At 63.8% G+C, this 55,804-nt stretch carries 58 protein-coding genes (1 of these 58 cut by a window edge); 18 read left to right on the top strand and 40 right to left on the bottom strand.

Annotated features, from left to right (window positions below; genetic code table 11):
• The 4 genes from NLY33_RS11970 to flhA all read right to left on the bottom strand — a co-directional run.
• On the bottom strand, positions 1-499 hold the 5' portion of the coding sequence (locus tag NLY33_RS11970) for a rod-binding protein (RefSeq protein ID WP_023703994.1). 74 nt of this gene lie to the left of the window's left edge; 499 of the gene's 573 nt are visible here — the first part of the coding sequence; it begins with the start codon at positions 497-499; its stop codon lies beyond the left edge, outside the window.
• Between the two features lie 291 nt (positions 500-790).
• A complete protein-coding gene (locus tag NLY33_RS11975; RefSeq protein ID WP_023703992.1) occupies positions 791-1,174 on the bottom strand; it encodes a hypothetical protein in 384 nt (127 codons plus the stop codon).
• A gap of 1 nt (position 1,175) precedes the next feature.
• Positions 1,176-1,928 (bottom strand): flagellar biosynthetic protein FliR, encoded by a 753-nt coding sequence (gene fliR, locus NLY33_RS11980; RefSeq protein ID WP_023703991.1) that lies wholly within the window; start codon positions 1,926-1,928, stop codon positions 1,176-1,178.
• Positions 1,925-4,012, bottom strand: a complete 2,088-nt coding sequence (gene flhA / locus NLY33_RS11985; protein ID WP_023671908.1) for a flagellar biosynthesis protein FlhA — start codon at positions 4,010-4,012, stop codon at positions 1,925-1,927. Before flhA ends, fliR begins: the two co-directional genes overlap by 4 nt.
• Positions 4,013-4,135: 123 nt before the next feature.
• On the opposite strand from flhA, the gene NLY33_RS11990 reads away from it, so the two are divergent.
• The 9 genes from NLY33_RS11990 (at position 4,136) to NLY33_RS12030 (ending at position 11,750) form a co-directional block, all read left to right on the top strand.
• Complete coding sequence (locus NLY33_RS11990) at positions 4,136-4,435, top strand: putative quinol monooxygenase (protein ID WP_023703990.1); 300 nt, start codon at positions 4,136-4,138, stop codon at positions 4,433-4,435.
• A gap of 448 nt (positions 4,436-4,883) precedes the next feature.
• The gene (locus tag NLY33_RS11995; RefSeq protein ID WP_023703989.1) at positions 4,884-5,225 is read left to right on the top strand and encodes a hypothetical protein; all 342 of its coding nucleotides are present in this window, start codon (positions 4,884-4,886) and stop codon (positions 5,223-5,225) included.
• Positions 5,226-5,315: 90 nt separating this feature from the next.
• Positions 5,316-5,969, top strand: a complete 654-nt coding sequence (locus NLY33_RS12000) for a helix-turn-helix domain-containing protein (RefSeq protein WP_031195920.1) — start codon at positions 5,316-5,318, stop codon at positions 5,967-5,969.
• Between the two features lie 37 nt (positions 5,970-6,006).
• Positions 6,007-7,083 (top strand): extracellular solute-binding protein, encoded by a 1,077-nt coding sequence (locus NLY33_RS12005; RefSeq protein WP_023703987.1) that lies wholly within the window; start codon positions 6,007-6,009, stop codon positions 7,081-7,083.
• A gap of 22 nt (positions 7,084-7,105) precedes the next feature.
• Positions 7,106-7,978 carry an ABC transporter permease gene (locus tag NLY33_RS12010; RefSeq protein WP_023703986.1) on the top strand — a complete coding sequence of 291 codons (873 nt, stop codon included), beginning with the start codon at positions 7,106-7,108 and terminating at the stop codon, positions 7,976-7,978.
• Entirely contained in the window at positions 7,978-8,775 is a 798-nt protein-coding gene (locus NLY33_RS12015; protein WP_023707644.1) for an ABC transporter permease, read from the top strand. Before NLY33_RS12010 ends, NLY33_RS12015 begins: the two co-directional genes overlap by 1 nt.
• Positions 8,772-9,887, top strand: a complete 1,116-nt coding sequence (locus tag NLY33_RS12020; protein ID WP_023686365.1) for an ABC transporter ATP-binding protein — start codon at positions 8,772-8,774, stop codon at positions 9,885-9,887. The genes NLY33_RS12015 and NLY33_RS12020 overlap by 4 nt, the downstream gene beginning before the upstream one ends.
• A gap of 50 nt (positions 9,888-9,937) precedes the next feature.
• Positions 9,938-11,323, top strand: coding sequence for an NAD(P)/FAD-dependent oxidoreductase (locus NLY33_RS12025; protein WP_023707645.1), 1,386 nt, complete (start codon positions 9,938-9,940; stop codon positions 11,321-11,323).
• A 58-nt stretch (positions 11,324-11,381) separates the two neighbouring features.
• A complete protein-coding gene (locus tag NLY33_RS12030; protein ID WP_084565721.1) occupies positions 11,382-11,750 on the top strand; it encodes a cupin domain-containing protein in 369 nt (122 codons plus the stop codon).
• Positions 11,751-11,773: 23 nt separating this feature from the next.
• Here NLY33_RS12030 and NLY33_RS12035 read toward each other — a convergent pair whose 3' ends face one another.
• The 12 genes from NLY33_RS12035 to fliK all read right to left on the bottom strand — a co-directional run bounded on the left by NLY33_RS12035 (position 11,774) and on the right by fliK (position 23,067).
• A complete protein-coding gene (locus NLY33_RS12035) occupies positions 11,774-13,417 on the bottom strand; it encodes an MFS transporter (protein ID WP_023707647.1) in 1,644 nt (547 codons plus the stop codon).
• Positions 13,418-13,639: 222 nt separating this feature from the next.
• Positions 13,640-15,508: an asparagine synthase (glutamine-hydrolyzing) gene (gene asnB, locus NLY33_RS12040; RefSeq protein WP_023709609.1), complete on the bottom strand. Its 1,869-nt coding sequence runs from the start codon at positions 15,506-15,508 to the stop codon at positions 13,640-13,642.
• Between the two features lie 71 nt (positions 15,509-15,579).
• A complete protein-coding gene (gene fliQ / locus NLY33_RS12045; RefSeq protein ID WP_023671896.1) occupies positions 15,580-15,846 on the bottom strand; it encodes a flagellar biosynthesis protein FliQ in 267 nt (88 codons plus the stop codon).
• Positions 15,847-15,870: 24 nt separating this feature from the next.
• Entirely contained in the window at positions 15,871-16,278 is a 408-nt protein-coding gene (flgD, locus tag NLY33_RS12050) for a flagellar hook assembly protein FlgD (RefSeq protein WP_023683289.1), read from the bottom strand.
• Complete coding sequence (flbT, locus tag NLY33_RS12055) at positions 16,278-16,721, bottom strand: flagellar biosynthesis repressor FlbT (RefSeq protein ID WP_023683290.1); 444 nt, start codon at positions 16,719-16,721, stop codon at positions 16,278-16,280. Before flbT ends, flgD begins: the two co-directional genes overlap by 1 nt.
• Positions 16,718-17,065: a flagellar biosynthesis regulator FlaF gene (gene flaF / locus NLY33_RS12060; RefSeq protein WP_023707651.1), complete on the bottom strand. Its 348-nt coding sequence runs from the start codon at positions 17,063-17,065 to the stop codon at positions 16,718-16,720. Before flaF ends, flbT begins: the two co-directional genes overlap by 4 nt.
• Positions 17,066-17,095: 30 nt before the next feature.
• Complete coding sequence (locus NLY33_RS12065; protein ID WP_023683291.1) at positions 17,096-18,139, bottom strand: flagellar hook-associated family protein; 1,044 nt, start codon at positions 18,137-18,139, stop codon at positions 17,096-17,098.
• A 3-nt stretch (positions 18,140-18,142) separates the two neighbouring features.
• A complete protein-coding gene (gene flgK / locus NLY33_RS12070; RefSeq protein WP_023707652.1) occupies positions 18,143-19,597 on the bottom strand; it encodes a flagellar hook-associated protein FlgK in 1,455 nt (484 codons plus the stop codon).
• A 176-nt stretch (positions 19,598-19,773) separates the two neighbouring features.
• Positions 19,774-21,027: a flagellar hook protein FlgE gene (locus NLY33_RS12075; RefSeq protein ID WP_023691731.1), complete on the bottom strand. Its 1,254-nt coding sequence runs from the start codon at positions 21,025-21,027 to the stop codon at positions 19,774-19,776.
• Positions 21,028-21,121: 94 nt separating this feature from the next.
• Positions 21,122-21,790: a response regulator transcription factor gene (locus NLY33_RS12080; protein ID WP_023683295.1), complete on the bottom strand. Its 669-nt coding sequence runs from the start codon at positions 21,788-21,790 to the stop codon at positions 21,122-21,124.
• A gap of 220 nt (positions 21,791-22,010) precedes the next feature.
• Positions 22,011-22,598 (bottom strand): transglycosylase SLT domain-containing protein, encoded by a 588-nt coding sequence (locus tag NLY33_RS12085; protein WP_023707654.1) that lies wholly within the window; start codon positions 22,596-22,598, stop codon positions 22,011-22,013.
• A complete protein-coding gene (gene fliK / locus NLY33_RS12090; protein ID WP_198027435.1) occupies positions 22,531-23,067 on the bottom strand; it encodes a flagellar hook-length control protein FliK in 537 nt (178 codons plus the stop codon). The genes NLY33_RS12085 and fliK overlap by 68 nt, the downstream gene beginning before the upstream one ends.
• A gap of 453 nt (positions 23,068-23,520) precedes the next feature.
• Here fliK and NLY33_RS12095 point away from each other — a divergent pair, with 453 nt between their 5' ends.
• A complete protein-coding gene (locus NLY33_RS12095; protein WP_198027436.1) occupies positions 23,521-23,853 on the top strand; it encodes a hypothetical protein in 333 nt (110 codons plus the stop codon).
• Positions 23,854-23,912: 59 nt separating this feature from the next.
• Here the strand turns inward: NLY33_RS12095 and NLY33_RS12100 are convergent, their stop codons facing one another.
• The 20 genes from NLY33_RS12100 to NLY33_RS12195 all read right to left on the bottom strand — a co-directional run bounded on the left by NLY33_RS12100 (position 23,913) and on the right by NLY33_RS12195 (position 42,586).
• Positions 23,913-25,343 carry a MotC family chemotaxis protein gene (locus NLY33_RS12100; RefSeq protein WP_023703976.1) on the bottom strand — a complete coding sequence of 477 codons (1,431 nt, stop codon included), beginning with the start codon at positions 25,341-25,343 and terminating at the stop codon, positions 23,913-23,915.
• On the bottom strand, positions 25,340-26,686 hold the full coding sequence (locus tag NLY33_RS12105; RefSeq protein WP_023686352.1) for a MotB family protein: 1,347 nt from the start codon (positions 26,684-26,686) through the stop codon (positions 25,340-25,342). The genes NLY33_RS12100 and NLY33_RS12105 overlap by 4 nt, the downstream gene beginning before the upstream one ends.
• Before the next feature lie 31 nt (positions 26,687-26,717).
• A complete protein-coding gene (locus NLY33_RS12110; RefSeq protein WP_023686351.1) occupies positions 26,718-27,344 on the bottom strand; it encodes a hypothetical protein in 627 nt (208 codons plus the stop codon).
• 3 nt (positions 27,345-27,347) lie between these two features.
• On the bottom strand, positions 27,348-28,988 hold the full coding sequence (gene fliF / locus NLY33_RS12115; RefSeq protein WP_023686350.1) for a flagellar basal-body MS-ring/collar protein FliF: 1,641 nt from the start codon (positions 28,986-28,988) through the stop codon (positions 27,348-27,350).
• A 189-nt stretch (positions 28,989-29,177) separates the two neighbouring features.
• Positions 29,178-30,062, bottom strand: a complete 885-nt coding sequence (locus tag NLY33_RS12120; RefSeq protein ID WP_023683302.1) for a flagellin N-terminal helical domain-containing protein — start codon at positions 30,060-30,062, stop codon at positions 29,178-29,180.
• 281 nt (positions 30,063-30,343) lie between these two features.
• Positions 30,344-31,228 (bottom strand): flagellin N-terminal helical domain-containing protein, encoded by an 885-nt coding sequence (locus tag NLY33_RS12125; RefSeq protein ID WP_023683303.1) that lies wholly within the window; start codon positions 31,226-31,228, stop codon positions 30,344-30,346.
• A gap of 210 nt (positions 31,229-31,438) precedes the next feature.
• Positions 31,439-32,170: a flagellar type III secretion system pore protein FliP gene (gene fliP / locus NLY33_RS12130; protein WP_023686348.1), complete on the bottom strand. Its 732-nt coding sequence runs from the start codon at positions 32,168-32,170 to the stop codon at positions 31,439-31,441.
• Positions 32,167-32,667 (bottom strand): flagellar basal body-associated FliL family protein, encoded by a 501-nt coding sequence (locus NLY33_RS12135; protein WP_023686347.1) that lies wholly within the window; start codon positions 32,665-32,667, stop codon positions 32,167-32,169. Before NLY33_RS12135 ends, fliP begins: the two co-directional genes overlap by 4 nt.
• A gap of 17 nt (positions 32,668-32,684) precedes the next feature.
• The gene (gene flgH, locus NLY33_RS12140) at positions 32,685-33,389 is read right to left on the bottom strand and encodes a flagellar basal body L-ring protein FlgH (protein ID WP_023691727.1); all 705 of its coding nucleotides are present in this window, start codon (positions 33,387-33,389) and stop codon (positions 32,685-32,687) included.
• Complete coding sequence (locus tag NLY33_RS12145) at positions 33,386-33,967, bottom strand: MotE family protein (RefSeq protein WP_031195917.1); 582 nt, start codon at positions 33,965-33,967, stop codon at positions 33,386-33,388. The genes flgH and NLY33_RS12145 overlap by 4 nt, the downstream gene beginning before the upstream one ends.
• A 3-nt stretch (positions 33,968-33,970) precedes the next feature.
• Positions 33,971-35,212 (bottom strand): flagellar basal body P-ring protein FlgI, encoded by a 1,242-nt coding sequence (locus NLY33_RS12150; protein WP_023673652.1) that lies wholly within the window; start codon positions 35,210-35,212, stop codon positions 33,971-33,973.
• A complete protein-coding gene (gene flgA / locus NLY33_RS12155; RefSeq protein WP_023703974.1) occupies positions 35,209-35,736 on the bottom strand; it encodes a flagellar basal body P-ring formation chaperone FlgA in 528 nt (175 codons plus the stop codon). The genes NLY33_RS12150 and flgA overlap by 4 nt, the downstream gene beginning before the upstream one ends.
• Before the next feature lie 6 nt (positions 35,737-35,742).
• Complete coding sequence (gene flgG / locus NLY33_RS12160) at positions 35,743-36,531, bottom strand: flagellar basal-body rod protein FlgG (RefSeq protein ID WP_023686343.1); 789 nt, start codon at positions 36,529-36,531, stop codon at positions 35,743-35,745.
• Between the two features lie 11 nt (positions 36,532-36,542).
• On the bottom strand, positions 36,543-36,878 hold the full coding sequence (gene fliE / locus NLY33_RS12165; RefSeq protein ID WP_023686342.1) for a flagellar hook-basal body complex protein FliE: 336 nt from the start codon (positions 36,876-36,878) through the stop codon (positions 36,543-36,545).
• Entirely contained in the window at positions 36,878-37,294 is a 417-nt protein-coding gene (flgC, locus tag NLY33_RS12170) for a flagellar basal body rod protein FlgC (protein WP_023686341.1), read from the bottom strand. Before flgC ends, fliE begins: the two co-directional genes overlap by 1 nt.
• 2 nt (positions 37,295-37,296) lie before the next feature.
• The gene (flgB, locus tag NLY33_RS12175; RefSeq protein ID WP_023683310.1) at positions 37,297-37,677 is read right to left on the bottom strand and encodes a flagellar basal body rod protein FlgB; all 381 of its coding nucleotides are present in this window, start codon (positions 37,675-37,677) and stop codon (positions 37,297-37,299) included.
• A gap of 85 nt (positions 37,678-37,762) precedes the next feature.
• Complete coding sequence (locus tag NLY33_RS12180; RefSeq protein ID WP_023673646.1) at positions 37,763-38,629, bottom strand: hypothetical protein; 867 nt, start codon at positions 38,627-38,629, stop codon at positions 37,763-37,765.
• Positions 38,616-40,037, bottom strand: a complete 1,422-nt coding sequence (gene fliI, locus NLY33_RS12185; protein WP_023703973.1) for a flagellar protein export ATPase FliI — start codon at positions 40,035-40,037, stop codon at positions 38,616-38,618. Before fliI ends, NLY33_RS12180 begins: the two co-directional genes overlap by 14 nt.
• Positions 40,038-40,041: 4 nt before the next feature.
• Positions 40,042-40,767, bottom strand: coding sequence for a flagellar basal-body rod protein FlgF (gene flgF / locus NLY33_RS12190; protein WP_023671749.1), 726 nt, complete (start codon positions 40,765-40,767; stop codon positions 40,042-40,044).
• Between the two features lie 7 nt (positions 40,768-40,774).
• Complete coding sequence (locus tag NLY33_RS12195; RefSeq protein ID WP_023703972.1) at positions 40,775-42,586, bottom strand: DUF1217 domain-containing protein; 1,812 nt, start codon at positions 42,584-42,586, stop codon at positions 40,775-40,777.
• Between the two features lie 144 nt (positions 42,587-42,730).
• Here NLY33_RS12195 and motA point away from each other — a divergent pair, with 144 nt between their 5' ends.
• From motA to NLY33_RS12225, 6 genes are read left to right on the top strand one after another with little or no spacing between them, the layout of a single operon-like run.
• The gene (gene motA / locus NLY33_RS12200; protein WP_023671751.1) at positions 42,731-43,606 is read left to right on the top strand and encodes a flagellar motor stator protein MotA; all 876 of its coding nucleotides are present in this window, start codon (positions 42,731-42,733) and stop codon (positions 43,604-43,606) included.
• Positions 43,607-43,641: 35 nt separating this feature from the next.
• Entirely contained in the window at positions 43,642-44,574 is a 933-nt protein-coding gene (locus tag NLY33_RS12205; protein WP_023703971.1) for a FliM/FliN family flagellar motor switch protein, read from the top strand.
• A 33-nt stretch (positions 44,575-44,607) separates the two neighbouring features.
• A complete protein-coding gene (gene fliN / locus NLY33_RS12210) occupies positions 44,608-44,997 on the top strand; it encodes a flagellar motor switch protein FliN (protein ID WP_023683477.1) in 390 nt (129 codons plus the stop codon).
• Between the two features lie 38 nt (positions 44,998-45,035).
• Positions 45,036-46,052: a flagellar motor switch protein FliG gene (locus NLY33_RS12215; RefSeq protein WP_023707656.1), complete on the top strand. Its 1,017-nt coding sequence runs from the start codon at positions 45,036-45,038 to the stop codon at positions 46,050-46,052.
• A gap of 13 nt (positions 46,053-46,065) precedes the next feature.
• Positions 46,066-47,148, top strand: a complete 1,083-nt coding sequence (gene flhB, locus NLY33_RS12220) for a flagellar biosynthesis protein FlhB (protein ID WP_023683475.1) — start codon at positions 46,066-46,068, stop codon at positions 47,146-47,148.
• A complete protein-coding gene (locus NLY33_RS12225; protein ID WP_023671756.1) occupies positions 47,145-47,582 on the top strand; it encodes a BspJ family T4SS effector nucleomodulin in 438 nt (145 codons plus the stop codon). Before flhB ends, NLY33_RS12225 begins: the two co-directional genes overlap by 4 nt.
• Positions 47,583-47,613: 31 nt before the next feature.
• Here NLY33_RS12225 and NLY33_RS12230 read toward each other — a convergent pair whose 3' ends face one another.
• Positions 47,614-48,384, bottom strand: a complete 771-nt coding sequence (locus NLY33_RS12230; RefSeq protein WP_023703970.1) for a helix-turn-helix transcriptional regulator — start codon at positions 48,382-48,384, stop codon at positions 47,614-47,616.
• Positions 48,381-49,091 (bottom strand): helix-turn-helix transcriptional regulator, encoded by a 711-nt coding sequence (locus NLY33_RS12235; RefSeq protein WP_023671758.1) that lies wholly within the window; start codon positions 49,089-49,091, stop codon positions 48,381-48,383. Before NLY33_RS12235 ends, NLY33_RS12230 begins: the two co-directional genes overlap by 4 nt.
• A gap of 505 nt (positions 49,092-49,596) precedes the next feature.
• On the opposite strand from NLY33_RS12235, the gene NLY33_RS12240 reads away from it, so the two are divergent.
• Both NLY33_RS12240 and NLY33_RS12245 read left to right on the top strand, forming a co-directional pair.
• Positions 49,597-52,503: a M16 family metallopeptidase gene (locus NLY33_RS12240; protein WP_286439808.1), complete on the top strand. Its 2,907-nt coding sequence runs from the start codon at positions 49,597-49,599 to the stop codon at positions 52,501-52,503.
• A gap of 61 nt (positions 52,504-52,564) precedes the next feature.
• Positions 52,565-53,758 carry a TMEM43 family protein gene (locus NLY33_RS12245; protein ID WP_023703967.1) on the top strand — a complete coding sequence of 398 codons (1,194 nt, stop codon included), beginning with the start codon at positions 52,565-52,567 and terminating at the stop codon, positions 53,756-53,758.
• 87 nt (positions 53,759-53,845) lie between these two features.
• On the opposite strand, the gene NLY33_RS12250 is transcribed toward NLY33_RS12245, so the two are convergent.
• Positions 53,846-54,877, bottom strand: coding sequence for a histone deacetylase family protein (locus NLY33_RS12250; RefSeq protein WP_023703966.1), 1,032 nt, complete (start codon positions 54,875-54,877; stop codon positions 53,846-53,848).
• A 24-nt stretch (positions 54,878-54,901) separates the two neighbouring features.
• The gene (locus NLY33_RS12255; protein ID WP_023703965.1) at positions 54,902-55,555 is read right to left on the bottom strand and encodes a TetR/AcrR family transcriptional regulator; all 654 of its coding nucleotides are present in this window, start codon (positions 55,553-55,555) and stop codon (positions 54,902-54,904) included.
• Between the last annotated feature and the right edge of the window lie 249 nt (positions 55,556-55,804).

The raw sequence follows: 55,804 nt of genomic DNA on the forward strand, positions 1-55,804 counted from the left end.
CGACCAGCGAGGTGGACAGCCGGGTCTGCTGGTCGATCTCGGTCTTGTGCGGCCCGGTTGACACCGGGCCGATCGGCACGGTGCGCTTGCCGTCCTTGTAGTGGTCGGCGAGCAGCGATTTGGCGATGCCGATCCCGCCGCGCTCGGCCATGACGTCGGCGACACGCTCGGCAAGCTGCGATTTCCACATGTCGCCGGCCAGCCCCTTGCCGTAGACGCCCTCGGTGTCCTTGGGCAGCATGTTTTGGATGAAGGTCTGCAAGACCATCGCCTCGAACTTCTTGAACTTGCTGGCGGGATCGGCATTTGCGGCGGCCGTGTCGGCGGTAGCGCGCGACAGGATCGAGCCGGCATCGACCGAAGCAGCCATGTCGACAGAAAAATTACCGCCAACGCCGTTGGCCCGCTTGGCCAGCGCGGCACGGGCAGCCTCGATATCCGCCGGGTCGACGGCTCGGGCAACATCGAGAACGATGTCACTGGGTGGAGAAATCGCCAAGAAAGTCCGCCTCTTTGCCGGGTTTCCTGAGCGACCATGCCGCAACAAGCTTGTGGCAGGCTTGCCGGTTTGAAATCCTTCGCCGGATGCTGGGCCATTGCTATCAGCAGCGGCAAGTCCGGCTGGGTCGATGCGATCTGGTCGTTTGCGGTGGGCGCTGCCGGTGTCGCCATGGTCAGATCGTAGGTGGCGTAGGCGCAGAGGCCGAACACGGCGCCGTACACCCAATACAGCCCGCCGCACGGAACGAAACCGAACGCCGTCCGCAAGTGACGCGGCTCTAACTTCCGATTATTCCTGCCCGCGCCTCTGCGCGATCAGATCGAGCCGGTCGCGGTCGGAGCGTTCGCGTTCGTCCTGTCGGCGCACGTCCTTGTAGGCGCGCTCGACCATGTTGGTGCGCGCCGTCGCAGTGGCGATGAGCGTGATCTCCTGCCTGGCGCTTTCCAGGCTCGCTTCCTGCCGGACCAGCGCATTGGCGATGCGGCGATGGTAGAGGTCAGGGAACAGCACCGCCAGCGACTGATCGGCCTCGAAATGCTGGACAAGTTCCCTGGCTTCGGTCTCGGCGGTTGCGGCCGCCGCCAGGAAGGCCGCATGGCGCGTCTCGTGCAGGGCCTTCAGCTGCTCCTGCACCTTGACCAGTTTCTTCAGCCGTTCCATGCGCGTGCTCATCTCACCTCGCCAGCGTCAGGTCGACAAAGCCGTCGACGAACAGCGACAGCATGGTGCCGATGGCGAAGTAGAAGATGATCATGCCGCCGGCGATGACGAAAGGCAGCGAGATGAAGTAGACCGGGATCTGCGGCGTCAGCTTGTTGACGAAGCCGATCGTCAAATTGACCAGAATGGCATAGGCGATGAATGGGCTGCCGAGCCGGATGACCAGGAAGAAGGCGTCCGACACCGTGTCGGTGAGATCGACCAGGGCGGCCTGGGGATTGAAGAAGGCGTTGACCGGCGCCACCGTGTAGGAGGCGACCAGAGCGCGGATGATCTCGTGGTCGAAATCGAAGACGAAGAGCAGCAGCAACGCTGAAAACGAGATGATGGCGGCGAGGGCCGCCTGCGGCTCTGGCTCCTCGATCGCCGGGCCGCCGGTGCCACCATAGCCGATCAGCATGGCAATGGCCGAGCCCATGAAGCGCAGCGCTTCCATGTAAAGCCTGGTCATGGCGCCGATCAGCCCGCCGACCAAAAGTTCCGAAATGATCATCGGTGCCAGCACCTGCGGACGCGCATCGACGAAGGGAAAGATCTTGTCCCACAGGAAGGCGAGCAGGCCACCGGTGGCGGCGATCGACACGAACAGCCGGACCTGGACCGGCACGCGGGCGCTGGACAGGCCCGGCATCAGCATGAAGCAGGCGCCGATGCGACAGAAGGCGAGGAAGGCGGCGATGACGACGCCTTGCGACAGTATGTTCACGAGATCGTCCCGAGCACCTTGATCTCGACGCCCTTGGCGATTTCGACATGGGAGAGAACGGGAAGCGTCGTGAACAGGCGCTCGATGATCATGCGCACATAGGGGCGAGCATCGGGCGCGGTGACGAGGACAAAACGCTCGCCGGCCTCGAGATGCTTGCGGATCGCCTTGGTCGCGTCCTGGCCGAATTCCTCCAGCTGGCGCGGGTCGATGTCGAATTCGCGCACCTCGCCCTTGGCGTCGCGCTTGAGGCTCTGGTGGAAGGCGAGGTCCCAGCGGTTGCCGAGGCGCAGCACCTTGAGCATGCCGCCCTCGGAGAGATCGCCGCAGATCTGCTGGGCCATGCGGATGCGGACATGCTCGACGATCTGCTCGGTGCGGCGCACATGCGGCGCGATCTCGGCGATAGCCTCGATGATCAAATGCAGGTTGCGGATCGATACGCGTTCGGCCAGCAGCAATTTCAGCACCGCCTGCAGGCCGGGATAGGAGATGTGCGAGGTGCAGATCTCGTCGGCGAGCTTGCGGTATTCCGGATCCTGGCGCTCGAGCAGCGCCTTCATGTCCTTGTAGGACAGAAGCTGCGGCAGGTTGTTGCGGATCACCTCGGACAAATGGGTGAGCAGCACCGACATGTTGTCGGCAAAGGTATAGTTCTCGCGCTTCAGATCCTCGGCGAAGGTTTCGAGCACCGAGAAGGCGCGCATGCCGAAGGCCGGCTCGCGGATTTCCTCGCCGGGAACGTCGGGCAAATCCCGGTTGCCGAGCAGCACCATGATCTCGCCGACGCGCATCTGGTATTCGGCGACGACGGTGCCGTGGACCTTGATCTGATAGCTTTTCGGCGGGATGCCGAAATCGTCGGCGACGCGCACTTCCGGCACGACGAAGCCATATTGCGTGGCAAATTTCTTGCGCATCTTGGCCATGCGGAACACCAGTTCCTGATGCGACACCAGCAGCCGCGTCGACAGCTGTTTGCCGATCAGAAGCTCGATCTCGGCGGTGGTCAGCGAAGCCTTGACCGAGTTCTTCTCTTCCTCGACCTTGTTCGCCTTCTCCAGATCCTTGATCGCTTCGGCGGCGGCAGCCTCGCGGTTGGCGCGCATCGGGATGACGTAGCCAAGGCCGGCCATGCCGGCGGCTAGCGTGAAGAACGGGAAGAACGGCAGGCCGGGCATCAGGCCGAGCAGGACGAGCAGCGAGGCCGCGACATAGAGCGCGCGCGGATGCGCACCGAGCTGGCCGAACACCGCCTGGTTGGTCGAGCCGCGCGTGCCGCCCTTGGACACAAGCAGGCCGGCGGCGAGCGAAACGATAAGCGCCGGGATCTGGGTGACGAGGCCGTCGCCGACCGACAGTTTGATGAAGACATCGGCGGCTTCGCCCATGCCCATGCCGTGCCTGATGTAACCGATGGCGATGCCGCCGACGATGTTGATGGCGGTGATGATGAGGCCGGCAATGGCGTCGCCGCGGACGAATTTCGAGGCGCCGTCCATCGAGCCGAAGAAGGAGGATTCCTCTTCCAGCTCGCGGCGGCGCAGTTGCGCTGTCTTGTCGTCGATCATGCCGGCGGACAGGTCGGCGTCGATCGACATCTGCTTGCCGGGGATGGCGTCGAGGGTGAAGCGGGCGCCGACTTCGGCAATACGGGTGGCGCCCTTGGTGATGACGATGAAGTTGACCACAATCAGGATCATGAAGACGATCAGGCCGATGACGAAATCGCTGGCCATCACAAGTTTGGAGAAGCCGGCGATGACATAGCCGGCGGCGTGCGTGCCCTCATTGCCGTGCGACAGGATCATGCGCGTGGTGGCGATGTTGAGCGATAGCCGTAGCATGGTGGCGATCAGCAGCACGGTCGGGAAGGACGAGAAATCGAGCGGCCGCTGGATCCACAGCGCCACCATCAGGATCAGCACCGACAGTGCGATCGAGAAGGCGAGGCCGATGTCGATGAGGAAGGCCGGGATCGGCAGGAATAGCACGGCCAGGATGATGACGATGCCGATGGCGAAGAAGACATCGCGGCCGTTCTTGGCCACTGTTCCTGTCGCTAAGCTTTCGCTGACCGCCATGTCGTCCCCAATCACAAGCCTGCCGAGCACGCGACAGCCCTTCGAGCCTAACCGGTCAAGCTTGCGCGAGGGTGGGAGGACTGGTTACTTGCCGGGACGACAGAGGCCTTGAGGAGAGAGATCATGCTGGTGATCATCGGCACCATTCGCTTGCCGGCGGAACGGCTCGACGAGGCAAGGCCGGCCATGCGGCTCATGATACTGGGCAGCCGTGCGGAGCCCGGCTGCATCGAATACTCCTACGCACAGGACGTACTCGACGTCGGGCTCATCCATGTAACCGAGGTGTGGAGCGACAGGGCCGCGCTCGACGCGCATTTCCGCTCGCCTCACATCGCCGATTGGCGGGCGAGCTGGGCATCGCTCGGCATAGGCGAGCGCAACCTCATGCTCTATGAGGCCGGCGAGCCGAAGCCGACCTGAGGACCGGGCACAGTCAAGAAGGCGTTGGCCCAAGAAAGTCTAGCAGGCGTTGACCTGTCTGCAGGACCATCCGCCGCCATCGGTATCGTGGCAGTCTTCATAGCTGCCGTAGCAGGTGTTCGTCGAATTGCGATACCAAGGGTAGCCGCGAGGACAGCAAACATCTTGTTGTGCAGTCTGGATAAATTCCTTTGCCGGCCGGCTTTGGTTTTCCGGATTGCCTCCCGCCAAAAGAGACATCGGGTGTGACACAACAGACCTAACCGGCATATCCATGCTTGAATTGCTCACCGCAGACGAGCTCAAAAAAATCCTGCCAACAGCTAATGAAAAAAATCCCCGCGCACTCATCTTCTCCTCCTTGAGGGAAATAGAGACGGGCAAAAATAACACAGCTGCGTCGATTGCGTAAGCGATCGCTCATATACCTCGACAGGCTAACAGGGGATTGAAGCGGGGCGGCAAGCTGACTGCGCCTCAGCGCCGGAATGGCGGCACAAGCAGCCGGCATTATGTCGGCGTGCTGATCGTCGCCGAACTGCACAGCGATCCGTCCGATGGTGAGACGCCGGTGCTGGCGCCGGCCAAATTCCGGCATGCGGTGCTGGTGCCGACCATGAACGTCCGGTCCACCGCCGAAACCATCCAGCGCGCCATCGCGGAGGAACTGGAGGTGGTCGAGAATTTCGACAACCGAGCCGTTGTCGGGCTTTTGACCGAGGGCCATCTGATGCGGCGCTACGCCGAGGAACTCGACAAGGCGCGGCGCGACCTGTCGGGCGAAGACTAGGCCTCGGCCGGCATCTTAAATGTCCCTACTCGGCGCTTGCCACGTGTACAGTGTCACTGTACAAATTGTTCAGTGGGAGAAAAAGACGGGATGAGCACCGACCAGGCTCCGGTCAAGAATGGCGTCGCCTCGACGGCGACGCATGCCCATCAGATGCTGGGCCAGCGGCTGAAGAGCCTGCGTCTCGGCCGGCGGCTTTCGCTGCGCGAACTCGCCGAGCTGACCGGGACCAGCGCCAGCTTCATCAGCCAGCTCGAGCGCGGCCTGACCGGCGCCAGCACCGCCTCGCTCAACCAGATGGCCTCGGCGCTGGGTGTAAGCGTGGCGATGCTGTTCGAGGATAGTGCCGCCGGGCAGCGCGGGGTCTTGCTGCGCAGCGAGCGGCCGAGCCTGCCGCCCAGCGACGGCTGCCGCAAGATGCTGCTCTCGCGTCCCCCTTTAAGCGACATGGAAGTCTATGTCGGCGAGTTCGAAATCGGCGGCTCGACCGGCCCAGCGCTCTACACCCATGGCGACGCGCACGAGATGCTCGTCGTGCTGCGCGGCATCGTCGAGGTTTCGCTCGGCGATGTCAGGCATGTGCTGGAAGAGGGCGACAGCATCGAATACGCGACATCGACAGCACATCGCTCAGAGAACATCGGCAGTGGCCGAGCCGAGGTGATGTGGATCATTGCGCCACCGACTTCGGTGCGCGCCGAACTCGATCAATATAGTGCCTGGAAACCGCTCGCAGCCAGGTAGGTTCAATCCATGCGGGTCAAATGGGAGAACAATAATCATGCTGAAAACAAGACATCTTGGCCTTGGCGCCGTGCTGGCGCTCGGCGTTCTGGCAACCGCAGCGTTCGCGCAGGAAAAGCCTGTCGCGGGTGAGGTCAAGGAAGGCTCGCTCAAGGGCAAGACGCTGACGCTCGTCTCCTATGGCGGCATCTACCAGGACGGCCAGGCCGCCGCGCTGAAAGAGTTCGTCGAGAAATCCGGCGTCACACTGCTCAATGACGGGCCGACCGAGATCGCCAAGCTGCAGGCGCAGGTCGAATCCGGCAACGTCACCTGGGACGTCGTCGACACCGCCGACCTGCCGCCCTACGTCTATTGCGGCAAGCTGTTCCAGAAGCTCGATTTCAGCAAGCTCGACGTCTCAAAGGTTCCGGAGGGCCAGGTCGGCGAATGCTCGGTGCCGGCCATGAACTACGGCGTCGTACTGATGTACAACAAGGAGAAGTATGGGGATAACCCGCCCAAGAGCTGGGCCGATTTCTTCGACACGGCAAAATTCCCGGGCGTGCGCGCGCTGGATGGTTCGGGCGATCCGACCGGTGGCCTGCTGGAGCAGGCGCTGAAGGCGTCGGGCGGCGATCCGAAGGCGATGACGGTGGCCGACATCGACAAGTCCATCGACGTGATCCGCAAGCTCGGCCCCGACACGATCTACTGGAAGACCGGCGCTGAATCGCAGCAACTCGCCGAGTCCGGCGAGGCCGACATGCTGATGATGTGGACGGGCCGTGCCATGACGGCGGTGAAGAACGGCGCCAAATATGCGCCGGCCTGGCAGGACTGGCTGGTGGTGATGGACCAGATGACCATTCCGGTCGGCGTCAAGGATACGGATGCGGCTTATGCGCTGCTCAATGCCTATCTCGGCAAGGGGGCGCAGGAGATCCTGGCGCAGCAGACCTCCTATACGCCGATCAACAATGACGCGCAGCCCAAGGTCGATGCGTCGGTCGCCGCCTTCCTGACCAACACGCCCGAGCGCCAGAAGCAGGGTTACAAGCAGAACATCAAGTTCTGGGTCGAGAACTTCCCGGTGGCGCAGGAGAAGTGGTCGGCGCTGATGGCCGGCAACTGAACAGCCAAGTGAGAGCCAGGCCGTGAGCGCGTCCGAACTCATCGCCCAACCCGCCGCCCATGCGCGGTCGGGTCGGGCATGGCGGCCGTTCGCGCTCACGGCGCCGGCGCTCATCCTGCTCGTCGCGGTGATCGGCTACCCGCTGCTCACCATCGTGCTGCGCAGCCTGTCGGAACCTGAATGGGGCCTGCAGAACTATGCCTGGTTCTTCGGCGCGCCGGTCAACCTGACAGTGCTGCAGCGGACCTTTGTCATTTCGGCCTGGGTGACGCTGGTCTGCGTCATCGCGGCCTATCCCTATGCCTATCTGATGACGGCGGTCGGGCCGCGCGTCCGGCTGGTGCTGGTGCTTTGCGTGCTGATCCCGTTCTGGGTGAGTGGTGTGGTGCGAACGCTGTCCTGGGTGATCCTGCTGCAGGATTCGGGCGTCATCAATTCGCTGCTGCGCTCGGTCGGGTTCGGCGCGGTCAAGCTGATCCGCACCCAGACCGGCGTGGTCATCGGCATGGCGCAGGTGCTGTTGCCGTTCATGATCCTGCCGCTCTATTCCGTGATGCAAGGCATCGACCTCAGGCTGATGCGTGCGGCGCAAAGCCTCGGTGCGCGGCCGTCGCGCGCGTTCTTCACCGTCTATCTGCCGCTGTCGCTGCCCGGCGTCTATGCCGGCGCGGTCATCGTCTTCATCCTGTCGCTCGGCTTCTACATCACGCCGGCTTTGCTCGGCGGCCCGCGCTCGACCATGCTGTCGACGCTGGTGCAGACGCAGGTGCTGAGCCTGCTGCAATGGGGCAGGGGCGGCGCCATGGGCGTCGTTCTGCTGGTCACCACCTTCGTGCTGCTGGCGCTGGCAGCACCCGTGATGCGGTCCAGGCATCGGGAAGCGGGGCGGCGCTGATGGAGATGAAGCCGCTCACCCGCGTTCTTCTCGGGCTCGTCTGCCTGCTGGTGGCGATATGGCTGGTGGCGCCGACGCTGGTCGTGGTGCCGATGTCATTCAACGAAAACAAATCGCTGGCCTTTCCGCCGCAAGGCTTTTCCTGGCAGTGGTACCAGAATTTCGCCACCAATCCGGACTGGTCGAACAGCTTCCTGAATTCGCTGAAGGTCGCCTCGATCGTTGCCGTCCTGGCAACGGTGCTCGGCACGCTTGCCGCCTTCGGCCTCGACCGCATGAAGGCGCGGCCGGCGAACCTTTTGCGTATGCTGATGCTGACGCCGATGGTGGTGCCGGGCGTGGTGCTGGCGATCGGCATCTATGCCGTCTATCTCGACACGCAGCTCGTCGGGACGCTGCTCGGCTTCGTGCTGGCCCACACCATCCTTGCGCTGCCCTTCGTGCTGATCGCGGTCTCGGCCAGTCTCGAAGTGTTCGACCGCCGGCTGGAGATAGCCGCCGCGAGCCTGGGCGCCGGCGCACTGACCACGTTTCGCACGGTGACGCTGCCGCTGATCGCGCCGGGCGTGCTCTCCGGCCTGCTGTTCGCCTTCGCCACCTCGTTCGACGAGATTGTCGTGTCGCTGTTCATCACGAACCCCTATCTCAAGACATTGCCGGTGCAGATTTTTGCCTCGATCACGCGCGACGCCGATCCGACGGTGGCGGCTGTCGGCACGATCCTGCTTTTCGCGACCACGATCCTGATCGGCGGCGGCATGCTCCTTCTTGGCCGCGAGCGGAAAGGACGCCGATGAATCCGAAGCCGACAAGCAAGGGCGCGGCGATCGATCTCGAAGCGATCAGCAAGGCCTATGGCGGCTTCAAGGCGCTGGACGGCGTGTCGCTGCGCATCGAGCCCGGCGAGTTCATGACGCTGCTCGGCCCCAGCGGCTCGGGCAAGACGACGACGCTCAACGTGATTGCCGGTTTCACCGATGTCACCAGCGGCAAGCTTCTGGTCGGGGAAAAAAGCGTCGTCGGCGTGCCGGCGCACAAGCGCAACATCGGCGTCGTCTTCCAGCATTACGCGCTGTTCCCGCATATGAGCGTCGGCCGCAACGTCGCCTATCCGCTGACGCTGCGCGGCGTCGACCAGGCGACGCGACAGACACGCGTGGCAAGGGCGCTCGACATGGTCAAGATGGGCGATTTCGCGCATCGCTATCCCAGCGAATTGTCGGGCGGCCAGCAGCAGCGCGTGGCGTTGGCACGCGCCATCGTCTTCGACCCGCCGCTGCTCCTGATGGACGAGCCGCTCGGCGCGCTCGACAAGAAGCTGCGCGAATGGCTGCAGCTCGAGATCAAGCGCATCCATCGCGAGCTCGGCACCACCTTCGTCTATGTCACGCATGACCAGGAAGAGGCGCTGGTGCTGTCGGACCGCATTGCTGTGTTCAACCGCGGGCGCATCGAACAGGTCGGCACCGGCCGCCAGCTCTATGACGAACCGGCAACGCTGTTCGTCGGCCGCTTCATCGGCGATTCCACCGTGCTGCGCGGCAAGGCGCGCAGCGATGGCAACAGCACCGCGCTGAGCATCGCCGGCGAGACGGTGACGGTACCGCGTAAGCTGTCGGGGGAAGCCAGTCCGGTGATGCTGCTGCGTCCCGAAAAGCTCGCGATCCGAAGAGCCGGCCAAAGTGCTGCCAATGGCGCCAACCGCCTGTCGGGGACGATCGCGGAAGCCATCTATCTCGGCTCGGAATCGAAATACGAAGTTAAGCTCGCCGACGGCTCGGCCGCGATCGTGCGCTCACCGCTGACCGGCGAGAGTTTTGGCCTCGGCGACAAGGTCGAGCTCTGCTTCGACGGCAGCGACGCCAAGCTGCTGGCGGACGACGCAAGCGCCGACACCACACTCACCTGATTCCATCTGGCCTGATCCCATCTGGCCTGATCTCATCTGAAAGTCATTCCATGCAAGCCAAGCGCAACGGCGACATATCGTTCTGGTATGCGGATCTGGGGGCGGTTCCCGTTCCGCGCCCGCCCTTGCCTGGAAACATCGAGGCCGATGTCGCCATTGTCGGCGCCGGCTATACCGGCCTGTGGACCGCCTACTATCTGAAAAAGGCGAAGCCATCGCTGCGCGTCGTGATCGTCGAGCGCGAATTTGCCGGCTTCGGCGCTTCGGGGCGCAATGGCGGCTGGCTGTCGGGCGGCTTCAGCTGGTCGCGCGAAAAATATCTCAAGACATCGAGCCGCCAAGGCGTGATGGCGATGGAGGCGGCGATGGCAGGCTGCGTTGATGAAGTGATCCGGGTCGCGACCGAGGAAGGCATCGACGCCGACATTCGCCGCGTCGACAATCTGACGGTGGCCACCAACGCAGCGCAGTTGGAGCGCGTGTGCGAAGAATGCGAGACGATCCGTTCCTGGGATGTCGACCCGAACCGCGTCGAGATGCTGGACGCCGCCTCAACGCGCACGCGCATCAACATCCGTAACGTCATGGGCGGCTTCGTCGTCCATGGCCAGGCGCGGGTGCAGCCGGCCAAGCTGGTGCGTGGGCTTGCCGATGCCGTCGAGCGGCTGGGCGTGCCGATCTATGAGAAGACGACGGTGACAAGCATCGCCAAGGGCAGCGTGACGACAGACCGCGGTACGGTGCAGGCGGAGACGATCATCCGCGCGACCGAGGGTTTTACATCAGGCATCCCCGGCGAGGAGCGGACCTGGCTAGCGCTCAACAGCGCGCAGATCGTGACTGAGCCGCTGCCGCCCGACCTGTGGCGCGACATCGGTTGGGAAGGGCACGAACTGCTCGGCAATGCGGCGCATGCCTATTGCTATGCCCAGCGCACGCGTGAGGGACGCATCACGATGGGCGGACGCGGCGTGCCTTATCGCTACGGCTCGCGCACCGACGTCAACGGCCAGACGCAGCAGGCCACGATCGACCAGCTGCACACGATCCTGACGACGCTCTTGCCGCAGACCAAGGGATGCCGCATCGATCACGCCTGGTGCGGCGTGCTCGGCGTGCCGCGCGACTGGTGCACCACGGTCGGCCTCGATCCCGCGACCCGCATCGGCTGGGCCGGCGGCTATGTCGGCCTCGGCGTGTCCAGCTCCAACCTTTCGGGGCGCACGCTGGCTGACCTTGTTCTCGGGGCAAACACCGAGCTGACGAAGCTGCCCTGGGTCAACCGCAAGGTCAGGCCATGGGAACCGGAGCCCTTCCGCTGGCTGGGCGTGCATTCGATGTACCAGCTTTATCGCATTGCCGATGGCCGCGAGGCGGCAGGGCTTGCGCGCACCTCGAAGCTGGCCGCGTTGGCCGACAGCATCACCGGCCACTAAAGCCATTTGTTCTCACGCAATTCCGGGGCAGACACCTTTCCTGGAATTGCTCTTATCCATGGAGCTAGACTTGATCGATCTTTCGACCTTCCACGATCTCGCCACGGCCGAGATCGGCGCGTTCTCTCCTAAGCCAACCTCGATTGAAGGGGATCAGGTCGAGGCCGTGCGCTCGTTCTTTCAATCGCCGGACGGGACCGTCGACATCGGCATCTGGGAATGCACGCCCGGCCGCTTCACCGCCGACCGTTCGGACTCGTCGGAGATCTGCCACATCATTTCGGGGCGCGTGGAACTGAGCCGCATCGGTGGCGAGGTGCGGGAACTCGGTCCGGGCGATCTCCTCGTCCTGCCGCAGGGCTGGAAGGGCGAGTGGCTGATACGCGAGACCACGCGCAAGCTCTACATGATCCAGAGCGCCGGCTGACCGGCGCTACGGCTATGGCGAGCTCAGTGATCGATCGGCCCCTTCGGCGAGACCAGCGCGGTGCCGGCGGTCGTCGGGCGCTCGATCAGGCGGCGCACGCGCGGCGGTTCGTCGCCGCTGTGCAGCGCCCGCACCCGCTCGCCGACGACGGCGTCGGCATGGGTGGCGCGCCGGTTGTGGCGGATGTATTCCAGCCAGGTCGGCGTGTGGTAGTGTTCGATCCAGACTGCGGGATTTTCTAGGTCCCGAGCCAGCGTCCAGTTGCGGGCGCCGTCGCGGCGGCGGATGCGCCCGCGCTCGGCCATGGTGGCGAGGAATTCGGGCACATCTTCGTCGCGGATAATGTACTCTATCATGATGGCGATGGGGCCGCTGCGCGGCTTCAGGTCGAGGCCGAGATGCGGCTCCTTGAAGCGGTTGAGCGGGTCGAGGTTGAGAGTCGTCTGCTGCGGCAGCGGCAGGAACAGGCCGATGGCGCCGCCAACAAGCATCGCGATGGCCGCCGCAATCAGCGCGGCTTCGGCGCCATGCGCATCGGCAACGACGCCCCAGATCCAGCTGCCCAGCGCAATGCCGCCGAAGGTCGCCGTCTGGTAGACCGACAGCACCCGGCCGACGACCCAGCGCGGCGTCGACATCTGCACCGTGACGTTGAAATGCGACAGCGCGATCACCCAGCAGGCGCCGCCGATGAGCAAACCCGCCGCAGTCTGCCAGGCATTGAGGCTGATGGCGGCGTTGAAGGAGCAGACGGCAAAGCCGGCGAAGGCCATCCGCACCATCGTCTCGCTGGATAGCAATTGTCTGAGACGCACGCTGATCAGCGCGCCGCCGACGGCGCCGATGCCGAAGGCGCCGAGCATGATGCCGTAGGTCAAGGCATCGCCCTTGACGACGTCGCGCGCCACCAGCGGCAGCAGCGCCAAAACCGCGCCGGCGCTGAAGCCGAAGGCGGAGCCCCTGACCAGCACCTTGCCGATGTTGGGCGACATGGCGACATAGCGCAGGCCGGCGCCCATGGCGGCGCCCAGCGTCTCGCGCGGTAGCGTCGAGACCGGCAGCTCCGGCTTCCAGCGGAATAGCACGATGATGAGACCTATATAGCTCAGCGCATTGGCGGCGAACGCAGCAGCCGCACCAGCGGCGGCAACGATGATGCCGCCGATCGCCGGGCCGACGCTGCGTGTCAGGTTGAAGCCCAGCGAATTCAGCGCAACCGCGGCCGGCAGCTTGTTGCGCGGCACCATGTCGCCGACCGATGCCTGCCAGGACGGGTTGTTGAGCGCCGTGCCGCTGTCGATCAGGAAGGTGAAGGCAAGCAGCGTCCACGGCGTCATCCAGCCGTTCCAGGTGAACAGCGTTAGAAGTGCAGAGACGACCAGCATGAAGATTTGGGCGATCAGCATCACCTTGCGCCGGTTGAAGCTGTCGGCGATGGCGCCGGCGACGAGTGCAAACAGCATGATCGGCAGAGTGGCCGAGGCCTGGACCAGCGCCACCTGATAGGGCGACGTGGCGATGGTGGTCATCATCCAGGCGGCGCCGACGCCCTGGATCAGGCCACCGAAATTCGACACCAGGCTGGCCGACCAGACGGCGCGGAAGATGCCGTGCCGGAACGGCGCCAGCGCCGAGACGCGTTCGCTGTCCGACCCGTCATCGATCATTGGACCTGTCCCACCTTCACGTGCTGGTTTCGTCCGCCGGGACGACAATCATGGCATCCGTTTGAAATAGAGCACGACATCCAAAAGGGCGAACGCGTCTTCGAAAAAGATCATGGTCCAACAACAGGATAGCAAGGCGAAAATACGTCAGCCGGGAAGGGTCCGCTCCCAGAGCGATGTTCTCATTGGTCCACTGCGCGGGGGTGTCGGCCGTGCGCAAATTCAGCTTCTGTCCCGGGCAGCGGCATGCAAGGCTTCGGTCAGCGTGCTAGGCGTCTCGCCGCCGGCGTGAAGGCGCAGGAAAAGCTCCATGCCGACAAGCCGCAGCCTGGATGGTTGCTCGCGCCGCGCCAACTGGACCATGTCCTCTAAATTCGCGGCGGGCCATTTCAAGGCATCGCGCAGGAAACCGCCGCGTAGCAAAGTCTCCGTGCCGGCCGAAAATTGCGACGACATCTCGAAGCCGATCTTGCGCGCCTGGACGTTCTGGCGCGGAATATGCTTTTCAGCGACCTTTCGCAAAAGCCATTTTCCTGTTTTGTCGCGGTATTTCTGCCGCCTCGGCAAATGGATGGCGAAGTCGATCAGGCGGTTTTCCAGGAACGGGACCCGCAGTTCCACGGACGCCGCCATGCTCAGCCGGTCGTGCCGGTGCAGTATGTCCTGCAGATGCGAATAGAGGTCGTAGAGGCAACTACCGAGAAAGGCGCGATCCGCGGGCGGCATAACCGGCTCCAGGCGGTCGAAGATCTCGGTTTGCAGGAAATTCAGCTCCGGCGACAAAGCACGCAGGACCATGCTGCGATCCATTTGTGAGTGGCTTCCAGCCGAGACCTTGTAGGGGGCATGACGCTGCTGTTCGAATCTCCGGTCGAGCGAGCGCTTCGAGTGCACCAGGCGCCGGGGCCACGACCAGGAACGCCACTTCTTCATGCTCAAGGCCTGCAAGGGGTAGCCGCCAAACAATTCGTCTGCGCCTTCGCCGGTGAGCAGCACCTTGACGCCATCGGCCCGGCATCGTTCGGCAAGCGCCAGCAGTGCGACATGGCTGGAGTGCCAGCCATCGCTTTCGAGATGCCAGATTACCCTTGGCCAAAGTTCGAAAAACCGGTTCCTGTCGACCGGCACCCGGCGCAAGGGCACGCCGACATGGCGGCCGGTGCGTTCGGCGTCTTCGGCCTCGCTGTTGCCGAGCTGCGGGTCGACGACATAACCGTGGACTTCCGGCCTGAACCGCTTTGCCAGCGCCGTTATCAGCCCGGAATCGACACCGCTGCTGCAGGCGGTAGCAACGCTGGTATCGGCGATGCAGTGAAGCCCGACGCTGTCCTTGAGCAACGCCTCGAGCGTCGCCATGTGCTCAGCATCAGAGGATACGTCACCGGTAATGCGCGCGGTCTCCAGCACGTCCAGCACATGCCAGAAGCGGCGCTTCTCGATACCCTGGTCGGTGATCTTCCACAGGCCGGCGGGCGGCAGGCGCTCGATGCGGTCGAACAGGCTGTAGCTGGAATCGCGGCTCTGCCAGGCCAACCGCAAGGTCATCTCGCGGCTGTCGATGTCGCGCGGAAAACCGTCGCAGGCGAGGATCGCCTTGTCCTCCGAGGCGAACAGGATTCGCTCCGGCGTGTCGGCCACCGACATCGGCTTGATTCCAAGACGGTCACGCGCAAGCCACAGCGCACTGCTGCGAGCGTCGAAATAGGCGAAGGAAAACATCCCGTCGAACAGCGGCACGGCTTTTTCGGGACCCCAGTGATGCAAGGCTTCGAGAACCACTTCGGCATCGCAGATGGTTCGAAAGACGACGCCTTGCGCCTGCAGCGTTTCGCGCAGCGAGCGGTAATTGTAGACCTCGCCATTGTAGACGAGAGCGCCATCGCCGGAAGAAGTCAGCATCGGCTCACGGGCGGCGGGCGAGGGATCGATGATGGTAAGTCGGCGGTGACCGAGCGCCAGCCGATTGTTGTGCCAGCTGTCATGATCGTCGGGGCCGCGATGTACCAGCGCCTGCATCATGCTGGCGACATCCGACAGGTCGTTGGCGTCGATCGGGTTTCGTTTGCGCCAGACGCCGGCTATTCCGCACATGGCCTGCCGGTGAGTTCTGCCTGAGTCATGGCCTGCAATCTAGCCGGAACACAGCCGCCTGCAAGCGCTGCCTAGAACCCGTTTTCGATGCGCTCGAAGATGACGTTGGTGAAGGCCGATATCTGGCTGCCGATGAACGGACCGGTCAGCGCCACGACCAGCATGATGGCTACGATCTTGGGTACGAAGGTCAGGGTGATTTCCTGGATCTGGGTCAGGGCCTGGATCAGCGCGATGCCGATGCCGACCACCATGGCAACCAGCACCACCGGCGCGGACGCGACGAGCACCGTCCACACCGCATACTGGACGATGTCTAGGGCGTCGGCCTCGTTCATGTGAGCGCGCCTCTATGGAACTGTCTAGCTGGCCGGCTTTATCGAAACGCCCGCGCCGACCGGCACTTCGGTGCCGTTCTGCAGCACGGCGATCACGCCGTTGCTTGCAAGCCTGACCGAGGCCACGACGCCGGTCGTCTTGCCGTCGGCCGAGGTGATCGAACGGCCGATCAGGGCATCGGCCTGCGACAGCGCCGACGACTGCATGATCTGGTCGAGCTTGGTGTTGGTCTGCACCGATTGCTCGACCTGCGAGAAGGTGGCGAGTTGGGCGACGTACTGCGTCGAATCCATCGGTTTCGTCGGATCCTGGTTCTTCATCTCGGCGATCAACAGCTTCAGGAACGACTGGTAGTCGACCGCTGTCTTCGACGTCTGCTGGGTACCCTGGTTGGCGCCCGTGGGGATCGTCGTCGTCATGTCCACATTCATCAGTATTGTGCTCCCACGGCCAGCGGGCGCTTCGCACCCTGAACATCGTCATTGCCGCCAAGTGCGCGGCGTTCGAGCGGATAAAGCGCGCGGATAGCCTTCAGCGCTTCATAGATATGGTCTTCGCCGACCATGCGGTCGATCTGCTTCAGCGCGCCACTGATCTGCTCATCCTCGAAGCTTGCCAAAAGCAAGGGCAGCGAGCGGCGGAACATGGCGCGCGCCTCGATGGCGCCGGCCGGGTTCATCAGCATCACCTGCAGGATGAAATAGAGCTGCTTGAGCGGCGTCGAGGCATCGTCGGCCTGGATGACATGGTTCTCGAGCAGGAACTGTACGTCGTTCATCAGCTCGACGGTGACCTTGCGGTCGACGCGGATGACGGCGCCGTTGATGTAGATCTTCTCGTTCGGCTTCAGCGATATCTTCAGCGTGTTGGTCATTGAATGCCGTCCCGGATGATCTGGGACACTTCGATCAGCCCTTCGAAATTGTCGGTGCGGCCCTGGCGGATGTCCTCGGCCTCGCGCAGCAGCCACAGGCCGATGGAGATGAGGTTGGCGCGCAGTTCCTTGGGCAGGACATTGTCGCTGGAACCGAGATCCTCGACGAAGGTGGTCCAGACCCGGTTGGTGAAGTGCAGCGCTTCGACTGCCTCCATCGAGGTGTGGCCGACCGCCGCCGCCGCCGCCAGCATTTCGATCGAGCGGGTCAAAAGCTCCCGCTCGCGATCTTTCGCATCGGCAACGGAGTCGGTCTGGATGTCGGCGTAGGAGAATTGGTACATCGTTTGGCTCTACCGTTGCGGTTGAGATTGTCAGGTCAGGTAGTTCAGCAGGCTCATCTGCTGCAGGCGCGCGGTCAGCGCGAAGGACGTCTCGATATGCTGCGTCAGATCCGCGACGCGGGTGGCGGCCTCGGCCGGATCGACGCCCTCCAGATCGAGGATATGGCGCTCGAACAGGTCGACCTGCGTCTTCATGCGGTCGCTCGCGTCGGAAACACGCTTCTCGGCAAGGCCGGTCTCGGCCTGCAACTGGCCGAGTCCGCCCAGCGCCTCGCCGACCATCGCCTGGGCGCGACCGACGACGGTGGTCTTCGCCGCCTGGCTGATGTTGCCGGAGAGCAGGCCGGTGACCAGGGCGGAAGCCATGGCGAGCTTGCGGATGCTGTCTTCATTGGCGCTGGCCGAGGTCTGGGTGGTTTCGCCCAGCGAAATGCGGCTGACGATCTGCTGGTCGGTGGCGTTCGACCAGTTGGCCTGCCAGCCGGCGCCCATGAACTGCGGCACGACATTGCTGGTGATGAAGCCGTCCATCTGGGCGGCGGTGATGTTGGCGGCGAGCGGATCGGTCTGCGTGAAGCCGAAATACGACGAGAAGGAAGCGTCGAACGCCGCCTTGGCCGGCGAGCCGGCGGCGGTGAAATCGTCGATCGGCTTGACGTCGGTGTTGGTGCCGGCAAACAGATATTCGCCGTTGACGCTGGCATTGAGGATAGAGGTCATCTGCTGCACGGCGGCCTTGCCGGCTTGCTGCGTGATGGTGCTCGAGGAATTGCCGGCGGCGGTCAGTGCGGTCAGCAAATTCTGCGCAGTGTCGGAAAGCTGGCCAAGCGCAGCCTGCGTCGAGGACAGCCGAGCGGTGACCAGCGAATTGGAATCGATGATGACGTTCAACCGGTCGAGGTCGCGCGAGAAGGTGACCGCCTGCGAGGTGCGCGCGCCGAGCGCCAGACCGACATCGGCGACGGTGCCGGTCGTCGATTCCTTAGTGGCTTTGACCAGTTCGCCCTGCATGCGCATCTGCTGATAGCGCGCGGCGTTGGAGAGAGCGGCTGAGGAGACGGATGTGGCTTTCATGGCTTATCCCACGGCATCGAGCAGGGCCGACAGCATGTCGTCGACGGTTTTCATCATGCGCGCCGAGGCCTGATAGGTGTGTTCGAGGTCGAGCAGCAGCGACATCTCCTGGTCGACATTGACGCCGGTGTCGTTGGACAGCGCCTCGGCGGTGCGCGATGCCAGCGCTTCCTTGGCGTCGGCGTTGCTCGAGGCCTGCTGGCGCTGGCCTTCGAACCAGCCAATGGCATTGGCGGCGTAGTCGGACACGCTGGACGTGACGGTGATGCCGGCCGCAGCGTCGAAAGGCATCGGCTTGTCGAGCTTGTCGCCATAGCCGATCAAGAGCTGCGAATAGGAGGCGTTGCCGGCAGTGTTGGCGATATAGGCCGCACCATTGGCGCCGCCGTCGCGCAGCAGCACCGGATTGCCGCCGACGCTCGAGTCCATTGCGGCGTTTACCTTGATCGAGCCGGCAAGGCCGTCGATCAGCGTGCCGGCGGCCGGAATGGCGGGCGCACCCGACCAGGTGAACAGGCCGGTTCGGTCGGGCTGCGAAGGTGCTGTTTCGGCAAAGGCGGTGATGAGGCCGCGCGCGACTTCGTCGAGCTGGCTCTGCATCGTCGCCGCGACGCCGTCGCGCAAGGTGATGAGCCCGGCGAGCTTGCCGTCGGCGCTGGTGTTGCCGCCAGCCCCGGCGCTGACCGGCACATTGTCGATGTAGATGGTGTTGCCTGGTGTGCCGGCCGTGTAGCCCGCCGACGGGGTGAAACTTACCGAGCGCGGAATGGTCTCGAACAGCGTCGTGCCATCCTTGGTGGTGATGACCATGTCGTTGTCGCCACGCGTGAAGGTCGACACCGGCACATAGTCCGCGATCTTCTTCAGCAAAGCGTCGCGCTGGTCGAGCGCGTCGGATGCGTCGGTACCCGAACGGGTTGCGGAGATGACCGCCTTGTTGGCGTCCTGGAACTGACTAAGCAGCGAGTTGAGATCGTTAACCGCCGTTGATATCTCGCCATCGGCCTGGGTGCGGAAATCCTGGATCGCGTTGGTGCCGTCGTTCAGAGCGCGCGCCACCTGCTGGGCCGCGTCGATGACGCTGGAGCCGAGGTTCTGGTTGGATGGCGTAGCGGCGTAAAGCTGCAGCGCGTTCTGCAGCTTGCCGATCGCGGTCGAGGCAGAGGAGGCGTTGTCGACGCCGTTGACGGCAACGGCGAGGCGGTCAATTCCGCTGTAAAGCGTGCTCTGGCCGCTCCATGCCGATTGCGCGCTAAGGTTCTGGCGAAACAGCAGGGCGTTGGTGGCGCGCTGGATCTCGACCGAGCGGGCGCCGGGCGCGCTGCTGACGACGACCGCCGTGCGGCGGGCATAGTCGGGGTTGCTGGCGTCGGCAATGTTGCGGGAAAGGACGCTGGTCTGCTTCGATGTGGTCTGAAGCGACTGTTGGGCTATGGTCAATGCGGAAGTCAGCGACATGCGGGTCTTTCACGAGGCCAGTGGGGAGGGGATGACGTCTCTGCCCTGTCGGCGGCATCGGCGTTCGGAAACCTGCAATTCCAGACCACCCCGGCCGGTTTGCCGGTGTGGCCTTGAATTCGAAATCCGCGCACCGCGCTGCTCTGGTTTGGGTTCATTCCCCTGGCGCCCGTCGTTTATCTCTTCAGGTTGACAAGGACATCCATGAGGTCGGAACCGGTCTGGAACACTTTCGAGTTAGCGGTGTAGCTGCGCTGCGCCGCGATCATGTTGGTCAATTCCTCGGCGATATCGACGTTGGAATTTTCCAACGCGCCGGAGATGATGCTGCCGAGCTTGCCTTCGTTGGCGAAGCCGATGCGCACGGTGCCGGAGTCGGTGGACTGCGCATAGACATTGCCAGGCAGTGCGGTGAGGTTGTCGGCGCTCTGGACGTCGGCCAGTGGGATCTTGAACAGCGGCTTGGTCGAGCCGTCCTGATACTGGGCGTAAATGACTCCGTCCTCGCCGATCTGGATCTTTTCGATCGTGCTGGGCGCGTTGCCGTTGACCTTGGCTTCGGAGACCGTGAAGCCGGTGCCGAGCTGAGTCAGCTTGGACAAATCGAGGTCGAGCGACGCACCGCCCGGTACGGGGATGGTAATCGAATCGACGGCGCCGGTGAGTTTGCCGGTGGTGGTGTCGAAGGTCAGGTTGGCCGTGGCCAGCGCGCCGCCCGTATAGGGGAAGGATGTGCCCGGCGTCGCCTGGGACTGGTCGAACACAGAGACCGACCAGGTGCCGGTCCCGGTGTTGGTGAAATAGAGGTCGAGCAGCTTCTTGTTGCCGAGATTGTCGTAGGTGACCATCGAGGATTTCGACGTGTATTCCGCCGTCGGGCTGTTGGTGGACGGCAGCGGACCGGCGGGCGGCGTGGCGCCGGCCGGCAGATTGGCGTTGAAGTTGCCCGCGGTGCTGGGCGTCGCGGTCATTTCCTGGTCGGAGATCTGGACCGGCACCAGCCCTTCGAAACCGTTGGCGGTGGCAGCCGGTGTGCCGTTGGCGTAGCTGTAGGCCATCAGCTGGTAGCCGGCGGCGTTGACCAGCCTGCCCTGAGCGTCGGGAACGAATGCGCCGGCGCGGGTGAGGAAAGGCGTTCCGCTGGGGTCCTGGACGACGAAGAAACCGTTGCCGTTGACCGCAAGGTCGGAAACCGAGGTCGTGTACTGCAGCACGCCCTGGGCGCTGATGGCCGAGCGGATGGTGGTGTTGACGCCGCCGGAATTATAGGCGCCGCCAACCTGCGGCATGATCAGCGTCGAAAACTCGGCCGAGGATCGCTTGTAGCCGGTGGTGTCGGAATTGGCGATGTTGTCGGCTGTCGCCGAAAGGCGGTTGGCCTGCGCGTTCATGCCGGAAACGCCGGTCCGCATCATTCCGTAAAGGCTCATCGAAACGTCTCCTCAATGCCCAACATCGTTGGGCCCATGCCTGTGGTCGCGAGGATATAATTTTTGTCTTGCGCGAGGCTGGCGCAGACCGCCATCAGAACACCAGCCGGTAGCCAAGGAAGCGCTTGGAATCTATCGGGTCCTGGCCGAGCTTTTCGCGCAGCTTCTTGCGCAATTTGGAGATGTGGCTCTCGACCACGTTCTCCTCGACCTCTTCGTCGAAGATGCCGTAGATGGCGTTGAAGACCTGGGTCTTGGTGACCCGGCGTCCGCGGTTGCTCGCCAGATATTCGAGGATGCGGCGTTCGCGACGCGGCAGAGGCAGCGGCTGGCCATCGATCTCGGGATCGCGGCCATCCATGAAGATGCGCATGGCGCCGATCTCGGTGTAGCTGACGTCCTCATGGGCGCGGCGGCGGATGGCGGTGATGCGGGCCAGGATCTCCCGAATATGGACCGGCTTGCGGATGACGTCGTCGACACCGCTCTCGAACAGCCGCAGCGTATTTTCAAGCGAGTGCTGTTCGCTGAGCGCGATAACCGGAGCGCCGGTGCGGTCGCGGATCTGGCGTGGCGAGATGGCGCCTTCGCGGCAGTCGCCGATGAGGAAGGCTCGGACCGATCGCAAATCCGTGTCGGCGGCCGATGTCACCCACTCGCCGAATTCACCGGATGCGAAGCCTGCACAGGCGACGCCCTCACGATCGAAAAGTGAATTATAGCCTTCAGTTACGAGCTCACGCTCGTCAACGATTACAATCATCGGCCCCGCCTCCGAATCAGATCATCTGCCCCGTGGGAAGAGCCGTAACCGGTGCCGGGAATCCTGAACAACCATCATTTCTTGTAGCTATTTTCTTGGGAGTTATTTCGAGTTTCGAAATAACCGCAATCAGGAGGTTGTATCGTTGGTTGCCGAACGGGTGACGTAGCACGTCACCCGCCGGGCGTGGATTTGCAGCCGTTCGCAAGAGCTGATTCACCTAAGGATTGCAAAAGTTGCGGGCATTCGGGGTCCATTTGCCGAAGCCGGTGGCGACCATATTGGCGATGACGCGGCAGACATAGAATTTCTGCGCGGGATCATTGTCGGGGCCGGCGTGGTAGCGGGCGACGGCCATCGACCAGCTGACATGATGCGCATGCAGGCTGGCCAGGAAGCGTGCGGCATAGTCGACATTCTGGCGCGGGTCGAGCATGTCGTCGACGCTGCGGAAATGCGCGGCGTGATAGTGATGGTTGATCTGCATGCAGCCGAGATCGATGAGTGTCTTGCCCTCGCGCCGGGCTGCTTCGAAGGTGGCCAGGGCCTCGGTTCGGTTCCTTGGAAATACCGCTTTCCCCTCTATATTCAACGCGTTAGGTTGCAAGCTACCCTTCTTGCCGGTCTCGGCCAGCCCGACCGCATAGAGGATGCCGGCGGGCACGCCATAGCGGTCGGCGGCACGCAAAATCTCGGGCTCGCAAGGGTTGGTGGCGGCGGTGGCCGGCTTGGTGGCGAGGCTAGATAAACATATCGTCGCCAGCGCGCTCGCGAGCAGGCGCGCCAGCGCGGCCGAATTCCTGGGCATCGTCATTGCGGTTTCTTCCCGACTGCTGGCCGTCCGAACCCGTATTGTTGCCGCTCGAGTTTCCGGGCTGAAAAGCGGACTGGTCGCGGCCTTGCGGCATTGGATGCGAGTTCGCTGCATCGCTGCGGGCCGCTGCGTGGATCACTATCGAGGGTTGCAGGATGGTGACCTTGTCGACATCGAAGCCGAGCCCGCGCAACGACTTCACGATGGCGTCGCTATCGGTGGCGAGACGGCGGTAAGCCTCATGGGTTTCGGGCTTCAATTCTATCGAAAGTTGTTCTCCGGAAAGCCTGAGACTGGCGGTGACCATGCCGAGCTCTGCCGGGTGAAGCTCGATCTTCAATATATGTGTCGGAACGGCAACAGAACCGGCCGTCTGGGCGCTCGTCGACGGCGTCGAAACCGCTTGCCGCAGTCCGTTGTCCGAAGCCAGCACGTCGATAAGCGCCGAAGTCGTCTGGTTCATCGGGTTTTGCGCCGGGGCCGGGAAGCTCTGTTCGGCAACAATGTCGACGCGCGCAGCGAATGGCGGCTGTTTTCCCTGTGTGGCCGATGCCGCGGAATGGGCTCCATCGACGGACTTCGCCGACGGCGCGGACCGTTTTGCCTCGGGTGCCGAAACGTCGCTTGCCGTCTGGTCCGCCGGTAGAGGAGGCGTCGGACCATCCTGGTGCGGCAGTTTGCCGGACTGGAGCCCGATCGCGGGCAGCTTTTGCCCCTGATCCTGTGCGGAAACGCTGGTACCGGGCTTGGCCCGTTCCGATCGCGTCGTCGTGTCGAGTCTGTTGTCAATGCCGGACGCTGCGCGGTGTCTCTTCAGAGGCGACGTCTGTGCAGAAATGGCCTCGCCAGCGGGCGCCGGTTGCCCAGTCTGTCCATTCGTCGCGATGCCGTTCCCGCTTGTCCGGACCGTTGAGAAATGCCTGATATCGTGCAGCGCCAGCACCAGTGGCAAATGATCCTGCAGCGATCCTGCATCCGCGTCTCGTCCGGCCACCTCAGCGTCCTTGGATGGTTTGTCCGGGCCACTATCGGCATGTTCTTTTGCGGCCTTGCCGGCAGCGGATTTCGTCCCCGTTTTGCCAGACTGGGTGTGTGGGATTTCGCTTTTGCCGGGACCGGCAGGGCTGCGTTTGGCCCAACGCAGCTCGTGCGACGCGGCCTCAATTGCTCCCTGGCCTATCGGTGTCGGCGCATCGTCGTCGCCGCGCACCATGTCGCCGAAGCTTTTGTCGCCGCCCTTGGCGTTTGAGGCCGACTGCTTCGATCCGGCGTGCGCGGGAGCCGGCAGGGCCTGGCCAACATTGGTGGTCATTTCGGGGCTGCTCCAAGCATCTGGTCGATCAAATCGAGCTGGCGACGCGTCCTCGCCATGGCGGCGTCGGTGGGATCGGTAGGCTCTACTGCGGCGGGGGCCGGCACCGATGCCGGCACGACCGGAGCCGCATCGCTGGCCGGGGCGACTGCAGGCGTTTCCGCCGCCTTTGCCTCTGGCGTGCTTGGTGCCTGCGCGGCCGGTTCACTTGCCGCCTTCAGTCGGTCGGTTGCGGGCTGTTCACTCGACGTTGTGGCGGCTGGCTGTTCCGGCATCGCGCCTTCGACCGGCGGCAGCTCTGGCTCGTCGGGTCTTTCCACGGCCGCGGTCTTGACCGGCTCCTGCCTGGCCGCGGCAGGTGCGGGCTTTTCGGCAGGCAGCGGCGCCGGCGGGGCGATGACTTCACCCGCCACGGCCTGCGCGGCATCGAGCAGGTCGCGGTCGCTTTGCGAAAGCTGGTTGCGATCGATCTTGTCCAGCTTGGCGCGGACCTCGCCGATGGTGCCGGACGTTACCGTGGACAGGCTGGAATAGAGCTGGGCGCGCGGATCGTCCTGATTGTGGATGCCGTCGCGGCCCCGTTCAGCCCTGGCCGAGGCAAAGGCGGAGAGATCGGCAAAGCCGTCGATCGCGGCGCGGCGGGCGATGCGCAGATAGATCACCTTCTCGCGTTCTGGATCCATCATTGCGGTGATGTCGGCGAGCTTGTCCTGGCTGATCGCCATGTGCAGCGTGATGACGCCGGAGACGAAGGCGTCGGCGAACTGGCTGGCATAGGGCGAATAGAGGTAGTCTTCGACGTATTGGGTTGAGGCAAGCGCGAAACGCGCACCGTCGCCTTGCGCGGCGGCGATGCCGACCGAGCGGCGCAGTGCTGCTTCCTCGACCAGCGTGCCGGGGCTGAGCAGGCGAGCATCGTCGAGCAGCGCAAGCGCGCTGACCGGTTGCTCGGTGGCGAGAAGCGAGCCCTTGACCAGCGCCAGAAAGGCACCGACATCGGGGGGCAGGGTCATCGGATCGATCGGCTTCAGCGCCTCGATCGCAGCCGCCTGCCGGCCGTTCAGATAATCGACAATGCCCTTGGCGATGGTCAGGCTTTGCGGGTCGGTCTTGGCGCGCGACACCGCCGCCTCGACGGTGACGGGGTTGCCGCCACTCATGCCATAGACCAGCAAGGCGCGAAAATTCTTCGGGTCGCTGAAATCATCTGCGTCCGCCGCGCGCAGCCTTGTGTCGGCCATTTCGAGCAGCTTGGCCTGCATCGGCAGCGCGGCGTGATCGCCGGCGGCGATGCGGTCCTGCACAAGCTGCAGCGAGCGCACCAGCTGATAGGGCTGCAAGCCGTCCTCGGCGAAGGCCGATGGCGGATGGACAGCGCTCAGCAGCAGCAGCCCGACGGCGCGGCCGATGATGGCGGCGCGCCTCATCCGTCGGTCGCCATCAGGATTTCGATGCGGCGGTTCGCGGCCGCCATCGGGTCGGCTGCAATTTTCGGCTCGCGATCGGCGAAGCCGGCGACCTCGGTGATGCGGCGCTCGTCGACGCCGCCGCGCACCAGCATGTAATAGGCGGAATGGGCGCGCGCCGTGGACAGCCGCCAATTGTCGTAAGTGTCGCTGCGGAACGGCCGCGCGTCGGTGTGGCCGTTGATGCTGATCGTGCCTTTCTGCTCGTTGACGATGCGGCCGATCTTTTCCATCGCCAGCACCAGTTCACGCCTAGGCACCGCCGATCCGATCTCGAACATGCCGAAATCGAACTGGTCCGTGATCGAAATGACGACACCCTTGTCGGTGGCTTCGACGGAGACGCCATTATGCAATTTGTCGCCTGGCTTGAAGGCCTCGGCCAGTTCCTGCTTGACCTGCGCCGCGGCTCTAACAGTGGCGGCCGTCGGCGCTTTTTCCGCGGCTTCGGGTTTGGGTGCGGGTTGTGCTTCGGCGGCTTCGGCCTTTGCAATTTCGGCCTTCGCTGCTTCAGCCTTGGCCTCTGCTTTGGCTTCAGCCTTGGTCAGCGGCTTATCGGAAACGGATTTCGCCAGCGGCTCGAGCGGCGCCGCGGCCACTGGCGGCGCGGCCGGCACGGCCTTCACCTCCGCCACTTGCGTCTGTGCCGCCTTGTCACCCGGCTTCAGGGGATCGCCTTCGATCTTGGTGCGTTCGGCGGTGGCTTCGGCGCCTGGTGCAGCCACCTGCTGCGACCAGAAATCCGGCGCGAACGGGTCGCGGTAGGATTGGCCGCCGGATGCGCCGGTAGCCGGGCCGGACGCCTGCGCGCCGCCATCGCCCTTCTCGCTGACATTTTGCATGACGCCGGTGTCGGTGGCGATTTCCGACAGCACCGCATAGGGATCGGCAAACAGATGCTCGTCGGAAAGATCCGTCTTTGGCGCCGATTCCTTCGATTGCTTCTTGTCGGAAGTACCGGCGCCGCCGACGCCGTCCTGTCCGGCCTTGCTGGTCTTGTCCCGCGGGTCGTCCGCCGTCAGCCCGACCTTGCTCGGGCCATCGCCGAGGTCTTCGAGGCCCTTGCGGCTGGCGTTGCGATCGACCAGCTTGACCGGATTGAAGTAGCTGGCGACGGCTGCCTTGGTCTGCTCGTTGGCGGCGTTGATCAGCCACATGACGAGGAAGAAGCACATCATGGCAGTCATGAAATCGGCAAAGGCGATCTTCCAGACGCCGCCATGGTGGGCGTCGTCGTGGTCGTCGTGGTTGCGCCGCACGATGATGATCTCATGCCTGGCGTCTGCGGCCTCGACAACGCTCATGACGTCCACTCGTTCGTAAGAGGGCCCTCGCTCATGACAGGGCCTCCGACAAGGCGGCCGACCATTCGGCAATGCGGGTTTCGAACACCGCCTCGTCAATGGCGACGGTAAGGTCGAAGCCGGGCGCCTCGACGAAATCGAGATTGGCCGCGCGTGGGCCGAGCGAAGCCTTCAGCGTCTCGAACAATGACAGCGGTCCGCGCACGGCGATGCGCACCGCCTCGCTGTCGCCGACGGCTTCGCGGATCGTGCCGGCAAGGGTTTCCAGCGAACGCTTCTGCAGATCGTCGCTGACAAGGCCGCCAATGATGCGCGCAATGGTGGCGCCGACGAGGTCGCTGACCTTGGCCTCCATGATCTCGATACGGGCAGTGACGACCGCGCCGAGATCGCCGCCGAAACTTTCTAGAAAGGCCTTTGCTTCATCGGCGTTGGCCTGTCTCTGCGCCTCGAGCGCTGCCTGGTGGGCGATGGCAAGGCGGGCTTCAAGGGCGGCTTCGGCATCGATGACCGCTTCGGCGATCAGCGCGCCGATGTCGGCCTGCGGCGCCGACGTCTCCGGCCTTGGCTCGGCCATGGCGGCGAGCGAGGGCTGGCCGGCACGCTGGCTGCGTGCGCCGAAATCCGGCAAAAGGTCGAAAAGCGCTGCCGAGGCCATGGTCTATACCGCTGCTTCCTGGGCCGCCCATTTGCGCAGGATCTGCGCGGTGCGCTCCTCATTGATGTCGACCATGCGGGCAAGCCGCTCCTGCGGCGCCGGCCTGATCTTCTGACGAAGATCGTCGAGTGGAGTCGGGCCTGGGCGGCTGCCGGGCAAGGCAGCCGGCGCCTGTTCGGCGCTGGCGGCTTCGGGTGTCGGCAGTGAACGCTGGACGTCGTCGAAGCTCGGACCGGCAAGTGCCGGCGTCGGCCGCGCGCTCAGCGCGGTGGCCATCGGCCTCAGGCCGAAGAAGGCGACCAGGAACACCACGACGATGAAAGCGCCGGCGTTGATCATCGTACCGGCATGGGTTCCGATCGACGCCATTATGCCCGGCTGTTCGACCGCCTCGCCGTCGAGCCCGTCGATGAACTCGACGGCCGAGACATCGATGATGTCGCCGCGCTTGTCGTCGAAGCCAGTGGCCGAAGCCACCATCTTCTGGATGTCGGCAACGCGCTTGGCGATCTGCTCGGGCGTTGCGTCCTTGCCGAGGATGGTCATCAGCCGCTGCTGATTGACGACGACGGCGATCGACATCTTGGTGACGGAATAGCCGTTCGAGACTGTGGCGATCTTCTTGGAGTTGATCTCGTAATTGGTGATCTCCTCCTTGCGATCATTCTCCGATGACGTCTGCGGACCATCGGTGCTGGTCGCCTGGGTCTCGGGCAGGTTCTGCTCGACGGTGGCCGGGGTCGAGGCCTGCCTCTGATTGCTGTTTTCGTTGGCGCGCACCGACTGCACGGAACGCTCCACGCGTGACTCCGGATCGAAGATCGTCTCTTCGGTCTGGCGGGTGTCGGTGTTGACATCGGCCTTGACGCTGGCGCGGAAATTGTCGGGGCCGAGATAAGGCGTCAGCGCGCGGCGGATGTTGTCGCCGATCTGCGCCTCGACGGTCTGCTCGACGCCGAGCGTGCGGGCAGCACTTGTGTTGGAGGGATCGTCGCCGGCGGCGAGAAGGTTGCCGTTGGAATCGAGCACGGTAACCTTGTCGGCCGACAGGCCCGGCACGGCGGCGGCGACGAGATGGCGGATCGACATGGCGCTCTTTTCGGCGTCGATGCCGGAATAGCGGATGACCACCGAGGCGGAGGGTTGCTGTTCGTCGCGGCGGAAATTGGCGCGCTCGGACATGACGATGTGAACGCGGGCGGCCTTGATGCCGGATATCGACTGGATGGTGCGGGCGATCTCGCCTTCCAGCGCGCGCACGCGGGTGATCTGCTGCATGAAGGAGGTCAGGCCAAGAGAACCGACATTGTCGAACAGTTCGTAGCCGGCATTGGCGCTGGTCGGCAGGCCCTTTTCGGCGAGCAGCATGCGCGCCTGCGCGGTGGTGCCGGCCGGCACCAGCACGGAGGTGCCGTCGGAGCCGACGTCGAAGCCGATGCCGGCTTCGCCGAGCACCAGGCCGATCTGGTTCACGTCGGAGCGATCGAGCCCGACATAGAGCGTCTCATAGGCCGGGCGGTTGAGATAGACCGAGCCGATGCCGATGACGGCCATCACCAATGCGGCAATGCCGGCCAGCATGGCAAGGCGCCTGACGCCAAATGCCCTGAGATTCGAGATGATGCTCTGGATCTGTTGCGGCACGATTCAAGCGCTCCCAGCATGATATTCCGTGGGAACACTAGACCGCGAAGCTTGTGCGAAGATGATAGAGCATGTCGCCCGGAAGTGTGCAGCGGTTCCGGGTCAACGACATGCGTCAAAACACACCCATACAGGAAAGGGCCGCGCTGTTGGCGCGGCCTATTCAAGGAAGAGAAAGCCGGGTCAGGCTTACTGCTTGAACAGCGCCAGGATCGACTGCGAGTTGCCGTTGGCGATCGACAGCGACTGGATGCCGAGCTGCTGCTGGACCTGGAGGGCCTGCAGCCGCGTGGATTCCTTGTTCATGTCGGCGTCGACCAGCGCGCCGACGCCCTTGTCGATGGAGTCCGAGAGGTTCGACAGGAAGCTCTTCTGGGTATCGATGCGCGACTTGGCGGCGCCGAGATAGGCGGCACCCGTGGACAGCTTGGCAAGCGCCGTTTCAACGGCGCCGAGTGCGGTGTCGATGGCCGCCGGGAGGACCTGGGTGGTGCTGGGATCGAAGAAGGTCGTCGCCAGCAGAGCGCCGACGATGCCGCCGGTGCCGGGAAGATCGAGGACCTGCGTGTCGGCCGCCTTGACGTCGATGGTGTCGATGGCGACGGTCGTGCCGGTGCGGTTATAGGACGCGACGATCTTCAGGTCGGAGGTCGCAGCAGCGTCGTTCTGCAGCAGGTTCGAGCCGGCATAGGAGGCGTTGGTGACCGACGACTTGATCTGGTCCTGGATAGCCTTGATCTCAGTGGCGATCTTCTGCTGGTCGTCCTTGCTGGCGCTGCGTGCAGTGACCAGCTTGGCCTTGATCAGGTCGACCTGGTCCTTGATGTCGGTGATGGCGGTGTAGGCGGTATCGACCTTGCCGGCGCCGAGGCCAAGCGCGTCCTGAACGGCCGAAAGCGCCTTGTTGTCGGACTTCATCGTGGTGGCGATCGACCAGTAGGCGGCGTTGTCGCTGGCGGTGGCGACGCGGTAGCCGGTCGAAATGCGTGACTGGGTGGTTTCAAGCTGCTTGTTGGTGTTGTTCAGGCTCTGCAGCGCGGTCAGAGCCGAAGCGTTCGTCATGATGCTAGCCAAGATATTTACCCCTTTTCAAACACTGGCGTGTCCCGAACACGCCGGATCAACTTCATCAAGGGGGTAGGCATAAGCCCATCGACCGTATGGTCTGCCCGCCATGGAATGGTTAACCATGACTACCGGGATATGGTTAACGGCCTGTTAAACCAAGCCATTCAGGGCGCTGGCCAAGAGCAAAAATCGGCAGCCATTCAGCAAGACAATCAACAGCCGCAAAAGAAATCGGGCCGCGCTGTTGGCGCGGCCCGACGGATGGTGTCAGTCGTAATGTCGAGAGATCAGCCGCGGAAGAGCGACAGGATCGACTGCGAGTTGCCGTTGGCGATCGACAGCGCCTGGATGCCGAGCTGCTGCTGGACCTGCAGGGCCTGCAGCCGCGTCGATTCCTTGTTCATGTCGGCGTCGACCAGCGCGCCGACGCCCTTGTCGATCGAGTCCGACAGGTTCGACAGGAAGCTCTTCTGGGTGTCAATGCGCGACTTGGCGGCGCCGAGCGAGGCAGCGCCGGTGGACAGCTTGGCAAGCGCGGTTTCAACAGTGCCGAGCGCGGTGTCGATGGCGGCGGGGGTAACCGCCGTGGTGCTCGGGTCGAAGAAGGCAGCGGCGAGCAGGCCGCCGACGATGCCGCCCGTGCCGGCGACATCGAGAACCTGCGTATCGGCTGCCTTGACGTCGATGGTGTCGATGGTGACGGTCGCGCCGGTACGGTTGTAAGCCGCAACGATCTTCAGGTCGGACGCAGCGGCAGCGTCGTTCTGCAGCAGGTTCGAGCCGGCGAAGTTGGCGTTGGCGACCGAGGACTTGATCTGCGCCTGGATGGCGTTGATTTCGGTCGCGATCTTCTGCTGGTCTTCCTTCGAGGCGCTACGGGCAGTGACCAGCTTGGTCTTGATCAGGTCGACCTGGTCCTTGACGTCGTTGATGGCGGTGTAGGCGGTGTCAACCTTGCCGGCGCCGAGGCCGAGGGCGTCCTGCACGGCCGAGTTGGCCTTGTTGTCGGACTTCATCGAGGTCGCGATCGACCAGTAAGCGGCGTTGTCGGAAGCGGTGGCAACGCGGTAGCCGGTCGAGATGCGGGCCTGCGTCTGCTCGAGGGATTTGTTGGTGTTGTTCAGGCTCTGCAGCGCGGTCAGCGCCGAGGCGTTCGTCATGATACTGGACATGGCTACTCGTACCTTGATTTTTACAGGGTGTTTTTGACATACCGGCTTTTCCGGTATGACGGAGCGGCATCATGCCAATGATCGTGAGACCCGATCACCCGCCATCTGCGAGCAATATGCGGGCAAGTCCCTACCAAAGGGCTAAACGGGACGGTTAACCGGAAATATATTGCATAAAACTTTAGCAAGGCGCCAACGGCGCGCGGACGGTCAGGTGAAGGAGCGCACCAGGCTGCCGACAAGCAGGTTCCAGCCGTCGATGAGGACGAAGAACAGGATCTTGAAGGGCAGCGAAACGACGGTCGGCGGCAGCATCATCATGCCCATGGCCATGGTGATGGTGGCGACGATCAGGTCGATGACGAGGAACGGCAGCACGATCAGGAAGCCGATCTCGAAGCCGCGGCGGATTTCGGAGATCATGAAGGCCGGCACCAGGATGCGCAGGTCGACGGTGTCCCTGGCAACGACCTGGCCGCGTTCGCGGGCGAGATCGGCGAACAGGTCGAAGTCCTTGTCGCGGACATTGTGCAGCATGAAGGTGCGGAACGGGTCCGAAATCTTTTCGAACGCCTCGGTCTGGCTGATCTGGTTGTCCATCAGCGGCTTGACGCCGGTGTTCCAGGCCTGGTCGAAGGTCGGCGCCATGACGTAGAAGGTCATGAACAGCGACAGCGAGATCAGGATCAGATTGGCCGGCGTCGACTGCAGGCCGATGCCGGCGCGCAGGATCGAGAAGGCGATGACGAAGCGGGTGAAGCTCGTCACCATGATCAACAGGCCCGGCGCCACCGACAGCACGGTGATCAGACCGAACATCTGGATGATATAGCCGACGGTGGCGCCGTCGGCCTTGCCGATGCCGCCGAGATCGAGCTGCTGGGCGGCGGCGACAGAGGTGGCGGCGACGACGATCGCGGCGGCGAGGACGAGTTTTCTCATTCGAGCAGCAATGTCCTGATCAGAACCTGTTTGGCATGGCCACCGCTGCGGATTGCGGCGCGCTCCTCGAGGTCGGCTTTCAAATGCTGGTAGCCGCTGGCGCCTTCGATCTGATGCATCTTCAGGGTGCGGACCATGGCAAGCAGGTCCTGGTGAATGCTTTCGGTAAGTTCCGGCGGCTGCGGCGCATCGTAGACCACCGACGCTTCCAGCCTTATCCAGGTGTCGGCAGGCGAAGCCAGATTGGTGGTGATCGGCGCCAGCTGGACAAGCGTCGGCCCGGTGCCGGGCGCATGTTCGGCCGCCTTGCTCGGTTGCTCGGCGTTGGACTGGTTCTCGGGCGCGGCGGGCACCGGCACCGGTCCCCCGACGCCCTTCAGATAGCCGCCGGACATCCAGCCCATGCCGATCGCGGCGCCCGTCATCGCCAGCAGCATCGCAAGCTGGATGACAAGCGACGGGCCCTTTTTTTGCTGAACCTGTTCGACATTTGCCACGGCGCCGTTCTCCAGTCCTAAAAGGGGAGGACTTGGTCGAGGATCTGCTGACCGTAAGCGGGCTGCTGGATTTCGCTGACGCGGCCGCGGCCGCCATAGGAGATGCGCGCCTCGGCGATGCGTTCATAAGAGATGGTGTTTTCAGCGCCGATATCGGATGGACGCACCATGCCGGCGATGGTCAGCACCCTGAGCTCGTAATTGACGCGCACCTCCTGTGAGCCCCGGATCATCAGATTGCCGTTGGGCAGGACTTCGGTGACGACGGCGGCGACGTTGAGCTCGAGGTTCTCCGAGCGCTTGATTTCGCCGTCCGCATTGGTTTCGGTGGTGGAACTCAAGCCGGCGTCGCCCTTGCCGCTGGTGGTGGCACCTTCCCATCCGAGGTTGACGTCATAGCCGAGCTTGCGCCCGGCGGTGCGGCTGCGGTCGTTCTGGTTCTTGAAGTTGGCCTTGTCGTTGAGCTTGATCCTGACGGTCAGGATGTCGCCGTCGCGCAGCGCGCGTGGGTCGGTGAACAACCGGCTCTGGCGATCGTCCCACAGCGAGAATTTCTTCACCGGCGCGGCTGGCGTTTCGGGATAGGAGTAGGGCGCATTGACGCTGCCGGTAATGCCGGTGCCAACCGGCGACAGCGCCGGCTCCCTGCCGATCTCCCTGGGGTCGGAGGCGCATCCGGCAAGTGAAGCCGTGGCGACCAGGGCGAGAATATGCGACTTCATGACGGATCTACCCTTCGGGCCGCGCTGGCCATGATGCCGGTGAGTGTGGCCGCTGCCTTCTGGTCCATCTCGTTGAGAATGACGCCGGCTTTGCGCGAATCGAGTTTCATCAGGATGGCGGCGGCGAGATCGGCGTTGACCATGGCCAGGCGCTCGGCCGCGGCATCCGGTTTCATGCCGGCATAGATCTTGACGACGCCATCCTCGGCGCGGGCCAGGAAAACTTCACGCCGCTTCAGCCATTGCTCGTATTCGGCGCGCTTGTCGTCCAGCGCCTTCATGCGCAGGTCGATGCCGGCCTGCAGCTGCTTCAGCTCTCCGGCCTGCAGCGCGTAACGGCGGTCGCGGGCGGCGTCGGCGATGTTGGAGCAGAAGCGCTGGATCTCGCTTTCATCGGGCACCTTCTCGCGGACCAGCTGCTGCACTGCCGCCGGCTGTTGCCCGCCAGGCAGAACCTGCCGCACCGCTTCTTCCGCGCGGACAGTGCCGCCGGCAAGGACGGTGGCGGCGATGACGCAAGCTGCCAAGGCTGCGCTGCGTCGGTGCTGCTTTTGGGAAAAGAAATCGATCATCGGCATGGCCTATTGGAGAACCAGATCGGCCTGCAAAGCGCCGGCCGACTTGATGCCTTGCAAAATGGCAATGATGCCGTCCGGCTTGACGCCGAGACGGTTGAGGCCCGACACCAGCGTTTCGAGGTTCGGTCCGTCGAGCACATTGACGCGGGCGTCAGGCCGCGTGGCATCGATGGTGGTGAAGGGTTCCTCCGCTGTCACGCCCTTGGAGAACGGTTCCGGCTGGACGATCTTCGGCTGTTCGGTGATGCGCACGGTGAGCGTGCCGTGGCTGATCGCCACCCGCGAGATCTTGACCTCGTTGCCGATGACGATGGTGCCGGTGCGTTCGTCGATGACGACGCGTGCCGGCGTGTCGGTCTCGACCACCAAATTCTCGATCTCGGCGTAGAAGCGCGCCGCCGAAACATTCTTCGGCCGCCTGATCTGCACGGTACGTGCATCGCGCTCCGCCGCCACGCGCATGCCGAAGCGTTGCGAGGTGTAGCCGTTGATGGCGTCGGCGATGCGAACGGCAGTGGAGAAATCGGGGTTGCGCAATTGCAAGGTGAGCAGCGCCTGGTCCTCGAATTCGGCGCGCACCGTGCGCTCGACGATGGCGCCGTTGGGCACGCGGCCGGCCGTCGGCACGCCCTGCGTCAGCTTTTCGGCATCGCCTTGGGCGGTGAAGCCGGAAACGATGACCGAGCCTTGCCCGACAGCATAGATCTCGCCATCGGCCGCCTTCAGTGGCGTCATTATCAGCGTGCCGCCGGCAAGCGATGTGGCGTCGCCCATGGAGGAGACGTCGATGTCGATGCGGGCGCCCGACTGCACGTAAGGCGGCATGTTGGCGGTGACGATGACGGCGGCGACGTTCTTGGCCCGCGCGCTGCCACCTTCGGTGGCGATGCCGAGATTTTCGAGCATGGCGCGGATCGACTGTTCGGTGAAGGGCGAATTGCGCAGGCTGTCGCCCGATCCGGCGAGGCCGATGACGAGGCCGTAGCCGACGAGCTGGTTGTCGCGCGAAGCCTGCAGCTGCGCAATGTCCTTGATGCGCGATGCGACCTGGCCGGGTGGCAGAGAGCTTGGGCCGTTGGAGACCCTGAACATGCGGTTGGTGGTGGCCGGATCGTATTCGGGATCGACAAAGGCGCCGCCATTCTGGCCGGCAAGATCGCGCTTTTGCTTCGGCGTAAGACCGTCGGCCAGCGCCGGCTGCAGGCCGACAACGGCCGCGAGCAGAAGGGCAGCTCCGCGTCTCATGACGCGCTGACCCGGATGGTGCCGTCAGCCATCACCGTGCCGGAAAAGATCTTGCCGCTGTCTGTGTTGCGGACCTTTATCAAATCGCCGGCGGCACCCGGCTGCAGCGACACCGCCGTGGCCGAAATGGTGAGGTCGCCGGCGATGAAATAGACCTGCACGTCGGCGCCCTGTTCGACCAGCCAGGCGTCGCGGATGGCGGCGACCGGGATATAGCGGCCGGGCAGCAGCGTGCGCTTGGCGACCTTGCCCTGGAGTTCCATGGCCCGCGTGGCGACCGCATCTGGCCTGTGCTTGCCGGGGAGCAGCGTCACCGGTTTCAGCACGCCGGTGTCGATCATCTCGCCGGGATAAATGACCCGGTTGGGGATCAGAACGATCTCGCCGGTTGCCTGACTGCTCGCGACCTGAGTGGTGGTCTGCTGGTCTGCGCTCTCCTGGGCAAACGCCGGCACACCGCCGGCTACCAGCGCGAGCATCAGCGCGGTGCGGCAAAGCGCGGAGCGGGAGGCCGGAGAGAGCATCAAACCTTACCTGATGTTCTTGGACACGACGGAGGCCATGTCGTCGGCGGCCTGGATGACCTTGGAGTTCATCTCATAGGCGCGCTGCGCCGAGATCAGCTCGGTGATTTCCTTGACAGGATCGACGTTGGAGGCCTCGAGATAACCCTGCTCGACCGAGGCGAAGCCGGGATCGCCGGGCACGCCGACATTGGCCGGGCCCGAGGCCGGCGTTTCCTGGAACAGATTATCGCCGAGCGGCGCCAGGCCGGCTTCATTGGCGAAGTTGGCGAGTTGCAGCTGGCCGAGCAGCTGGAGGTCGGTCTGGCCGTCGATGCGGGCAAAGACCTGGCCGGTCTTGTTGACCACGACTTCGATGGCATCGGTCGGCACGGTGATGGCCGGGATGACGTTGGCGCCGTCGACGGTCACCAGCTGGCCGGTGGCGTTGGTGTTGAAGGCGCCGGCGCGGCTGTAGAGTGTGCCGCCGTCGGCGCCCTCGATCTGGAACCAGCCTCGGCCGGTCAGCGCCATGTCGAAACTGTTGCCGGTCGAGGTCAGTTCGCCCTGGGTATGGACGTTGCGCACCGCCGTCGTCTTGACGCCAAGGCCAATCGACACGCCTTCCGGCACCAGCGATGAATTGGAGCGGTTGGGCACGCCCTGCGTGCGGTCGACCTGGTAGAGCAGGTCGGAGAATTCGGCGCGCGCGCGCTTGTAGCCGGTGGTGTTGATGTTGGCGATGTTGTTGGCGATCACTTCCAGATTGGTCTGCTGGGCATTCATGCCGGTCGCTGCGATGGCGAGTGCTTTCACGGCAAGTCTCCTCAGATGCCCATACGGCTGATTTCGAGATAGGCGGAGACGACCTTGTCGCGGATGGCGATCGTGGTCTGCAGGGCCTGCTGGGCGCTCATGACGGCGTCGACGACCTGACGGGTATCGGCGTCGCCCTTGAGCGCCTGGATCGAGACCTGCTCGGCGTTGTGCAAGGTGTTGACGGTCTTTGAAGCAGCCTGGCTCAGCGCTTCGGCGAAGGTGGCGCCGATTTCGCTGCCGGCCATCGGCGCCCTGGTGCCCTGGAACAGGTCGGTCGTGGTATCGGCGCCACCGATCTCCGGCTTGAGGGGAAGCGATCCGATACCGCCAATGCCGCTGATCATTACTGGTTCCTCATCAGGTCGATGGTCATGGAGATCAGATCACGCGCCTGCTTGATGACCTGAAGGTTGGCTTCGTAGGAGCGGTTGGCCTCGCTCATGTCGGCCATCTCGACCAGCACGTTGACATTGGGCATCTTGACGTAGCCCTTGTCGTCGGCGGCCTCGTTGCCGGGCTGGAATTCGACGGGAAAGTCGCTGGGGTCGCGGTCGATGGAGTTGACCTCAACTGTCGTGCCACCGGAGGCACGGTCGAGTTCCGAGACGAAACTGATGGTCTTGCGGCGATAGGGGTCAGCGCCCGGGGTGTTGCCGGTCGACTGCGCGTTGGCGAGATTTTCCGAGACGACGCGCAAGCGGTCCGACTGGGCGCTGAGGCCGGACGCGGCGATCTTGAGGGCTGAGGTCAAGGCGTCCATGGTCAGCTCTTCACCGCCATCATCATCATCGAATGGAAGGCCTTGACGATCGCGGTGTTGAGTTCAAACGAGCGGCGGACCTCGCCGGCCTTCATCAGTTCGTTCTCGACCACGACCGTGTTCTTCGAGGGCATGATGGCGCCGGTCGTCTCTTCTGGCTTGACCGTGAAGCCGGCATTAGTGGCGGCAGTGCCGAGGTGGCCTGCCTGGGTGGCGGTCAGCGACACTGCCGTGCGGTCGAGCACCTTCTCAAACGGCTCGACATCGCCGGCGGTGTAGCCCGGCGTGTTGACGTTGGCGATGTTGCCGGCAATGGCCGACTGGCGCACCGACAGCCATTGCGACTGCTTGGCGGCGAGATCGAAAAGATTGACGGGCTCCATGGGGATCTCCGGGCTGGTACGTACAAGACTAGGCTGCCAGTCTTGCGCGGACCTTGCGCGGCTCGGGGGTAAATCCGGTGTGCCGCTATTTGGAGAGTTCGATCACCTGGTCGGTGCTGGTGACCATGACCCACTTGCCGCCCCGTTGCTCGATCGACGAGACGACGCTGGTATCGGGCAGCTTCGAGCCGCGCTGGACGATCCACAGGCCGGCATCGTCCTCGATCATGGCGCGGCCATTGGCGACATGAACCATGCGAAATTTGGCGTCCGCCGGGAAGGGCTGCTCGTCGACGCCGGGAGGCTGGGTCTTGTCCTCGGGGTCCTGCAGCGTGCCGGTGGCGAACAGGTCGACATCGGGAACATCGTTTGCCGTCAGCGGCTGACCGCTGTTCTCCATCTGCGAGCCGCCGCTGACCCGCCCTGCATTGGTGCCGCTGCCGCCGAACTTGATCGCCTGCACGCCGAACTGGTCCTGATTGAAGAAGATATACCAGGGAAACAGCGCGCAGATCAGGCCAAGCGTGATGCCGAGCGCGGCAAAGACGATATCGCTGCGGCGGTCGGATTTCTTGTCGAGCCTGGGATATTGCGGCCTTGGCGGCTGCGGCCATTCGGTGACCGGGAACAGCCCGTCGAGAAGCGAGTCACGACTGGTCTCGATCGCTTCTTTGGGGCCGGCGCGAGGGGTCCTTGGCAATTCAGGCTTGACGACGCTGGGCAAGGCAGGCTCGGCCAAGCGAGGCACAGTGGACTCGACTACGCTGGCTACCCTGGGCAAGAATGGCCTGGCGGCCCTGGCCAGAATGGCCTCAGCCTTGGCGGCCTTGTCGAGATCGGCCTTTGCCCTGACAGCTCTCGCTTCGTTGGCCCGGGCTTCCTCGGCGGCACTGGCCTCTGCGATCATCTCGCGCAAAAGCCGCTCGGTGTACTGAAGCTCAGTCTCCTGCATCGACACTTTGCTTGCCTTTCAGATGACGGGCGAGGTCGGAGAATGCGTCGCTCGAGGCGCGATCCCTGGGCGACTGCGTCAGCGCCTCGTAGATCAGCGGCACCTGGCGCACGGCAATATCGAGCCCGGCATCGGCGCCGCCCTGATAGGCGCCGAGCAGGCGGATGTCGCGCGTGTCCTCGAAGCGCGAGATCATCGACTTCAGCCTGGTCACCAGCATGCGTTGCTCGGGGCTCCATGCCTTGTCGGCGAGGCGCGAGATCGACGACAGCGGATTGACCGGGGGGTAGCGGCCCTGTTCGGCAATGGCGCGGTCGAGCACGACATGGCCGTCGAGAATGCCGCGTACCGAATCGGCGACCGGGTCGTTGTGGTCGTCGCCGTCGACCAGCACCGAGATGATGGCAGTGATTGATCCCTGTCCTTTGATACCGGGGCCTTCAGCGCCCGGGCCAGCGCGTTCGAGCAGCTTGGGCAGGTCGGTGAAAACCGAAGCGGGATAGCCGCGGGCGACCGGCGGCTCGCCGGTGCCGGTCGCTACCTCGCGCAGCGCATGGGCAAAGCGGGTAATCGAATCCAGCACCAGCAGCACGCGATGGCCCTGGTCGCGAAAATGTTCGGCAACGCGCATGGCGGTATCCGGCGCGCGCCGGCGCATCATGGCGCTCTCGTCGCTGGTAGCGACGACGGCGACCGTCTTGGCCATGCTCTCTGCGCCGATCGTGTCTTCGAGGAATTCGCGTACCTCGCGGCCGCGCTCGCCGATCAGCGCCACGACCACGGTGTCGAAGGCGTCGGCGCCGGCCAGCATGGCGAGCAGCGTCGACTTGCCGACGCCGGAACCGGCAAAGACGCCGAGGCGCTGGCCGAGGCAGAGCGGCGTGAAGATGTCGATGACCTTGACCCCGGTCGTGAAGGCGGTGCCGACGCGCTGCCGCGCCATGGCGCCGGGCGTTGTGCCGTCGCCGCTCGCAGCCTCGCCGATCCTGATCAGCGGCGGGCCGCCGTCGATGACGCGGGTCAGCGCGTCGATGGCGCGCCCACGCCACGAAGCATGCGGCGTTACCGTCAGCGGGCCGCGGCGAAACACGGCGTCGCCGATGCCGGCGTCGGCGCTGCGTTCGAAAGGGGCGATGACGACTTCGTCGCGGCCGATCCTGACGATCTCGCCGCGGCGCGTGCCGGCATTGCCGCGCTGTTCGACGAGGTCGCCAAGCCTGGCGACTTCAGACAGGCCGCGCACCTTGTAATGCGTTGGCGAAACCTCCGAAACACGGCCGCCGCGCCGCAGCAACGTCTCGGTGTCATCGAAGCGGCGCCAGATCCGCTCCAGCGCAGCCAGCCGGTTTTCCGGTGCTGTCTCCGGTTGCCGTTCAAGCGCGCGTATCGATGATTTGCTGCTCGACATGCTGCTACGACTTGGAGCCGAGCGTCTTGATGGCGTCGTCGGTCGAGGCATCGGTCTGGCGCATCAGCGCCGCCGTGTTCTCGAAGGCGCGCTGGACCATGATCAGGCGCGTCATCTCCAGCACCGGATTGACGTTGGATTCCTCGACATAGCCCTGCGCGACGCCGAGATCGGAACGGTCGGTGACCGGCTCCGGCGCACGCGCGGGCACGATGCCAGAATTGCCGTAGCGGACGAAATTCGGGCCGGGATCGAAATTGAACAGGCCGATGGCGCCGACGAGCTTGTCGCCCTGGCGCAGCGAGCCGTCGGCGCCCGCCTTGGGTGGGCCGTCGCGCGGGTCGAGCTGGATCGGCGCACCGCCGGCGTCGAGCACCGGATGGCCTTCGAGCGACATCAACTCGCCGTTCTCGTTCATCGAAAAGCGTCCGTCGCGCGTCATCACGGTGCCGGCCGGGGTGTCGATGCCGAACCAGGCATCGCCCTGGACGGCGAAGTCGAACGGGTTGCCGGTCTGCGTCATCGCGCCATGCGCGCCGGACAAATAGGTCTTGCCGGAGGAGGCGAAGGACACCGATTTGGGGCCGCTGCCGGAGACGACATCCTCGAACTTCACGCCGGTGGCGCGAAAGCCGATGGTCGAGGCGTTGGCGACATTATCGGCGATGGTGTCGAGACGGCGCTCAAGCGCGATCTGCGAGGAAAGGGCGACGTAAAGGCTGTCCTGCATGGTGTTCTCAGAATCTCAGTTTCTGCATGGCCATCATCAGATCGGTCGAGATGCCGACGGTGGTCGGCTGCGCAAACAGCACACCGATCGATGTCTGGGCGGTCGAGGTCGGATGATTGATTTCCCAAAGGCTGGTGAAGCGGGTGAGGAATTTCTCGAGCTTGGCCGGGTCGGTGAAATCGGTGAGGTCGAGCTTTGCCTCGAAGGCCTGCGCCTGCTTGTCGATATCTGCGGCAGCGAAGGAATCGGGCAGGCCGATGGCGGTGCGTACCACGCTGGCCAGGGCCGTGTCGGCCAGCACGTCGTACCAGTTGGTGATGGTCGAGGCCTTGCGCTCGAAATAGAGCGCCAACCGCACGCCCTCATTGGTCTTGCCGGCGTCTTCTTCCAAGGTCTGGCGCATGTATTTGTCGACCACCGGCTGCTGCGACGGGCTGCGGGTCGTTGCCGCTTCGCCGTAGGCCTCGAAATTCAACGAGGTGGCGAGCCTGGCATAGGCCTTGTTGGAGAGCTTGTTGGCGACACTGGCGGGATCGCGGACACCGCCCTCAAGGACATCACGGACGAGATCCTTGTTGATCGTCGCCGGATCGAGCCCGCTGGCGGACAGCGCATAGTTGTAGAGGCGGCTGTCGGCCATCAGGTCGTCGACCGATTTCACCTTGGTGATGTTGGCGAGGTAGTAGCTGGTCTCGGCCTGGACGGCGTCCGCATTCGGCTTGATGAGGCCAAGACTGGACTCGGTCGTGTAGAGCTTCGGCGTGGTCTTCAGCACGGCGTCGCGGGTGGTCGTCTGATCACCATACTGGGCGAAATTGAAGGCCGTGACGAAGTTGGCGTAGCTTTTGTCGGTCAACAAATTGGCGGGGCTCAACGGATCGGCAACGCCGCCGGTAAGCATGGTGCGGATCTGCTTCGTCGTCTGGGTCGATGCATCAAGCCCATAGGCAGCCATGGCGAAGGTCAGCAGGCGCTTGTCCTTCAGCAGGTCTTCGATGGACTTCACCTTGGAGATGTTGGCTGCGTAGTAGTCGGCCTCGCCCTTGATGTATTGCGCGGTCGGCTTGACGAGCAGCAGCCCGGTTCCGCCGATCACAGCTTTTGGGACCGCCTGCTGGACGGCGTCGCCCGCCGTAGCCTGGTCGCCATATTGGGCAAAGTCGAAAGCCGCGACGAAAGCCGCATAGCCCTTGTTTGTCGACGTGTTTGCGGGGCTGTTCGGGTCGGTGACGCCGCCTTCCAGCATGGCCCGCACGGTCGCAGCCGGCTCGGCGTCGGCGTCCAGGCCGAACGCGGCCATCGCATAGGTGAGCAGGCGATCGTTGCCCATCAGGTCGTCGATCGATTTTACGTTGGAAATGTTGCTCAGGTAGTACGAGGTTTCGCCCTTGTAGTAGGTGAAGCCGTTCTGCGAAGGGCCGACCGAGACCTGGAGGCCGTAATTGTTGGTCACGCCCTGCTGCGCCGAATTGTAGCTCGTGGCATTAGGGCCCAGGGCGGCGAAATTGAAGGCCGACACGAACTCGGCATAACGCTTGTCGCTCAGTTTGTTGGCGAAGCTGTCGGAATCCGACACCCCTTCCTTCAGGGCTTTGACCATGAAGGCCTTGGCGTAAGCCATGTCGCCGAGACCGAAGGCCTTCATGGCATATTTGAACAGCCGGTCGTTCTTTACGAAATCGTCTATCGATTTCACGCTGCCGATGTTGGCGAGATAGTAGTCGGTGTCGCGCTTGGTGATCGGCTCCGCCTCGATGCGGTCGATCGCCTTGGGGATGTCCCTGGCGATGAGCTGGTAGCTGGTAAAAGTGCTCAACACGACATGCCTCCGGTCGCAGCTTCAAAAGCAAGAGTATGCGGACTTGCTTGCGCGAGGCTGAATCGCCTCACCTTGCATGATTCAAGCCTCACACAAGGCACGGGGGCTATCGGTTAGGCCTGACGTGATGCGGAAGGATCTGGCGTGGGCATTCTGATCGGACTTGTGGTGACGCTCGGCTGTGTTCTCGGCGGCTTCATGGCGATGGGCGGCCATCTGCATGTGCTGATGCAGCCTTGGGAAGCGGTGGTCATCTGTGGCGCCGCACTTGGCACCTTTCTCGTCGCCAACCCGATGAAGACGGTCAAGGACACCGGCAGGGGTATCCTCGAAGCGTTCAAGCAGGCGGTACCGAAAGAACGCGACTATCTGGAGACGCTGGGCGTGCTGCACAGCCTGATGCGCGAACTGCGCTCGAAGTCGCGCAGCGAGGTCGAGGCGCACATCGACAATCCGGAGGAGTCGGCGATCTTCCAGGCGTTCCCGACCGTGCTGAAGAACCACGACCTGACGAATTTCATCTGCGACTACTGCCGCATCATCATCATCGGCAATGCCCGCTCGCATGAGATCGAGGCGCTGATGGACGAGGAAATCCAGACCATCAAGTCCGACAAGATGAAGGCCTACCATGCGCTGGTGGCGGTGGGCGACGGTCTGCCTGCGCTCGGCATCGTCGCCGCCGTGCTCGGCGTGGTCAAGGCGATGGGCGCGCTCGACCAGTCGCCCGAAATCCTCGGCGGCCTGATCGGCGCCGCCCTTGTCGGAACCTTCCTCGGCATCTTCCTGTCCTATGCAGTGGTCGGGCCGGTCGCCACCAAGATCAAGACGGTGCGCGAGAAGAAGAACCGCCTCTATATCATCGTCAAGCAGACGCTGCTTGCCTACATGAACGGCGCTCTGCCGCAGGTGGCGATCGAGTTCGGCCGCAAGACCATCTCGTCCTATGAGCGGCCGACGATCGATGCCGTCGAGCAAAGCACGATGAACACAGCTTCCGCCGAGAAGAAAGCGGCTTGAGCCATGCATGACGACAGACAGGACCGCACGCCGTCATGACAAGTCCTGGCAGCCCCTCGCAAGCCCGCTCGCTGATCATCGAGCGTCTGGTCGGTGACAGCGGTGAGGCCGCTCACGTCATCGGCACCGGGCGCTCAATGGGGGAGCGCGCACTGCCGCTGCTGCAGAAGAGCCTGGCCGGCGAGCTCGGTGCACCGGTCACCGTCGACCTGCGCACGGTCGAGATCAGCCGTGTTCCCGATGCCCGCACGAATGCCGGCGATGCCTTTGCCATGGCCATCATAGCATCGCCGACGTCTTCGGATGCGATGACGCTGGTGGCTGATGCGCCGGCCATCGCCGTGATGGTGTGCGCGCTGTTCGGCGGCGATCCGGATCAGCCGGTTTCGCCGATCGAGCGCGCTCTGTCGCAGATCGAGACCGATGTCGCGACCACGGTCTTTCAGGAAGTTGCGCAGGCGTTGAACGGATCGGGCCGGCGCTCGCTCGAGCTGCGGCTGCCGGTGCCGCGGGCGCTTTCGGGCAGCGAAGCCAAGCGCCGCGTGCTGCGCGATGGCGCGGCGGTGCGCATCGTCTTCGGCATCTCGACGCCGACCGACAGCGGAACGGTCACGGTGATGATCCCGCAGCGCATCCTGCTGGCCACACGCGGTATCGCCGATGTCCACGACAGCGAAGGCACGACCTCCGACTGGCGGGCACGTTTTTCCGAAGAAGTGATGCGCTCGACGGTGACGCTCGAAGCGACCATGCCGCTGGCCCGCCTGACGCTCGGCGACCTCGCCGGCTTCGAGCCGGGCCAGATCATCGAGCTCGAGGAGACGGCGCAGTCCCAAGCCAAGCTGAGCGCGCGCGACAAGACGCTGTTTGTCTGCGAGTTCGGTAAACTCGGGCAGAACTACACCGTCCGGATCAGGCATCCTTACGATGCCGGTCAGGATTTTATCGATGGGCTCATGCCGGGCTGACGCCGGGCAAGCCCAAGCATTTGGAGACGACTGATGGCCAAGACCAAGGTGGAAGCCAATATCGACCAGCCGGACGAACAACTCGACCGCGCCATCGAGGAATTGCGCGGCGTCCTCCAGGAGGAGGAAAAGCGCCCCGACGCCGCCTTGCGGGCTGCCACGTCCGGCGCCAATTCCAACATCATCATGAGCATCCCGGTCGATGTGCAGATCATCCTCGGCAGTACGGAAATGCCGGTGTCGGACCTGATGGCGCTGCAGAAGGGCTCGACGGTGGCGCTCAACCGGCGCATCGGCGAACCGGTCGATGTCGTGGTCAACGGCCGCAAGATCGCGCGCGGCGAGATCACCGTGCTGGAAAGCGATCCGTCGCGCTTTGGCATCAGGCTGACCGAAATTATCGCGGCGACCAAGGGCGCTTGAGCAATGAATGACATGCGGTCTCAGCAGGAGCGGATGCCATGACGACGCCGGTGACGCTCACGCGCCCGCAAAAGGCCGCCGCCATCCTGGTGGCGATGGGCAAACCTTTGGCCAGCCGGCTGCTGAAATTCTTCAAGCAAGAAGAACTGAAGGCACTGATCGAAGGGGCGCGGCTGCTGCGCACCATTCCGCAAAGCGACCTCGAACGCATCGTTGCCGAATTCGAGGCCGAGTTCACCGAAGGTGCGGGCCTGCTCGATTCCGCCGACCGGATGGACACGATCCTCAATGAATCGCTGTCGCCCGAAGAGATGAGCGCCATCATGGGCGACAAGCGCTTCGAGGTTGCGCCGGAAGGGCCACCGCCGATCTGGCCGGAGCTGGAAAAGCTCGAACCGACGCGTCTGGGCACATTCCTTGCCGCCGAGCATCCCCAGACCGCGGCCATGGTGCTGTCGAAGCTTGCGCCGCAAGCCGCCGCCAACATTTTGCTGACCATGGAAAAGCCGATGCGCAGCGAGATCATCAAGCGCATGGTGACGATGGCGACCATTCCGGACGCGGCCACCAGGATCATCGAGAACCAGCTGCGCGCCAGCGTGCTGGCGCAGACCGCGACCAAGGATATCTCGGCGGGACAGGCGCGCGTCGCCAGTATGCTCAACGAGATGGACAAGCCTCAGTTGGAAGAGGTCATGCAGGATCTGGAAGAGGCCGGCACGCCGGACCTCGGCGGTGTTCGCTCCAGGTTGTTTGCCTTCGACGATCTGCCGCTTTTGACGCAGAAGGCGAGGGTACTCCTTTTCGACGGGCTGTCGACCGAACTGATCACGCTGGCGCTGCGCGGTGCGGCGCCCGCATTGACGGAATCGGTGCTGTCGGCGATCGGCGCACGGTCGCGGCGCATGATCGAGTCCGAGCTCGGCCAGGGCTCGGAAGGCATTCAGCTTGCCGACATCATGACGGCGCGCAAGAACATCGCGGTGGCGACAATCCGGCTTTCGCGCGAGGGGGCTTTCGAACTGCCCTCATCGCAGCAGAGCGAAGCGGCTTAACGCCGAGCGCTGAATGGCTGAAGCGGCGGACAAAGACTCCAAAACCGAAGACGCGACCGAAAAGAAGATCCGCGACACCGTCGAACAGGGCAAGCTGCCCCATTCGCGAGAGGCCGCACTTCTGGCGTCCTTCATCGCCATACTGGTGTTCACCGTCTTCTACGCCAAGGACGCGGTCGTTGATCTCGGCATGTTCCTGTCGATGTTCCTGGAAAAGCCCGAGGCGTGGCCGATGGACACCGAGACCGACGTCATCGCGCTCTACAAGACCGTGATGATGGAAATAGGCAACGCCGTCGTCAGCCTGCTGGTGCTGCTGGTGGTGGCCGGCATCGGCGCCTCGGTGCTGCAGAACATGCCGCAAGTCGTCGGCGAGCGGATCCGGCCGCAACTGTCGCGCATCTCGATAGCCAAAGGCTGGACCAGGATGTTCGGCATTCAGGGCTGGGTCGAGTTCCTGAAATCGCTGGGCAAGCTCGGCTTCGCCAGCATCGTGCTCTACTTCACGCTATCGCAGGACTACCGCCAGCTCCTGGCCGGCATGATCACCAACCCCGTCGCTTTCGGCCTCGTCATCAAAAGCATCACCGTCGACATATTGGTGGCGATCGTCTTCGTCATGGGGCTGATCGCGGCGGTCGACGTCGTCTGGTCGCGCTTCCACTGGAAGCAGGATCTGCGGATGACCAAGCAGGAGGTCAAGGACGAGTTCAAGCAGTCCGAGGGCGACCCGATCATCAAGTCGCGGCTGCGCTCGCTGGCGCGCGACCGGGCGCGCAAGCGGATGATGACGGCGGTGCCGCGCGCGACGCTGATCATCGCCAATCCGACGCACTTTTCCATCGCGCTCAGATATGTCCGCGACGAGGATTCAGCACCCATGGTGCTGGCCAAGGGCCAGGACCTTGTGGCGCTCAAGATTCGCGAGATTGCCAAGGAGCACAACATCCCGATCTTCGAGGACGTGGCGCTCGCCCGCTCCATGTACAAGCAAGTTTCGGTTGATAGCGTGATCCCGTCGCAATTCTACCAGGCCGTCGCCGAACTGGTGCGGATCGTCTACTCCAAAAAGGCTGAGCGGAGACAAATTTCATGAACCGCCAACCGCACGCAAAATCCCGCGAACTCATCGTCGCCAAGGCCATCGAGCAGGTGGTCGACGAGTTGCGGCTGATCGACGTCGCCGACTACATCGCCTTCATCCGGCTCGAGCATTTCGCTTGCCTGTCGGATCTGGTGGATTCGGCTGTGGAGCTTTTTTTCCTCCCAGGCACGCTCAGGCTCGGCCATGGCGGAGAGGCACATGTCGACTGGAGCGGCAGCCCGCGCATCGTGCTCGATCTCGAGCTTCGGCCGCCGGGCGTCACCGTCTATTTCCAGCTGACGCTGAGCGAGGAGAGGTCTTCGGTCGCGGTCAACTATGTGTCGTTCGAAAAGCCCGGGGAAGACCCCGAGCACAACACCGCTTTGCTGGAGACGGTGATCGAAGAGGCGCGAATCCGCAGGACCGAGCCGCTCGCCTATCGCTGATCTTTTGTCTTACTCCAACTGCCAGACGCGATCACTCGATCAGCCCCAGCCGCAGCGCCTTGGCCACCGCCTGGTTGCGGTTGACCGCGTTGAGCTTCTGCGTCGACTGGGTGAGATACTGGTTGGCGGTGTGGACCGACAGCTTCAGCAGCCTGGCGATCTCTTCGCTGGTGTTGCCGTTGGCGGTCAGCTTCAGGCACTCCAGTTCACGCTTGGAGATCGACCGCATCCGGCCGGCATCGTTCGGACGAATTCGGGCGACGGCGGCGAACAGCGAAAAACAGCGGGCGTGGATTTCGTAGAGCGTGTCCTCCGGCAAAGCGATCGTCGAGCCGAGGAACACCACCAGCCCGCAATGGCCGCGATCGGCATGGACGGGAAAGCCAATGCCGTTGGTGCCCGGCGCCAGCGGCGCCGTCCGCTCCGCCCAGGCGAGGTTCTTGAAGACGGCGTCCGAGCCGGCGATGCCGTCATCGGCCCACCAGCGCGGCGCTGTCGAGGCGCCGCTGTGGCGAACCATCTCCTCGCCATTGGCGCCGGCGATGAACTTGGTTGTCACCGCAGTGGCTGGATAGTCGGAATCGAAGCTCGGCACCAGGCGCGCCCGTTCCGGCGAGGGGCTGACGAAATAGAGGCCAAACGCCGACGCGTTGATGTCGACGGCGATCCAGCGGCAGCGGCGCACCGCGTCCGGGATGGTAACGGCATGGTGCGTCTCGGAACCGATGGAGAAGGCGCCGAACGGATTGCGCTGCTCGTTGAAAAGGGCTTCGGCCGCCGCCTTGATGTCAGCGTGTTTCAAATGATGCCGCTCCTGATCGCCGTGGCGATGGCCATCGCGCGGTTCGAGGCCGCGAATTTCTGGATGGCGTGGGTGATGTAGCTGTTGACGGTGTTGGACGAGACCCCGAGGATCACCGCGACCTCATCGGTGGTTTTGCCTTCAGACACCCAGAACAGGCATTCGCGCTCGCGGTCGGACAGCGGGTCCTGCATGGCGGCGGCGGCGATCAATTGCGGGATGGCGGACAGCGCGTAGCAGCACTTCAACTGAGCCTTCATCAGCGCCGGCTGGTCGATACTGCCGGCCTCGGCCGCGGAGAAAAGCGCAAACAGCCGCTGGCGGCCGACATTGAGCCGCAATGAATAGACTTCGGCATGGCCAAGCACATCGAGCAGGCGCGCCTCTTCGCCGGTGAGCAGTCCGCCGGCGTCGGGCGCCGCGGCGGCGACCAGCGGCCTCGGGCGGATGCCAGGTGCAACGGTCAGCGGTCCCTGGGCAAGGCCGGCGATCAGCCGCTTGCCGATCAGTTCAATGGCGTCGAAGATCCAGTTGGATGAGACGATGCGGGCGTCGTTGCGATCCTGGTCGTGGACGATGGCGACGAGCATGTAGCTGTCGGCGCCGATCTCGGCGGCAAGCTGCATGAAAAAGGAGGTGAGATCGCCGCGCGATTCAAGGCGCGAGCCTAACGTATCGGATTGGAGAAGCGCGGCGGAACTGCTCATTGGATGCTTTGGTTGTATGTCATGGCCGGAGTCTTTTCTTGAGCCCGGACGCTGGGGCTAGCAGCGGCCGAACTTGAAGACGCATCACGTTTACGAAGCACTCACACGGCGCGGCGGTCGCGCTGATCGCCGAATCCATTCAGGGAACGCGAAGCCGTCCGCGTCTGGTGCCGGTCATTTGCCGGAACTTGAGACTTTGGGTGGTCGCCGCGCCCCCAAGGACCGGCTGATTCGGGTCTAATCTACCCGCAGATGAATCCGACATCAAACGCGATTTGACAAAATCAATATTATTGGACTCAAGCGACTCAGGGGCGGCTTCCGCGGCCTTTTCCGCCGCAAAAGGCCTGAAACGCCGACACGAAAAAGCCAGAGGGTGTTGCGATACTGCGTATCGAGGGCCGATCGATTCCGATAGGGTCTCGGCAGCCGGCAGGGGTGGGCATCCCTTCGGTCATACGGCGGATTTGGCGGCGCTTGCTCGCGGCCATCAGCATCGGGGGTCATGATGAAGCAGGTTTTCCTGGCGTTCACGGTGGTGCTTGCGGTTCTTGCCGGTATGGAAGCGCCCGCCAAGGCTGAGCCGACCGTTACCTATGCGCTCGACAACGGGCTGCAGGTGGTGCTGGTGCCCGACCATCGCGTGCCGAAGGTGGTGATGAACCTGCGCTACCGCGTCGGGTCGATGAATGAACCCGCGGGACGCTCGGGCTTTGCGCATCTGTTCGAACATCTGATGTTTTCCGGCACGCCGGCCTGGCCGAACGTGTTCGGCGCGCACGCCGCGCTCGGCAACGAGATCAATGCCTGGACCACCGAAGACGGCACCGTTTATTACGTCGACGGGCTGTCGTCGTCACTGCCGATGATCCTGTCGCTGGAGGCCGACCGCATGGCCAATCTCGGCCGTTCGGTGACTCAGGCCAAGCTCGATCTGCAGCGCTCGGTGGTCAAGAACGAGATGCGCCAGAACGTGCTCGACAAGGCCGGCGCATCCGGCTGGGAAGCTTTCTGGTCCGGGCTGTTCCCGAAGCCGCATCCCTATAGCCGCATGGTCATCGGCTCGGTCGCCGATCTTGATGCGGCGACGCTCGACGATGTCAGGGGTTTCTTCAACAGCTACTATCTGCCCAACAATGCGGTGCTGGTGCTGGTCGGCGACTTGGAGATCGACGACACCAAGGCGCTGATTGCCGACACGTTCGGCCGCGTGGCGCGCGGCGCCGATGTGGCGCGGCCCGCCGTGCCGGCACCGACGCAGGCCCGGCTCAAGCTGGTGCTCGAGGATCGTGTACCAAGCCCCATCGTCGTGGTCGGCTTCAGTGGCCCGGTGGCGCAGTCGCCCGACAATGGTGCGCTCAGCATTGCCGCCGAACTGCTCGGCAACGGCGAATATGGATTTTTGCGCAACCGGCTGGTTTCGCAGTTGGGCATTGCCACCTATGCCAGCGCGAGCTGGACCGGCGGTCTGCTCGGTGGCCGCTTTACCTTCGAGGCGGGTGCCGCCGAAGGTGTGGCGCCGGAAGCGCTGGAAAGCGCGATGAAAACGGCGTTCGCGGATTTCCTGAAGACCCCGCTCGATCCGGTCGATGTCGAGCGTGCGCGCACGGGCATCTTGCAGGCAGCGCGGCTCGGCAGCGAAGCACTGAAGGATCGCGCCGGCGTCGTCTCCTACAATGCCGACGTGCTCGGCGATGCGCAGAGCGCGCTGGTCGACGACCCGCGGGTGAAGGACGCCAGCGTGGCGGATGTCGAGGCCACGATGAAGCGGCTGTTGAAACCGGAAGACGCCAGCGTGCTGGTGCTGAAGCCCGGACCGCGCGGCGGCTATCCCGATGCACTGATCGGCTCGTCCGGCACACCGCAGCCGTTCACCGCGCCGGAGCGAGCGGCGATCGACATTCCGAAGCATGCGGCCGGGCAAGCGCCTTCGGCAACACTGCCCGCCATGGAAACGGCGACGCTCTCGAATGGCATCAAACTCGTCCACTACACAATGCCGGAAGCGCCGATGGTCTATGTCGCGGCCAGTGCCGCCGGCGGCTGGAACAGCGTGCCGGAAGGCAAGGAGGGATTGCTGGAGCTTGCAGCAAGCATGGCGACACGCGGGGCCGCCGATCGCGGCTCGGCTGATTTCGCCAAGGCGGCCAGCGACATCGGCGCCGGCGTCGGCCACCAGGCCGGAACGCTGACCACGATGATGACGCTCGGCGTGCCGCCGGAAAAGCTCGACCAGGGTATTGGCCTGCTCGCCGACGCGGTGCTGAAGCCTCGTTTCGACAAGACCGAATGGACGGTGCTGATGGCGCAGACAGTCGACTGGCTAAACGGCCGCGAGGCGGATCTGCCCGGCGTTGCCGGCCGCATGGCAAAGGCGACGCTGATCCCGCAGGTGCCGGGCAAGGCAGCGGTGGACTGGTCGGCAAAGGCGCTGGCCTCGATCTCGCTCGACGAGGCGAGGGACGCATTCAAGGCGGAGTTCACGCCGAAGGCGGTGACCTTCTACAGCGTCGGCCCGATGCCGGTCGCGACCGTCGCCGCCAGCCTTGAAAAAGCATTTGGCGCGTGGACAAGCGACACCGCCGGCTATGCCGTCGAGCCGTCGCCGGCGGCGCATTTCAACGGGGGACAGAAAGTGCTGCTGGTGCCCGAACCCGGCGCCAGCCAGTCGGCGCTGTTCGTGGCGCGGCCGGCGCCCGGCACCGACGAGAGCGAGCGCGCTGAATCGACCGCGGTCTCCAACCTGCTTGGCGCCGATTTCTCCAGCCGGCTGAATTCGGTGATCCGCGAGGAGAAGGGCTACTCCTATGGCGTGTCGAGCTATCTGATGAGCCCGATGAAGGCCGGCTCGGGATTGGTCGTGGCAACCACCGTCGAGCGCGCCAACACCGGGCCGGCGATTACCGAAATCCTGAAAGGATTTGCCGGCCTGACCACCTTGCCGGTGGCGCAGGACGAGGTCGACCGCACGGTGACTGTCTATCGCCGGGCGCTGGCTGGATCGGCCGAGACGTCGGCTGGTCTGTTCTCCTCGCTGATTGGCGCGGTCGGCAGCGGATCGACGCTGGAGGACCAGCAAACCCGCATGGCGGCGCGCACAAAGCTGACGCTCGATGCGGTTCAGAAACAGGCGCTGGCCCTGGCGTCGCTCGATCCGTCGCTGATCGTGGTGGCGGGCGACCCCGATGTGGTGATGCCGCAGCTTGCCGCTATCGGTTTCAAGGACGTCGAGATCGTCAAGCGTGACGAGGTCGGCGATGAGACGGCGATGCGGGCGCTCGATCTTCTCGGGGGCAATCGCCAGGCGCCGCTCTCCGCATCGCCATGGCGGGTCGGCGATGGCGGCACGACACGGGCGGTGCATTCCTGTACAGGCGATAGGGACTGCGGCGCGCAGATCCACGCCGACTGATCGATACGAGGCGGCCGCCGGCCGCGTTTAAATCTTGGGCAACTTTGTTTCGGGGGAAACGATGAGCGATTCATTTCGGGAAGTCACATCCGTCTCGTGGTTCGGGCGGATCAAGCGCGCGGTCGGCGGGGTCATCTTCGGCCTTATCCTGATCGTGCTGATGGTGATCGGGCTGTTCTGGAACGAAGGCCGCGCCGTGCAGACGGCGCGCTCGCTGGCCGAAGGTTCTGGAGCGGTGGTTTCGGTCGGCGCCGACAGCGTCGATACCGCCAATGACGGCAAGCTGGTTCATGTCAGCGGACTGGTGACGGCGGACAGCGGCCTGGCGGATCCGGATTTCGGCATCGCCACGCAAGGGCTGCGGCTGTCGCGCAGTGTCGAGATGTATCAGTGGAAGGAAGAGTCCAAGTCGGAGACGACCAAGAAGCTCGGCGGTGGCGAAGAGACGGTGACCACCTACAGCTATTCCAAGGTGTGGAACGACAGCCAGATCGACTCGTCGGACTTCAAGAAGCCGGACGGCCACCAGAATCCGCCGATGGAAATCCCCGGCGGGACCTTCCAGATTCCTGAGGGCAAGCTTGTCGCCTTCGATCTCGATACGCCAGTGCTGGACCGTATCGAGGGTGACAAGGACTATTCGCTCTCAGCCGACCAGTCGGCGGCGATAAAGGCTGCCTATACCGGAACGAAACCGCTCAGCATCGTCGATGGCAAGATTTATCTCGGCAATGACAACACGAAGCCCGCTTTGGGCGACTATCGCATCGGCTACGAACTGGCGCCGCTGGGCGTGATCAGCATCATCGCGCGCCAGGCCGGCAGCCGCTTCGAGCCCTACCAGACGCAAGCCGGCGATGCGCTGCTGATGGTCGATACCGGCAACGTCCCGGCCGAAAAGATGTTCGCCGACGCGGTCAGCGCCAACACGCTGATCACCTGGCTGCTGCGCGGCGCCGGCTTGCTGTTGCTGACCATAGGCTTTGCGCTGTTCCTCAGCCCGATCGGGGTGATCCTCGACGTCATACCCTTCCTCGGCAGCATGGCGCGGATGGGCACCGGCATCATCGCCTTCGTCCTGGCGATCCTGGTCGGCACGGTGACGATTGCGATTGCCTGGTTCTGGTACCGGCCGTTGCTGGCGGTGGCCATCCTGGCGACAGGCGTGATTGCGGCGGTGATTGTCTACCGCATCGGCCGGTCGCGAAGGCCAGCCGTTCCGGTGGTTGCACCCAACCCGGCTGCGGCCGCCTAGATGGTCGGGGCGGCCGGAGCCGCCCCATATCTCCTTGGCGCAATTCCGGCCGGAAAACCGCCTCACACTTATCCTGGAATCGCTTTCCTATTTGTCCTCGAAGCCGGTCAGCACGCCGACGGCGTTGATGCCGATCTCCTCGACGGCATAGCCACCTTCCATCACGAACAGCGTCGGCAGGCCGAGCTTGGCGATGCGCCGGCCGATCTTCGGATAGTCCGGGCTTTTCAGCTTGAACTGGCTGATCGGGTCCTTCTCGAAGGTGTCGACGCCGAGCGACACGATGACGATATCGGGGGCGTAGGCGGCGAGCTTGGCGCAAGCGTCCTCCAGCGAGGCGTTCCAGGCGTCCCAATTGGTGCCGAAGGGCATGGGATAATTGACGTTGAAACCTTCGCCGGCGCTGGCGCCGCGTTCATCGGCATGGCCGAGGAAGAACGGATACTCCACCATGGGATCGCCATGCAGGTTGAGAACCTGCACGTCGGCGCGTTCATAGAAGATCTCCTGCGTGCCATTGCCGTGGTGATAGTCGAGGTCGAGGATCGAGACGCGTTTTGCGCCCTGATCGAGGAACCACTGCGCGGCGACCGCGGCATTGTTGATGTAGCAGTAGCCGCCCATGAACCCGGCACCGGCGTGATGGCCGGGCGGGCGGCAGAGCGCAAAGGCCGACCGCTCGCCACCCTTGACCAAGGCCGCCGCCGTCAGCGCCACGTCATAGGACGATTTGATCGCGGTCCATGTGCCTTCGACGAAGGTGGCGCCGGCGTCGAAGGAATAGTAGCCGAGCAAGGCGTCGACGCGCTTGGGTGGCACGTCGCCGCGCAGGCCGCGCGTCGGCCAGGTGAAGGGCATCGCCGTGCCCTCGAAGCCGGCGGCCTTCCACGCCGGCCAGACGGTCGGCAGGAAGTCGATATAGTCGGCCTTGTGGATGCGCTTGGCGGCTGTGAGATCGTGCTCGACCGGTCCGATGATCGGCCCCAGCTTCTCGCTCTCGACCCGCGCCTTGATGAACTCGGCCCGCGATGGCTTTTCGAAACCCGGCACGATTGCCGACGTGACCAGTTCCATCTGGCCGGCATGGCCGGCATGAAGCGGCGAATAGACAGTCTTCATGAATTTCCTCTCGAAATAGCGAAATCAGTCAAGGTTGAGATAGGGGGTGACCAGAGCGAGCCACATTCTTTCCACATCGTCCTCGATGAGGTCGTATGTCTTGCGATCCCGCTTCAACCCCACAAGCCGGCAGGCGTGCCCGACATCCATCATCAGCACGCCGAGCCGGCTGGCGATCTTGTCTTCAAGGGCCGGGTTCACATGCTGCAGCCACGCGGCGTAAAGCGCGATGATCTGCTCGTCATATCCGTCTTGGATCGGCCTGAGGTCGGCATTGCCGGATATCGCCTCGATCACCGGCATCAGGGTGGCGTTTTCGAGATATATTCTGGAGGTATCGATGAAGAGCTTGCGCACCTCCTGCCGAAACTCGTCGCGGTTGGTGGGTGGGGTGACCTCGATGCGCCTGGCGATCACCTCGGGAAACGACGACAGCCAGCGCCGGGCGAGGTCGAGGAGAATGGCTTCCTTGTTGGGAAAGTACTGGTAGACCGAACCGACCGACAGGCCCGCGCGCCGGGCAATGGCGAGCGTCGTCGGCGTCTTGGTTCCTTGCTCCCGCGTCAGGGTCAGCGCAGCGTCGAGTATCCTGTCGACCACCTTGCTCGACCGTTCCTGCCGCGGCTGCTTGCGCGGTTCGAGCGCCATCCTGGTTTCGCGGCTGAGACTGCGCTTCACGGATTGATGCCTTCGTTCCCTGCCGGTTTCAACACAGGTCCCGGTCTCAACATTGGCGTGGTGTGTTGTCCACAATACATTCGAAATTCGGCACGTTGACAAACGCGACTAATTAGTCGCATTCTTTTATCCACGCTGTTTCGAGAGATCACAAGGGGAATTTCGAAACAGCGCACTGGCATCAGTTTTCGTCCGATAAAGCCGCTCCGGCGGAGTGGCAGCTTGTCGGACTAGAGGGTTGTCGGTCTC

It is taken from the genome of Mesorhizobium sp. C432A (assembly GCF_030323145.1).
Lineage (GTDB): Bacteria > Pseudomonadota > Alphaproteobacteria > Rhizobiales > Rhizobiaceae > Mesorhizobium.

Excerpts from the sequence above, each read along its gene's own strand:
- NLY33_RS11975 (WP_023703992.1), bottom strand. The coding sequence starts at position 1,174 with ATGAGCACGCGCATGGAACGGCTGAAGAAACTGGTCAAGGTGCAGGAG.
- flhA (WP_023671908.1), bottom strand. The coding sequence starts at position 4,012 with ATGGCGGTCAGCGAAAGCTTAGCGACAGGAACAGTGGCCAAGAACGGC.
- NLY33_RS11990 (WP_023703990.1), top strand. The coding sequence starts at position 4,136 with ATGCTGGTGATCATCGGCACCATTCGCTTGCCGGCGGAACGGCTCGAC.
- NLY33_RS12000 (WP_031195920.1), top strand. The coding sequence starts at position 5,316 with ATGAGCACCGACCAGGCTCCGGTCAAGAATGGCGTCGCCTCGACGGCG.
- NLY33_RS12005 (WP_023703987.1), top strand. The coding sequence starts at position 6,007 with ATGCTGAAAACAAGACATCTTGGCCTTGGCGCCGTGCTGGCGCTCGGC.
- NLY33_RS12015 (WP_023707644.1), top strand. The coding sequence starts at position 7,978 with ATGGAGATGAAGCCGCTCACCCGCGTTCTTCTCGGGCTCGTCTGCCTG.
- NLY33_RS12020 (WP_023686365.1), top strand. The coding sequence starts at position 8,772 with ATGAATCCGAAGCCGACAAGCAAGGGCGCGGCGATCGATCTCGAAGCG.
- NLY33_RS12025 (WP_023707645.1), top strand. The coding sequence starts at position 9,938 with ATGCAAGCCAAGCGCAACGGCGACATATCGTTCTGGTATGCGGATCTG.
- NLY33_RS12030 (WP_084565721.1), top strand. The coding sequence starts at position 11,382 with ATGGAGCTAGACTTGATCGATCTTTCGACCTTCCACGATCTCGCCACG.
- NLY33_RS12035 (WP_023707647.1), bottom strand. The coding sequence starts at position 13,417 with ATGATCGATGACGGGTCGGACAGCGAACGCGTCTCGGCGCTGGCGCCG.
- asnB (WP_023709609.1), bottom strand. The coding sequence starts at position 15,508 with ATGTGCGGAATAGCCGGCGTCTGGCGCAAACGAAACCCGATCGACGCC.
- fliQ (WP_023671896.1), bottom strand. The coding sequence starts at position 15,846 with ATGAACGAGGCCGACGCCCTAGACATCGTCCAGTATGCGGTGTGGACG.
- flgD (WP_023683289.1), bottom strand. The coding sequence starts at position 16,278 with ATGAATGTGGACATGACGACGACGATCCCCACGGGCGCCAACCAGGGT.
- flbT (WP_023683290.1), bottom strand. The coding sequence starts at position 16,721 with ATGACCAACACGCTGAAGATATCGCTGAAGCCGAACGAGAAGATCTAC.
- flaF (WP_023707651.1), bottom strand. The coding sequence starts at position 17,065 with ATGTACCAATTCTCCTACGCCGACATCCAGACCGACTCCGTTGCCGAT.
- NLY33_RS12065 (WP_023683291.1), bottom strand. The coding sequence starts at position 18,139 with ATGAAAGCCACATCCGTCTCCTCAGCCGCTCTCTCCAACGCCGCGCGC.
- flgK (WP_023707652.1), bottom strand. The coding sequence starts at position 19,597 with ATGTCGCTGACTTCCGCATTGACCATAGCCCAACAGTCGCTTCAGACC.
- NLY33_RS12075 (WP_023691731.1), bottom strand. The coding sequence starts at position 21,027 with ATGAGCCTTTACGGAATGATGCGGACCGGCGTTTCCGGCATGAACGCG.
- NLY33_RS12080 (WP_023683295.1), bottom strand. The coding sequence starts at position 21,790 with ATGATTGTAATCGTTGACGAGCGTGAGCTCGTAACTGAAGGCTATAAT.
- NLY33_RS12085 (WP_023707654.1), bottom strand. The coding sequence starts at position 22,598 with ATGCCCAGGAATTCGGCCGCGCTGGCGCGCCTGCTCGCGAGCGCGCTG.
- fliK (WP_198027435.1), bottom strand. The coding sequence starts at position 23,067 with ATGAACCAGACGACTTCGGCGCTTATCGACGTGCTGGCTTCGGACAAC.
- NLY33_RS12095 (WP_198027436.1), top strand. The coding sequence starts at position 23,521 with ATGCCTGATATCGTGCAGCGCCAGCACCAGTGGCAAATGATCCTGCAG.
- NLY33_RS12100 (WP_023703976.1), bottom strand. The coding sequence starts at position 25,343 with ATGAGGCGCGCCGCCATCATCGGCCGCGCCGTCGGGCTGCTGCTGCTG.
- NLY33_RS12105 (WP_023686352.1), bottom strand. The coding sequence starts at position 26,686 with ATGAGCGTTGTCGAGGCCGCAGACGCCAGGCATGAGATCATCATCGTG.
- NLY33_RS12110 (WP_023686351.1), bottom strand. The coding sequence starts at position 27,344 with ATGGCCTCGGCAGCGCTTTTCGACCTTTTGCCGGATTTCGGCGCACGC.
- NLY33_RS12125 (WP_023683303.1), bottom strand. The coding sequence starts at position 31,228 with ATGTCCAGTATCATGACGAACGCCTCGGCGCTGACCGCGCTGCAGAGC.
- fliP (WP_023686348.1), bottom strand. The coding sequence starts at position 32,170 with ATGAGAAAACTCGTCCTCGCCGCCGCGATCGTCGTCGCCGCCACCTCT.
- flgH (WP_023691727.1), bottom strand. The coding sequence starts at position 33,389 with ATGAAGTCGCATATTCTCGCCCTGGTCGCCACGGCTTCACTTGCCGGA.
- NLY33_RS12145 (WP_031195917.1), bottom strand. The coding sequence starts at position 33,967 with ATGCCGATGATCGATTTCTTTTCCCAAAAGCAGCACCGACGCAGCGCA.
- NLY33_RS12150 (WP_023673652.1), bottom strand. The coding sequence starts at position 35,212 with ATGAGACGCGGAGCTGCCCTTCTGCTCGCGGCCGTTGTCGGCCTGCAG.
- flgA (WP_023703974.1), bottom strand. The coding sequence starts at position 35,736 with ATGCTCTCTCCGGCCTCCCGCTCCGCGCTTTGCCGCACCGCGCTGATG.
- fliE (WP_023686342.1), bottom strand. The coding sequence starts at position 36,878 with ATGATCAGCGGCATTGGCGGTATCGGATCGCTTCCCCTCAAGCCGGAG.
- flgC (WP_023686341.1), bottom strand. The coding sequence starts at position 37,294 with ATGGACGCCTTGACCTCAGCCCTCAAGATCGCCGCGTCCGGCCTCAGC.
- flgB (WP_023683310.1), bottom strand. The coding sequence starts at position 37,677 with ATGGAGCCCGTCAATCTTTTCGATCTCGCCGCCAAGCAGTCGCAATGG.
- NLY33_RS12180 (WP_023673646.1), bottom strand. The coding sequence starts at position 38,629 with ATGCAGGAGACTGAGCTTCAGTACACCGAGCGGCTTTTGCGCGAGATG.
- fliI (WP_023703973.1), bottom strand. The coding sequence starts at position 40,037 with ATGTCGAGCAGCAAATCATCGATACGCGCGCTTGAACGGCAACCGGAG.
- flgF (WP_023671749.1), bottom strand. The coding sequence starts at position 40,767 with ATGCAGGACAGCCTTTACGTCGCCCTTTCCTCGCAGATCGCGCTTGAG.
- NLY33_RS12205 (WP_023703971.1), top strand. The coding sequence starts at position 43,642 with ATGACAAGTCCTGGCAGCCCCTCGCAAGCCCGCTCGCTGATCATCGAG.
- fliN (WP_023683477.1), top strand. The coding sequence starts at position 44,608 with ATGGCCAAGACCAAGGTGGAAGCCAATATCGACCAGCCGGACGAACAA.
- NLY33_RS12215 (WP_023707656.1), top strand. The coding sequence starts at position 45,036 with ATGACGACGCCGGTGACGCTCACGCGCCCGCAAAAGGCCGCCGCCATC.
- flhB (WP_023683475.1), top strand. The coding sequence starts at position 46,066 with ATGGCTGAAGCGGCGGACAAAGACTCCAAAACCGAAGACGCGACCGAA.
- NLY33_RS12225 (WP_023671756.1), top strand. The coding sequence starts at position 47,145 with ATGAACCGCCAACCGCACGCAAAATCCCGCGAACTCATCGTCGCCAAG.
- NLY33_RS12235 (WP_023671758.1), bottom strand. The coding sequence starts at position 49,091 with ATGAGCAGTTCCGCCGCGCTTCTCCAATCCGATACGTTAGGCTCGCGC.
- NLY33_RS12240 (WP_286439808.1), top strand. The coding sequence starts at position 49,597 with ATGATGAAGCAGGTTTTCCTGGCGTTCACGGTGGTGCTTGCGGTTCTT.
- NLY33_RS12245 (WP_023703967.1), top strand. The coding sequence starts at position 52,565 with ATGAGCGATTCATTTCGGGAAGTCACATCCGTCTCGTGGTTCGGGCGG.
- NLY33_RS12250 (WP_023703966.1), bottom strand. The coding sequence starts at position 54,877 with ATGAAGACTGTCTATTCGCCGCTTCATGCCGGCCATGCCGGCCAGATG.